Consider the following 56865-nt stretch of genomic DNA (forward strand, 5'->3'; position numbering starts at 1 on the left):
TGGAGGACGGCCCTGTGGTCGACGTCCCCATGGGGTACGTACACATCCTCGAACACCCCATAGGGGGAGCCCTTTCCGGGTGGGGCGAGCACATGGAAGCCCGGGTAGCTGGCGAGGGCCAGTTCCACGGCGGCCCCGCTGAGCGCCCGTCCCACGACCCGCTGGTCCGGGTCCCGGACGACGAGCCGCAGCAGCGCGCTGGCCGTCTCCTCGGTGTCCGCGTCGGCCCGGTCGGTGCGCACCAGTTCCCAGCGGACGTCCCGCGGGGGCGACTTGGCGAGCGCGCCGGCGAGCTGCTCCCGCACCAGGGCCGCCTTGGCCTCGATGTCGAGTCCGGTCAGGACGAAGACGACCTCGTTGCGGAAGCCGCCGAGCCGGTTGACCCCGGCCTTGAGCGTGGGCGGCGGCGGCTCCCCGCGCACCCCCTCGATCCGCACCCGGTCCGGTCCGTCCTGGCTCAGCCGTACGGTGTCCAGCCGGGCGGTGACGTCGGGTCCGGCGTAGCGGGCGCCGCCGGTCTCGTACAGCAGTTGCGCGGTGACCGTGCCCACGTCCACGAAGCCGCCGGTGCCCGGGTGCTTGGTGATCACGCTGGTGCCGTCGGCGTGGACCTCGGCGAGCGGGAAGCCGGGACGCCGTACGTCCCCCTCGCCGAAGAACGCGTAGTTGCCGCCCGTGGCCTGGGTCCCGCACTCCAGCACGTGACCGGCGACGACGGCGCCGGCGAGGCGGTCGTGGTCCGCCGGCCCCCAGCCGAAGTGGGCGGCGGCGGGGCCGGTGACGAGCGCGGCGTCGGTCACCCGGCCGGTGACCACCACGTCGGCGCCGGCCCGCAGGCACGCGGCGATGCCGAAGCCGCCGAGGTAGGCGTGGGCGGCGAGGGCGCCCGGGTGGGCGGCGGTCAGGTCGTCGCCCTCGACGTGCGCGACCCGCGCCGGGATGCCGAGCCGGTCCGCCAGCTCCCGTATCCGGCCGGCGAGTCCGGCGGGGTTGAGGCCGCCGGCGTTGGTGACGATCCGTACGCCGCGTTCGCGGGCGAGGCCCAGGCAGTCCTCCAGCTGGCGCAGGAAGGTGCGGGCGTAGCCGGCGGCCGGGTCCTTCAGCCGGTCGCGGCCGAGGATGAGCATGGTGAGTTCGGCGAGGTAGTCACCGGTGAGGACGTCGACCTCGCCGCCGGTGAGCATCTCGCGCAGGGCGTCCGCGCGGTCGCCGTAGAAGCCGGAGAAGTTGCCGACGCGCAGCGGGTTCACCGGCCGGCCCCCTTCGGCGGGCGGCCGGTGCCGGGCGGGCCCGCGAAGGCCTGGGCGATGCCGAGCCAGCGGTCGGCGTCCGGGCCCGCGGCCGTCAGCGCGAGGTCGTCCCGGTGGGCGCGCTGGGTGACCAGGAGGCAGAAGTCGAGGGCGGGACCGGTGACGCGCTGGGCGGCGCGCTCGTCGCCGTATGCCCACACCTGGCCGGAGGGCGCGGTCAGTTCGACCCGGAACTCCTCGGCCGGCGGGGTCAGCCCGTGCACTCCGAAGGCGAAGTCACGGGTGCGCACGCCGAGCCGGGCCACATGCCGGAGCCGGTCGGTGGGTGGGCGCACCACACCCAGCGCGTCGGCGATGTCCAGCCCGTGGGCCCAGGTCTCCATCAGTCGGGCGGTGGCCATGGAGGCGGCCGACATGGGCGGGCCGTACCAGGGGAAACGGGCACCGGCCGGTGCGTCGCGCAGGGCCCGGTCGAGGGCGGTGCGTCCGCCGCGCCAGGCCGCCAGCAGGTCGGCGGGCGGGAGTACGGCGCCCTCCTCCGCCCCCTCGCCCACGAACGCTTCGGGTGCGGCGAGCGCCCTCTCGACCAGCGCCCGGAAGGCGTCGGCGTCGGTGACGGCCAGCAGGGCCGAGCGGTCGGTCCAGGCGAGGTGCGCGATCTGGTGGGCGACGGTCCAGCCGGGCGCCGGGGTGGGAAGGGCCCACCGCTCGGGGCTCAACTCTGCTACGAGCCGGTCGAGTTCACCGCTCTCGGCACGCAGGTCGTCGATGACGGGCGTCGGGTCGGCCATGAGGGGGAGCATGGCAGCGGGGGGAGAAACAATCAAGCATGCTTGCATGAATTGATGGCCGGCAGGACCCCGGCACGGGGAGACCAACGGTCCGGGCGGCTCGGCCCGCTCCGCCCGGACCCGGGGTCACACCGCTTCCACCGGCGGATACACCGGCTCCCACCGGGCGGCCCGGACCGCCGCCTCGCAGTCGTCGAGGCCGGTCCGGGCGACACCCTCCTCCACCGCCACGCGGGCCACGGCCACGGCGACCGCCTCCGAGGTGGCCTGCAGGTCCCGGATCGGCGGCAGGACCGGCGCGCCGGAACGGGCGACCTCCGTGTCACCGGTCCGGCGGGCCACCGCGTCGGCCGCCGCGCGCAGCATGCGGTCGGTGACCCGGGAGGCGCGGGCGACGATCACACCGAGGCCGAGGCCGGGGAAGACCAGCGCGTTGTTGGCCTGGCCGATCTCGTACGTCGTGCCGTCCCGCTCCACCGGGGCGAAGGGGCTGCCGGTGGCCACCAGGGCCTTGCCGTCGGTCCAGTCGAGCAGGTCGGCGGGGGTGGCCTCGGCGAGGTCGGTCGGGTTGGACATGGGCAGGATGATCGGGCGCTCGGTGTGCCGGGCCATCTCGCGGACGATCTCCTGGGTGAAGGAGCCGCCCTGGCCGGAGGTGCCGATCAGGATGGTCGGGCGGGCCCGGCGGACCACCTCGTCCAGCGGGACGCCGGGCAGGTCCTCGTCCCGGCGCCAGTCGTCGACCTCGTCGGCGGGGCGGGCGTACGGCTTCTGGAAGTCCCGCAACCGGTCGCCCTGGTCGGTGGTGAGCAGGCCGTACCGGTCCACGCACCAGAAGCGGGCGGTGGCCTGCTCGGCGGACAGGCCCTCGGCGATCAGGGCGTCGCGCAACTGGTCGGCGACGCCGATGCCGGCGGTACCGGCGCCGAAGACGACGATCCGGTGCTCGGGCAGGGGCGTGCCGGTGGCGCGGACGCCGGACAGGACGGCGGCGAGGTTGACGGCGCCGGTGCCCTGGATGTCGTCGTTGAAGGTGCAGACCTGGTCGCGGTAGCGGTCGAGGATGCGGCGGGCGTTGGCGGTGCCGAAGTCCTCCCAGTGCAGCAGGGCGTGCGGGAAGAGCCGGGTCGCGGTGGTGACGTAGGCGTCGATGAAGGCGTCGTAGGCCTCGCGGTCGGCGCGCGGGTGGCGGTTGCCGAGGTAGAGGGGGTTGTCGAGGAGTTCCCGGCGGTTGGTGCCGACGTCGAGCATGACGGGCAGGGTGCGGCGCGGGTCGATGCCGGCGGCGGCCGTGTAGACGGCGAGCTTGCCGACGGCGATGTCGATGCCGCCGACGCCCCAGTCGCCGATGCCGAGGATGCCCTCGCCGTCGGTGGCCACGATCAGGTCGACGTCGTCGGCGCCCAGGCCGTGCGCGCGCAGGGAGCGTTCGATGTCGTCGGGGGCGTCCACGGAGAGGTAGACACCGCGCGGGCGCCGGTACTCCGTGCTGTACCGGCGGATCGCCGTGCCCACCGTGGGGGTGTAGACGACGGGCAGCATCTCTTCGAGGTGGTCGCCGACGAGCCGGTAGAACAGCACCTCGTTGCGGTCGTGCAGCGCGGTCAGGTTGACGCTCCTGGCCAGGTCGCCCGGCTGGTCCCGGAACTGGCCGTAGGCGCGTTCGGCCTGCTCGTCCTGCGTGAGCACACGGGGTGGGACCAGCCCGACGAGGTCGAGGGCGCGGCGCTCCTCCTCCGTGAAGGCGGTACCGCGGTTGATCCGGGGATCGGCGAGAACGGCCCGGCCCCGGGCGGTCACCTTCAGCGGGCTGGGGTGGGTGTCACGAGCGTCGGTCACGAGATCCGCCTTCCGTCCGGCCGGGCCCCTTCAGGCCACACACAGGAGTGTGCGGGAGAGGGGCGGGACGCGCAGGGTGAGCGGGGAGGAGTCCCGTGGGCACGGGCCTGGGAAGCGTCGTTCCGATGAGTGACCGGTACGACGCTCCCTACGCTTCCGGAGCCCGCAGGCCGGCCTTCGTCCGGGAGGTCTGGGTGCGTACCGCGCCGATCGTCGCCGCGATGACCAGGGCGATCGCCGCGGCCTCGGTGGGGGTGAGGGACTGGCCGAGGATCAGGAAGCCGGCCGTGGCCGCGATGGCCGGTTCCAGGCTCATGAGGATGGCGAAGGTCGGGGCCGGCAGCCGGCGCAGGGCCAGCAGTTCGAGGGTGTAGGGCAGGACCGAGGAGAGCAGGGCCACCGCCGAGCCGAGGGCGACGGTGGTGGGGTTCAGGAGCCGGCCGCCGGCGTCGGCGATGCCCAGGGGGAGGAAGAGGAGCGCCGCGACCGCCATGGCCAGCGCCAGGCCGTCCGCCTGCGGGAAGCGTCGGCCCGTACGGGCGCTGAAGACTATGTAGGCAGCCCACATGGTGCCCGCACCCAGGGCGAAGCCGACACCTGTGGGGTCCAGCTTGCCGAAGCCTCCGCCGCCGAGCAGGAAGACGCCGGCGAGGGCCAGGCCGGCCCACAGGGCGTTGATCGCGCGGCGGGAGGCCACGACGGACAGGGCCAGGGGGCCGAGGACTTCGAGGGTGACCGCCGGGCCCAGCGGGATACGGGCGACCGCTTCGTAGAACAGGCCGTTCATCGCGCCCATGGTGACGCCGAAGACGACGACCGTGCCCCAGTCGGCCCGGGAGTGCCCGCGCAGCCGGGGCCGGCAGACGAGCAGGAGGACGACGGCCGCCGCGAGCAGGCGCAGGGTGACGACGCCCAGGGCACCGGCCCTGGGCATCAGCGTGACGGCCAGCGCGCCGCCGAACTGGACCGAGATCCCGCCGGCCAGCACCAGCCCCACGGGTCCGAGTGAGCCGAGCGGGCCGCGCGGGGCGGCCGGATGCGCGCCGTCGCCCGAGGTGGTCGGGGTCGGCGTGGTGGTGCTGAGCGGGACGGTCACGAGCGGTCCTGGGCTTGGTCGGATTCGTGCATCTCGATGTACTACCAGGTCCAGGGTAATGGACTTCGACAGGGGCGTGAACCCTTGACGGGACTGTCCCGGATGCTGGGATCAGCCGCCCGGCCACTCCTCCTGGTCGCGCAACACCGGGGCCGTCGGGGCGGACGCCCTGGGAGCGTAGGCCGCCGGGGGCGCCTGGGCGTACGCCTCCTGCCCGTGGGCGTACCCGTTGCCGTACCCCTGTCCGCCGTACTCGGGCGTGTGCGGCGGCGCCGGTGTCCGCCGCTGTTCCCACAGCGGCATGCGCAGCTCCCCCGTGTCCAGCACCGCGTTGTTCTGCGAGCGGTGCAGCCGGGCGTAGGCGCCGCCCCGGGCGAGGAGTTCGCCGTGGCGGCCGCTCTCCACGACGCGGCCCCGGTCCACGACGAGGATGCGGTCCGCGTCCGGGGCGAGGTTCAGGTCATGCGTGATCATGATGGTCGTCCGGCCGGCCATCAGCCGGCGCAGGGGTTCGACGACGCGGCGGGCGGCCAGCGCGTCCAGCCCGGTGGTCGGTTCGTCCAGGACCAGGACGGGCGCGTCGCGCAGGATGGCGCGGGCGATGGCCAGGCGCTGGAGCTGGCCGCCGGAGAGCCGGGCCGAGTGGGTGTCGACCCGGGTGTCGTAGCCGTCGGGCAGCCGCAGGACGAAGTCGTGGGCGTCGGCCGCCTTCGCCGCCTGCTCGATCGCCTGGTCGCTGGCGCCGGGCCGGCCGCAGGCGATGTTGGCGCGCACCGTGTCGTGCAGCACCAGGGTTTCCTGCGGAAGCAGGGTGACGTACTCGCGCAGCCGGGCCAGCGGGAACTCCCGCACGGGCACGCCGTCCAGGAGGACGTCCCCGCGGTCCGGGTCGTAGAAGCGCAGCAGCAGCTTGGCCACCGTGGACTTGCCCGCTCCGCTCGGGCCGGTGACGATCACCAGCTCGCCGGGGCTGACCCGGAAGGAGAGGTCGTCGAGGGCGGCCGTCTCCGCGCCGGGGTAGCGGAAGGAGACGTCCCGCACCTCCACCGTGCCGTCCGGGCGGCCCACCCGCGCGTGGTGGCGGGGGTCCGCCACCGAGGGGTGCACGTCAAGGATCTCGATGAGGCGTTCGGCGCCGGCGGTGGCCGCGGTGACCGTGAGGCCGAGCTGGGCGAGGCCGCGGACGGGCGGATAGAGGTAACCGAGGAAGGCGGCGAAGGCCAGCAGCTGCCCGAGGGTCATGCGGCCGGTGGAGATCTCCCAGGCGCCGATGCCGATGACGGCGAGCACGCACACCGTCTCGATGACCTGGACCAGCTGCTCGTAGGCCTCGTTCAGACGGGTGGAGCGGACGGAGGCGCGGAACCAGGCGCTCGCCTCCTCGCGCAGCCGGCGGCGCTCGGCGTCCCGGCGGTCGTACGCCTGGGTGAGCACGATGTTGCCGAGGGACTCCTCCACCACGGAGGTGATCGCGCCGTCGGCGACCCGGCCCTCGCGGGAGACGTCCCTGATGGAGCCGGAGAAACGGCGGGCGGCCAGCCAGAACAGGGGGGCCAGGACGAAGGTGGCCGCGGCCAGGTCCCAGCGCAGCCAGAACGCGGCGGCGGCGTAGAAGAGGGCGGAGAAGGCCGCCGAGGCGGCGCCGACCAGGCCGGACACGACCATCGTCTCGATCGCCTCGACGTCGCCGGTCAGCCGGGAGAGCAGATCGCCCTGGCGGTGCCGCTGGAAGAAGTGCGGGGGCAGTTGCTGCACGTGGTCGAAGACGTGCTCGCGCAGCCGCATCACGAAGCGCTCGGTGGCCCATGCGGCCAGCGAGTTGCCCGCGTACGCGACGAGCGCGCCGGCCACCGCGATCCCCAGCCACTGCGCGGCCGGGCTCCAGAACGCGGCGAGCGAGCCCCGCTGGAGGGCGTGGTCGGTGAGATCACCGAACAGCAGGATGGCCTCGGTCTCCGCGAGCGCGGCGAGCACGGTGCACAGCCACACGGCCAGCAGCCATTTCCTGAGCCCCTTGGTCAGCGGCCAGAAACGGCGGAACGCGGTACGGGCGGGAACAGCGGGTGTTCCGTACTCGAATTCTTCACCCTCGTCAGCCATCAGAAATCCTTTCCGAATCACCTTCCCAGAGGAAGAGGAAAAGGGGTCGACGGTGCACCGTCGACCCCTTCCGGCTCAGCGTCCGATCACTGGTCCCGGCCGGCCGGCGGCTGGGGAAGCGGCTGGTGCGCGCGCTTCTTGGGCTTCGGCTGCGGCGGCGGGAGCTGCTTCGTCCTGGACTTGGGGGGCAGCGGGGAAAGCTTCTTGAAGCTCATTCCGACTCCTAATGTCGCGCTTTTCCTGTGGTGCTGAATTCCGCGTCCGGAACCCGACACCGAAGAAGTTACACGCCTCTCGGGCCGCCGGACGGCAAAAATGGCAAAGGGGCGCTGTGAATCCCCTGGGAAAAGCTGGGAGTTCGGCGGAGAACCTGAGAGCGGCCTCAGCGGCGGGCCAGATAGACGTCGAACGCCTTGTGCAGCAGCCGGTTCAGCGGGAAGTCCCACTCCCCCGCGTACTCGACGGCCTCACCGCCCGCGCCCACCTTGAAGCGGAGCAGGCCGAGCAGGTGGTCGGACTCCTCCAGGGTGTCCGTGATGCCCCGGAAGTCGTAGACGTGCGCGCCGAGTTCGTGGGCGTCGCACATCATCCGCCACTGCAGGGCGTTGTTGGGCTGCACCTCGCGCTTACGGCTGGTGGAGGCGCCGTAGGAGTACCAGACGTGCCCGCCGACGATCAGCATGGTGGCCGCGGCGAGGACGTCCCCGTCGTGGTGGGCGAGGTAGAGCCGCATCCGGTCGGGGTGCTCCGCGGTCAGCGCGGCCCACATGCGCTGGAAGTACGGCAGGGGGCGCGGGATGAAGCGGTCCCGTTCGGCGGTCTCGGCGTAGAGGCCGTAGAAGACCGGCAGGTCCTCCGCTCCGCCCCGGACGATCTTCACGCCCGCCTTCTCGGCCTTCTTGATGTTGCGCCGCCACTGCTGGTTGAGCCCGCGGTGGACGTCCTCCAGGGACCGGTCCGCGAGCGGGACCTGGCACACGTACCGGGGCTGCCCGGCGGCGAAGCCCTCCTCCCCGCCGGGCGCGGTCTGCCGCCAGCCCATGCGGCGCAGCCGCTCGGCCAGCGCGAGGCCCGGCCCGCAGGACGTCGCCGGTACGTCGCCCAGCCGGTGCGTGCCGGGGTCGGCGATCGCGGCCTTGACCGCCTCCGGGCTCCACCGCCGGGCCACCACGGGCGGCCCCATCTTCACCGTGAAGGCACCCCGGGCCTTGAGGTGCGCCAGCAGCGGCTCCAGCCAGCGCTCCAGATCGGGCGCGTCCCAGTCGATGACGGGCCCCTCGGGGAGGTAGGCCAGATACCGCTTCAGCCTGGGCAACGGCCGCAGCAGCACCAGTCCGGCCCCCACGAGCCGCCCGTCCGCCTCGAACCATCCCAGGCTCTCGGCCCGCCAGTCCGGTTTCACGTCCCCCCACGACGGCACCTGCAGATGGCTGACCGAGGGACGCTCCGCCACGAAGGCGAGGTGCTCGGCACGGGTGAGGGGGCGCAGGGTCAGGGGACGGGGGGTCAGCGACATGGGCGGGGCTCCTTCGGTCACGGGGCCGGTCCCCGGGGCGAGGCCGGTACGACGGTGAGGACGGTGCCGGCGGCCGCTTCGGTGCCGCCGCGTCGGTGACGGTGCCGCCGGCGTCCGTGGAGATCGCCGGTGTCCTCACCCTACGAAGCGTCCCGTCCGTCCTTCGGCCCCCACGCCTCCAGCACGTCCGTGTCCGTCGCCCGGGCGTACAGGAAGCAGTCGGCCCACGCGGCGATGTCCGGGTAGGCGCACTCCCGGATCAGCCGGGCCACCGCCGCAGGTATGTCGTACTGCGTCACGCGCAGGTCGGTGCCGGGGCCGAGGAGGCACCAGTGGGCGCCGGGACGGCCGTAGGGCATCCCGACGCTGCCGGGGTTGACCACCAGGCGGCCGTGGGCCAGGCGGACGTAGGGCATGTGGGTGTGGCCGCAGACGACCGTGCCGATGCCGGGCGGCAGGCCGGCGAAGACCTCCGCCCAGCGGGCCGGGCGCGAGTCGACCAGGACCACCTCCTCGTCGTCGCGCGGGGTGGCGTGGCAGAAGAGGACCGGGCCGAGTCCGCGCACGCGCAGGGTGCGGGTGCGCGGCAGGGCGGCCAGGAAGTCGACCTGGTCCGGGCGCAGCGCGCGGGCGGCGTACGGGCCGATGGGGTCCGGGATCTCCGCGCGCTCGCCCCGCCGGTACTCCACCAGTTCCCGGTCCGCGTTGCCGCCGATCCACAGCACCCGGTCGCCCTGCTCGCGCAGCAGGTCCAGTACCTCGGCCGGCTGCGGGCCCGCCGTGATGTCCCCGGTGAGGACGATCCGCTCGGCGGCGGCCACCTCGGGCTCCGCCAGGACCGCCTCCAGGGCGGGCAGCACGCCGTGGATGTCGGAGAGGACCGCCAGGCGGGTGTACTCCTCGTCCTCGTTCACCCGGCACCCCCCGCCCGGAAGTCCAGCGCGTCCGCCAGCACCTCCGCCAGGTGCCGGCCCCGGACCCCGGCGAGCTGTTCCAGCTGGGTGCGGCAGGAGAAGCCGTCCGCCATGACCAGTGTGCCGGGCGGGGACTGCCGGACCGAGGGCAGGAGCTGTTGCTCCGCGCAGGCCCGGGAGACCTCGAAGTGGCCTTTTTCGAAGCCGAAGTTGCCCGCCAGGCCGCAGCAGCCTCCGCTCAGCTCGCCGGTGAGGCCGGCGGCGGTGCGCAGCCGGCGGTCGGGGGCGTCGCCGAGCACCGCATGCTGGTGGCAGTGGGTCTGGCCGGCGACGGGGCGGCCGACGGCGGGCGGGGTCCAGTGCGGGGCGTGCCGTTCCAGGGTCTCGGCGAAGGTGCGGACGGCGGCGGCCAGCCGGGCGGCGCGCGGATCGCCGGGCAGCAGCTCCGGAAGGTCGGTGCGCAGGGCGGCGGCGCAGCTCGGTTCCAGGACGACGACCGGGGCCCCGGCCTCCAGCACCGGTTCCATCAGGTCCAGGGTGCGGCGCAGGACGTCGCGGGCGCGGTCCAGCTGGCCGGTGGAGAGGTAGGTCAGTCCGCAGCAGACCCGGGCCCGGCGGGCCGCGAGCAGCGCGGTCGCCGCCCTGGTCCTGCCGTCCGCGATCGCTCCCCGGCGCAGCAGCAGCGTCGGCGGCAGGGCCACGCGCAGCCCGGCGGCCTCCAGCACCCGCACGGCGGCCCGGCCGACGGACGGCGCGAGGTGCTCCGTGAAGGTGTCCGGCCAGAGGACGACCAGGTTTCCGCCGCCCTCGGCGCCCAGCTCGGGCACATCTCCAGCACCCGGCGCAGACAGCTCCCCCGCACCCGACGCCGGCAGGCCCCCCGCACCCGCCTCAGGCAAGCCGCCGGCATCCGGCACACGCAGGTCAGCGCCCGGCATCCCTGCGGCAGCCTCCGAGGGAGCCCGGTCGTGCCACCACGCCGTGAACGTCTGGGTCGCCAGGCGCGGGATCTGCCGTTCCGGGGTGATCCCGGCCAGCCGTTTGCCGAGGGCGGCCAGTGGGCGCACCCGGGCCAGGGCGTTGAGCAGGGGGGCCGTTCGTGTGCGGGCGGTCCAGCGGAGCCATTCCGGGAGCCGGCCCAGGGTGTGGTGGGCGGCGGGGCGGCGGCGGCCGGCGTAGTGGTGGTGCAGGAACTCCGCCTTGTAGGTGGCCATGTCGACGCCGACCGGGCAGTCCGAGCGGCAGCCCTTGCAGGACAGGCACAGGTCCAGGGCGTCCCGGACCTCAGGGGACCGCCAGCCGTCGGTGATCAGCTCGCCCGCGAGCATCTCGTGCAGCAGCCGGGCCCGGCCGCGTGTGGAGTGCTCCTCCTCGCCGGTGGCCCGGAAGGAGGGGCACATCACGGCGGGCCCGGCCGCCGTGGTCGTACGGCACTTGGCGACGCCGACGCAGCGGCGGACGGCCGCGGCGAAGTCACCGCCGTCCGCCGGGTAGCCGAAGGCGACGTCGACCGGGCGGCCCGGCAGGACGGAGAAGCGGAGGTTGGCGTCGAGCGGGGCCGGGCGGACCAGCATGCCGGGGTTGAGCAGGTCGTCGGGGTCCCAGAGGGCCTTGGCCCGCTCGAAGAGCCGGACCGTCTCCTCGCCGTACATGCGGGGCAGCAGTTCCGCGCGGGCCTGGCCGTCGCCGTGCTCCCCGGAGAGGGAGCCGCCGTGGGCCACCACCAGGTCGGCCAGTTCCTCGGAGAAGCGGCGGAAGCGGCCGACACCGGCCTCGGTGAGCAGGTCGAAGTCGACGCGGACGTGGATGCAGCCGTCGCCGAAGTGGCCGTACGGCGTGCCGCGCAGGCCGTGGGCGGCGAGGAGGGCGCGGAAGTCGCGCAGGTAGGCGCCGAGCCGGGCCGGTGGCACCGCGCAGTCCTCCCAGCCGGGCCACGCCTCCGTGCCGTCCGGCATCCGGGTGGCCGTGCCGGACGCGTCCTCGCGGATGCGCCACAGCGTCCGCTGCTCCGCCGGGTCGGTGACGACCAGCGCCGACACGACGTCGGCGGCGCGCACGATCTCCTGCGCCCGCGCGCGTGCCTCCGCCGCCGTCCGCCCGCCGGTCTCCACGAACAGCCAGGCGCCTCCCGCGGGCAGGCCCGCGCCGGCCGGTACCAGGTCGGCGGCCATGCCCTCCACCGTGAGCGGCCGCAGCGGCAGCAGGCCGGCGGCGGCCTCGGCGGCGGCGCTCTCGTCGGCGTACGCCAGCACGGCCAGGGCACGCGCGCGCGGAGCCTCGACCAGGCCGACCACGGCCTCGGTGAGGATGCCCAGGGTGCCCTCGGAGCCGCAGAAGGAGCGGGCGACGTCCGCGCCCTTCTCGGGCAGCAGCGCGTCCAGCGCGTACCCGGAGATGCGGCGGGGCAGGTCCGGGAAACCCGTGCGCAGCCGGGCCAGTTCGCCCTCGGCCAGCTCCCGCAGCCCGTCCGGGGCGCCCGCCCAGCCCGGCCCGAGCCGCAGCCGCTGCCCGCGCGCGGTGAGCACGGACAGCTCCCGCACGCTGTCCGCGGTCGTGCCCCAGGCGACCGAGTGGGAACCGCAGGAGTTGTTGCCGATCATCCCGCCGAGCGTGCACCTGCTGTGCGTGGACGGGTCGGGGCCGAAGCGCAGCCCGTGCGGTGCGGCGGCCTCCTGGAGCCGGTCGAGCACGAGCCCCGGCTGCACGACGGCCGTGCGGCTGCCCGGGTCCAGCTCCAGCAGGCCGGCCATGTGCCGGGTGAAGTCCAGGACCACGCCGGTGCCGGTCGCCTGCCCGGCGATCGACGTGCCCCCGCCCCGCGCCACCACCGGCACCCCGCGCGCCCGGCACACCTCCAGCACGGCGGCCACGTCGTCCGCGTCCCTGGGGGCCACGACCCCGAGGGGCACCCGGCGGTAGTTGGACGCGTCCATCGTGACCAGGGCCCGGGCGGTGGCGTCGAACCCGACCTCGCCGCGCACGGCCCCGCGCAGCGCACGGGCCAGCTCGGCGGCACCGTCGCCCTCGGCACCGGCACCGGCACCGACACCGACAAGCCCAGCGGCACCGGCACGCCACGCACCCCGGGACCCGCTCCCCGCCGCCCCGGCTGCCCCGGCGGCCTCCGCACCACCCGTTCGATCCGTCATGCGTCCAGGATGCATCCGCTCACGCACCGTCACCGCGTGTTTTCCACAAGCCCGCACGTATCGTCGTACAACCTCACAAGTCCGCGTCCCGGTGATCTCGTCTCATCGGACGGACACCTCTCCACCTCGCTCTCCGCCACGGGCTAACCTCGTGCCGTGGCCGACATCCAGATTCCCGCAGACATCAAGCCCGCCGACGGACGTTTCGGCGCCGGCCCCTCCAAGGTGCGCACCGAGGCGCTGGACGCCCTCGCCGCCACCGGAACCTCCCTGCTCGGCACCTCCCACCGTCAGGCTCCCGTCAAGAACCTGGTCGGCAAGGTCCGCGAGGGCATCTCCGAGCTGTTCTCCCTGCCCGAGGGCTACGAGGTGATCCTCGGCAACGGCGGCTCCACCGCCTTCTGGGACATCGCCACCCACGGCCTGATCGAGAACAAGTCGCAGCATCTGAACTTCGGCGAGTTCTCCTCCAAGTTCGCCAAGGCCGCCAAGCTCGCGCCCTGGCTGGCCGAGCCCACCGTCATCGCCTCCGAGCCCGGCACCCACCCGGAGCCGCGGGCCGAGGCCGGCGTCGACGTCTACGCCTTCACCCACAACGAGACCTCCACCGGTGTCGCCATGCCGATCCAGCGCGTGGCCGGCGCCGACGAGGGCGCGCTCGTCCTGGTGGACGCCACCTCCGGCGCGGGCGGCCTCCCGGTCGACATCGCCGAGACCGACGTCTACTACTTCGCCCCGCAGAAGTCCTTCGCCTCCGACGGCGGCCTGTGGATCGGCGTCTTCTCCCCGGCCGCGATCGAGCGCGCCGAGCGGATCCACGCGTCCGGACGGCACGTCCCGGAGTTCTTCAGCCTGCCGACCGCGATCGACAACTCGCGCAAGAACCAGACGTACAACACCCCGGCCCTCGCCACCCTCTTCCTGCTGAACGAGCAGCTGGAGTGGCTCAACGGCCAGGGCGGCCTGTCCTGGTCCACGGCCCGGACGAAGGACTCCTCGACCCGGCTGTACGGCTGGGCGGAGGAGGCCAAGTACGCCACCCCGTTCGTCTCGGACCCGGCCAAGCGCTCGCAGGTCATCGGCACGATCGACTTCTCCGACGAGATCGACGCCGCCGCCGTCGCCAAGGTGCTGCGCGCGAACGGCGTCGTGGACACCGAGCCGTACCGCAAGCTCGGCCGCAACCAGCTGCGCGTCGCGATGTTCCCGGCGATCGACCCGGCGGATGTCGAGGCGCTGACGAAGTGCGTCGACTACGTGATCGAGAAGCTCTGACCGTCCCCGGACGCGGCTCACCGAAGGGGCGCCCGGCACCACCGGGCGCCCCTTCGTCGTTTCGGGGCGCCCCTTCGCCGCCGCCGGGCGGATGCCGCCCCGGTCAGCCGCGCCGCAGTCGCCGCAGGCCGAACAGGGCCGCCGCACCGACCAGGACGATCACGGCCCCGACCTTCAGGCCGCCCCCGCCGCCCTCGTCCGAGGACGTGCCGGAGCCCCCCTTCGCCGAGGACGACCCGGCGCCGGGCCGGCCGGGCGCGTCGACGGCCTGGACGGCGCTGTTCGCGCCCTCGCTGCCGTACATCAGCTTGGTGCCGTCGACGGAGTACGACACGGACTCCCCCTGCCCCTGCAACGGGACGTCCAGGCGTCCCTCGCGCTTGATGCGGCCGCCGTTCCAGCGGTAGTGGATGCCGCCGAAGTAGCCGCGCACGGCGAGGTCCCGGCCGTCCGGGGAGAAGGCGGCGTCGGTGGCCCACAGGTCGACGGCGGCGATGGGCTTGAAGACGTTCGTGCCCGAGGTGGACAGGGTGGCGGGTCCCTCGTAGAGGTGCCCGCCGTCCTCCTTCTTGTCGATGATGTAGACGCGCCCGGTCTTCGGGTGGACCAGGAGCGACTCGGCGTCGCGCGGCCCGTCGGAGTACTTCACGACGTACTGCGTGGCCGTGACCGTCTGGTCCGTCAGCTTCTTCGGCTCGGGCAGCCGGTAGATCCACACGTAGGGCCACCTGCCGCCGAAGTTGTCGCCGATGTCACCGACGTAGATCTCGTTGTGCGGCCCGATGGAGATGGCCTCGACGTCACGCGGTGAGCCGATCCCGCGCAGGGTGATCCGGGCGACGGTCTTCCCGGTCGCGCTGTCCACCGCGTAGAGGTACGGCCCGTCGTCGCTGTCGTTGTGCGTCCAGTAGACGCCGGGGTGCAGCCGGGAGGCGGCGAGCCCGCTGGACTCGGTGATCCGCGGGTCCTTGAGGGTGAACCCCTGGTCGCCCGCCCCGTCGGCGGTTCCGTCGGCGGAGGCGGGCAGCGCGCAGGCACCGGCGAGCAGCAACCCGGCGAGGACGGCGAACGATCGACGCATGCCCCAAGCCTGCCATTCCCAACGGGGGTTCGAGACACACGGGCGCCGTGGACGGGGACGTGGTCCGCCTCACAGGCACCACCGGTCCCCCTGCGTCAGGGAGATCGTCCATCATGACCGGATGCTTAGGTTCATGCCCGTGGGCGACTCCATGACGATCGGGAGCGCGGGCGAACACACATGGCGTTACCGGCTGTGGCGGCACCTGCGCGGGGCGTACGGCGGCCCGTTCACCTTCGTCGGACCGCGCGAGACGCTGTACGACAAGGAGGCCGACGCCCCGACGTCCCTCGCCTACGCCGACCCCGCCTTCCCGCGCGCCCACCTCGCGGGCTGGGGCGAGGGCTGGCTGCACATGGCCCCGCTGATCGGCGACGCGGTGCGCGCCCACCGCCCCGGCGTCCTCCTGGTCTCCCTGGGCCTGATCGACCTCGGCTTCTACACGAACGCCGAGCAGACGGCGGAGAACGTACGGGCCTTCGTGGCGGGCGCCCGGGCGGCGGACCCGCGCATCCGGATGGTGCTGCTGCCGGTCATCCCGAACATCCGGGCGGCGGCCGACGCGCCCTTCGCCGAGCAGGTCGAGCGGTTCAACGTGCTGCTCGCCAAGGCGGTGGCCGACCTGGACGAGCCCCGCTCGCCGCTGCTGCTCGCCTCGCCGCCCGAGGGGTACGACGTGCGCACCGACACCTACGACGGCACGCATCCCAACGCGCGCGGGGAGCGCCTGATAGCGGAGGCGTTCGCGGGGGCGATGCGGGAGGCGTGGGGGGTCGGACAGACGTACGTGGCGGGAACAAGGTGACCCAAATCCAGCGTCTCCAGGCTGCGGTACCTATCGTTGTACTGCGTGGCTGCACCTTTGCGTGGGCAGCCGGGGAGGAGCGCCACGATGACCGTCCTCGAAGGCAGGATCGAGATGGCCGAGGAGAGCGACGAGCTGACTTTGGACGCCCTGTTCGAGTCGCTTGAGCAGACCACCCCCGAGGGATACAAGGTCGACATCGTCGAGGGGGCCATCTTCATGACGCCGCAGCGGGACACCCACTGGGAGATCATCCTGGACATCGTCGAGCAACTGCGCACCAAGTACCCGCGCAAGCGCGTCAAGTCGGACGTCCGCATCGACTATCCGGGCCACCTCAACGGCTTCTGCTCCGACGTCACTCTCGTCGCCGAGGGCGCCGAGAAGACGCCCGGAGGGCTCTGGCGTTGTGACGACGTCGAGTTCGTCGCAGAGGTCGTCTCCAGGGGCACGGCGCACAACGACTACGGCCCCAAGCTGACGGCCTACGCCACCGCCGAGGTCCCCGTCTACCTCATCGCCGACCCCTACCAGCGGCGGTGCCACATCCACACCGACCCCAAGGACGGCGACTACGCCGTGAGCACCCGGGTGGACTTCGGTACCGACGTCGACCTGACCGGCACCGTCGTCGACCTCGTCCTGAAAACCGCCGACTTCCCCCGCGACTGACCCCGCTCCCGCAGGCCCTTGCATAGAGCGCACTCGAAGTCGTTGGCTGGTGGACCATGGAGTACACGCAGCTAGGACGCACGGGACTCAAGGTCAGCCGGCTCGTCCTCGGGACGATGAACTTCGGTCCGCAGACCGACGAAGCCGACAGTCACGCGATCATGGACGCGGCGCTGGACGCGGGCATCAACTTCTTCGACACGGCCAACGTGTACGGCTGGGGCGAGAACAAGGGCCGGACCGAGTCCATCATCGGCAACTGGTTCGCCAAGGGCGGCGGCCGCCGCGAGAAGACGGTCATCGCCACCAAGGTGTACGGCAACATGGACGCGGACGGCGCGACCGTCTGGCCCAACCACGACAAGCTCTCCGCGCTGAACATCCGGCGCGCGGTGGACGCCAGCCTGAAGCGGCTGCGGACCGACTACATCGACCTCTACCAGTTCCACCACATCGACCGCAGCACCCCGTTCGAGGAGATCTGGCAGGCGATCGACGTCCTCGTCCAGCAGGGCAAGATCCTCTACGTCGGTTCCAGCAACTTCCCCGGCTACAAGATCGCCCAGGCCAACGAGGCCGCCGCCCGGCGCGGCGGCACCATCGGCCTGGTCAGCGAGCAGTGCCTGTACAACCTGGCCGAGCGGCGCGCCGAGATGGAGGTCATCCCGGCCGCGCAGGACTACGGCCTCGGGGTGATCCCCTGGTCGCCGCTGCACGGCGGTCTGCTGGGCGGGGTCATCAAGAAGGAGGTGCGGGGCGGTCGCCGCGCCTCGGGCCGGACCGCGGACACCCTCAAGGACCCGGCGGCCCGCGCGCAGGTCCAGGCCTACGAGGACCTGCTCGACAAGCACGGCCTGGAACCCGGCGAGGTGGCCCTGGCCTGGTTGCTGACCCGTCCCGGCGTGACGGGACCGATCGTCGGCCCGCGCACCGCCGAACAGCTCCAGTCGGCCCTCCGGGCGGTGGAGCTGGAGCTCGGCGAGGACCTGCTGGCCGGCCTGGACGAGATCTTCCCGGGCCCGGGGCCGTCCCCGGAGGCGTTCGCCTGGTAGACGCCCTCGAGGAGTGGCGGGGCCGCATGCGACCTGCGGTCCCGCCGCCTGGGCGCGGCCGGCCGAGGAAGGCCCGCGGGCGCCGGAGCAGCCGCCGTGCCCGCGTCCGGGGCGCCCGGACGCACCGCTACCTGACGGCCGACGCCAAGGCCACCACCACGAACATCAACACAAGCGCACCGGCCATGATCCGGTTCCGGGTTTTCGGGTCCACGCATCCGAGACTAACCGGCTCCGCCCAGCGCCCACCGCGCGACCACCTCGTACCGCGGCTGCTCCCCCGGCACCCCGGACGTCGGCAGCCTGCTGCGCACCAGCGCCAGGTCGGCCACGGTCCAGGTCGCGCCGGCGAACTCCGCGAGGTCCGTCACATACGGCCGCACGTCCACCGCGTCCCGGCTGCGGGCCAGCGTCAGATGGGCCTTGTACCGCCGGTGCTCCCCCATCGGCACACCGGCCTTGCGGGCCGCCGCCTCCGCCCGGTCGGCCAGCAGCCGCAGCGCCTCCACGTCCCCCCGGGCGCCCGTCCACAGCGCCCGGCCCCGGCCGAACTGGCCGCCGCCGGCGAGCGAGAGCGGGAAGGGGTCCGTACGGTGGGCCGCGCGGGCCAGGCGGTCCGCCAGGGCGGGTACGACGTCGTCGGCGACCTCGCCGTAGAACGCGAGGGTGAAGTGCCAGCCGGGGCGGGCGGTCCAGCGCAGCCGGCCGGCGTCCGGCAGCCGCCTCAGCCGGTCCACCTCGGCGGCGAGTTCCTCCACGACGTCCCCGGGCGGCAGTACGGCGGCGAAGAGTCTCATGGCTCTCACGATCGCAGACCCCGGCGGGCATGATGGGCCGATGACGATCACCATCCGAGAGGGCGGCCCGGACGACCTGCCCGCGATACTGGGCATGCTCGACAGCAGTGTGGAGTGGCTCGTCTCACAGGGCCGGACCGGCCAGTGGGGCACCGAGCCGCTGTCGGAGCACACCAGGACCGTCGAGGCGGTCGCGGGCGCCCTGGAGGCGGGCACCACGTACATCGCCGAGGTGGACGGCGTTCCCGCCGCCACGCTCACCCTGACCGACGGCCCCGGCGCCTACCTGTCCCACCTCCCGCCGCCCGGCGAGCCCGAGCGGTACATCCACTGGCTCGCCTCCGACCGCCGCTTCAAGGGGCGGGGCGTGGGCGGCGCGCTGCTCGCACACGCCGCCGAGGTGACCCGGCGGGCCGGCGCGGGCCTGCTCCGGGTGGACTGCTACGCGGGCGGCGACCGCCGGCTCGTCGCCTACTACGAGGCCAACGGCTTCACCCCGACGCACACCTACACCCACGGCCCGGACGACTGGCCGGGACAGGTACTGGCCCGGAGGGTCGACCAGGACCCTCCGAGCGAGCGCTGACGGGACGGCCGGGCGGACTCATCGCCGCGCTCCCGCACCCGCGGAGGGCCGCTGTGCCGGCCCGCCCACGCGCGCCGGCACCAGGCCGGTCGCCCCGGCCGGCACCACACCGCCGGCACAACGGCCGCGCCCCGAAGGACCCTGCGGGAGAACCCCTCCGGCAAGCGGCCGGCAAAGCTCACGCCGCCGTGGCCAACCGCTCCCGCTCACGCGGCACGAACCGCACCCGCGGAGGGCCCGCTGTGCCGGCCCGCCCACGCGCGCCGGCACCAGGCCGATCGCCCCGGCCGCCCCGGCCGGCACCACACCGCCGGCACAACGGCCGCGCCCCGAAGGACCCTCCGGGAGAACCCCTCCGGCAAGCGGCCGGCAAAGCTCACGCCGCCGTGGCCAACCGCTCCCGCTCACGCGGCACGAACCGCACCCGCGGGTGGCCGTGGTGCCAGCCCACCGACAGCCGCAGGCCGCCGACGCGGGCGAGGACCAGGCCGATCGCCGCGGCCGCCGCCGCCGACACGACTCCGCCGGCCGCGAAGCCGACGCGGGCGCCGTAGGTGTCGGTGATCCAGCCGACCACCGGGGCGCCCAGCGGCGTACCGCCCATGAAGACCATCATGAACAGGGCCATCACCCGGCCGCGCATGGCCGGGTCGGTGCCCATCTGCACGGCGGTGTTCGCGGTGACGTTCACCGTCAGGCCGAAGACCCCGATCGGGACCATGAGCAGCGCGAACAGCCAGTACGACGGGGCCACCGCGGCCACGGTCTCCAGCAGGCCGAAGGCCAGCGCGGCGGCGATCAGCACGCGCAGCCGGGCCGTGCCGCGCCGGGCGGCCAGCAGGGCGCCGACCAGGGAGCCGACGGCCATCAGGGTGTTGAAGAGGCTGTAGGCACCGGCTCCGGCGTGGAAGACGTGGTCCGCGTAGGCGGACAGCCACACCGGGAAGTTGAAGCCGAAGGTGCCGATGAAGCCGACCAGCACGATCGGCCAGATCAGCTCCGGCCGCTTTGCCACGTACCGCAGCCCCTCGCGCAGCTGGCCCTTGCCGCGCGGGGCGCGCTCCACCACGTGCAGCTCGCCGGCGCGCATCAGCAGCAGCCCGGCGATCGGCGCGGCGAAGGACAGGCCGTTGGCGAGGAACGCCCAGCCGGTGCCCACGCCGGTGATCATCAGGCCGGCGACGGCGGGGCCGACGAGCCGGGCGGACTGGAAGTTCGCCGAGTTCAGGCTGACCGCGTTCTGGAGCTGCTCGGGGCCGACCATCTCGGAGACGAAGGACTGCCGGGCGGGGTTGTCGACCACCGTGGCGAGGCCGACGGCGAAGGCGGCGACGTAGACGTGCCAGACCTGGACGTGACCGGAGAGGGTCAGCGCGGCGAGGGCGAGACCGGTGAGGGCCATCGCGCTCTGGGTGACCAGCAGAGCGGGGCGCTTGGGCAGGCGGTCCACGAGGACGCCGCCGTACAGGCCGAACAGCAGCATCGGCAGGAACTGGAGGGCCGTCGTGATGCCGACGGCCGCGGAGGAGCCGGTGAGGCTGAGCACCAGCCAGTCCTGGGCGATGCGCTGCATCCAGGTGCCGGTGTTGGAGACGACCTGCCCGATGAAGAAGAGGCGGTAGTTGCGGATCCTCAGCGAGCTGAACATCGACGACTTGCGGGAAACACGGGTGGTAGGGGTGGCCGGTGCGGGGGCGGAAGGTGTTCCGGATCCCGTACTCAAAGGGTTCGCCTCCTCGGATGGCGCGCTTACAGGTGTGCGAGTTTCTCCAGCACGGGGGCGGCGGCGCGCAGGGTCGCCCACTCGTCGTCGTCGAGGCCGTCGGCCAGGCCGGCCAGGAAGGCGTTGCGCTTGCGGCGGCTCTCTTCGAGCATGGCCTCGGCCTGTTCGGTCTGGGTGACGACCTTCTGGCGCCGGTCCTCGGGGTGCGGCTCCAGCCTCACCAGGCCCTTGGCTTCGAGCAGCGCGACGATGCGGGTCATCGACGGCGGCTGGACGTGCTCCTTGCGGGCCAGTTCGCCCGGGGTGGCGGAGCCGCAGCGGGCGAGGGTGCCGAGCACCGACATCTCGGTGGGGCTCAGCGACTCGTCGACCCGCTGGTGCTTGAGCCGACGGGACAGCCGCATCACTGCGGAGCGGAGTGCGTTCACGGCGGCCGCGTCGTCGCCATGGGTAAGGTCCGGCATGTTCTTTAGCGTAACTCATTACTCTCGCTAAAGACCAGTCGGGCGTGCCCAGGATGCCCGTGACGCCCACCACTGAACCTTGCGATCACCCGAACGGGTGAGCCGGGTCCGGAAAACGACGCACCGGACGGCCCGCTGTGGCGACCCTCGTAGGCATGGGGACCAGTGTGCTCAGCCTGCGGATGGACGGGGAGCTGCTCGAACGGCTCCGGCACCACGCGGCGAGAAGAGGAATGAGCGTCCAGGACTATGTCGTCCGGACGCTCATTCGGGATGACTTCGACGAGCGGTTCCAGACCGCCGTCGAGGAGACGGAGAGGTTCTACGGCGTCACCTGACGCCCGCCGGTCAGGTCAGGCCCAGGGCCGGCATCAGGTAGTAGAAGGCGAAGACCGCCGAGACGACGTACATCGCCGCCGGGATCTCCCGGGCCCGCCCGGCGACCAGGCGCAGCACCGTGAAGGTGATGAAGCCCATGCCGATGCCGTTCGTGATCGAGTAGGTGAACGGCATCATCAGCATCGTCACGAACGCCGGGATCGCGATGGTGTAGTCCGCCCAGTCGATCTCCTTGATGGAGTTCGACAGGATCAGGAAGCCGACCGCGACCAGTGCCGGGGTGGCCGCCTGGGACGGGACCATCGTGGCGACCGGGGTGAGGAACAGCGCGACGGCGAACAGGCCGCCCGTGACGACGTTGGCGAAGCCGGTGCGGGCGCCCTCGCCGACGCCGGCCGTGGACTCCACGAAGGCAGTGGTGGCCGAGGAGGAGCTGGCGCCGCCCGCCGCGACCGCGAGGCCGTCCACGAAGAGGACCTTGTTGATGCCCGGCATGTAGCCCTCGGCGTCCGTCAGCCTGGCCTCGTCGCTGATGCCCATGATCGTGCCCATCGCGTCGAAGAAGCACGACAGCAGGACCGTGAAGACGAACAGGATGCCGGTCAGCACGCCGACCTTGGAGAAGCCGCCGAACAGGCTGATGTGGCCGACCAGGCCGAAGTCGGGGGTGTCGACCGGGTTGCCCGGCCACTTCGGGACCGTCAGGCCCCAGGACGGGATCGTGGCGACCGCGTTGATGATCACCGCGAGGACGGTCATGCCGACGATGGAGATGAGGATCGCGCCCGGAACCTTGCGGACGATCAGCGCGAAGGTGAGCAGCGCGCCCAGGATGAAGATCAGCACCGGCCAGCCGGTGAGGTGGCCGCCCGTGCCGAGCTGCACCGGGACGGTGGTCTGGGCGGCGTCCGGCACCCGGGTGACGAAGCCGGAGTCGACCAGGCCGATCAGCATGATGAACAGGCCGATACCGATGGAGATCGCCTTGCGCAGGCCGAACGGCACGGCGTTCATCACGCGCTCGCGCAGCCCGGTGGCGACCAGCAGCATGACCACGAAACCGGCGAGGACGACCATGCCCATGGCGTCCGGCCAGGACATGCGCGGCGCGAGCTGGAGGGCGACCACCGAGTTCACGCCGAGGCCGGCGGCGAGCGCGATCGGCACGTTGCCGATGACGCCCATCAGCAGCGTGGAGAACGCGGCCGTCAGCGCGGTCGCCGTCACCAGCTGGCCGTTGTCCAGGTGGTGGCCGTACATGTCCTTCGCGCTGCTGAGGATGATCGGGTTCAGCACGATGATGTACGCCATCGCGAAGAAGGTGGCGAAACCGCCACGGACCTCACGGGCGAGGGTGCTGCCGCGCTCGGAGATCTTGAAGTAGCGGTCGAGGGCGCCATAGGCGGACGCGCCACCCGGCTTCTCGGGGGTGGGGACCTTGGCGGGTGCCGAGGTGGACATGCGGGACCTCATCACCAGCGGGGTTCCCCCGAGCCCCGTTGGAGTTTCCTACGATAAGAAGCGGTCAAAGGCAAACCGTTTCAGTATGAACGTATGAGGGACAGATCGCTATCTCCGCGCGTAGACAGCGGCGGCGCTTAAGCTGTGCGCATGGCTAAGTGGACCCCCAAGCACGAGGCGCCGGAGCCCCTGGAGGGGCCCGTGGTCGCCACGATCACCGGCGGCACCCTCGTGTGGTTCGTCCTCTTCCTGGTCCAGCTCCCCTTCTACGGCTGGTTCGAGGACCACGGGCACCTGTGGTGGCTGTGGACGTGCCTGGCCGGGGGCGGGCTGGGACTGATCGGGGTCTGGTACGTCCGCCGGCGGGACGCCGCGATCAAGCGGGCGGCGGCTCCGGAGGCGGCGTCGGCCGAGTAGCCGGCGGCGGCTCCGCTCCTCCCGGGCCCGTCTGGTGGGCGAGCGGGCGGCATCGCACGTACCGTCGTCTGCATGAGCCATATAGACGCGGGCGCCGAGATCGACCCCGTGCGTCCCGTGGCCCTGCCGGGGCGCGCCGCGACCGGGCTGACCGCTGCCGAGGTCGCCGACCGGGTCGGCCGGGGCCTGGTCAACGACATACCGGTGCGCAGCAGCCGGTCGCTCGGGGAGATCGTCCGGGCCAACGTCTTCACCCGGTTCAACGCGATCATCGGTGTCCTGTGGCTGATCACGCTGTTCGTCGCGCCGATCCAGGACAGCCTCTTCGGCTTCGTGATCCTCGCCAACACCGGCATCGGCATCGTCCAGGAGTGGCGGGCCAAACAGACCCTGGACTCGCTCGCGGTGATCGGGGAGGCCCGGCCCACGGTACGGCGGGACGGGGTCGCGACCGAGGTGGCCACCCATGAGATCGTCCTGGACGACCTCGTCGAGATCGGTCCGGGCGACAAGGTCGTGGTCGACGGGGTGTGCGCGGAGGCGGACGGACTGGAGATCGACGAGTCGCTGCTCACCGGCGAGGCCGATCCCGTCGTCAAACGCCCCGGCGACCCGGTGCTGTCCGGCAGTTTCGTAGTCGCGGGCGGCGGCGCCTTCACGGCCACCAAGGTCGGCCGCGAGGCCTACGCCGCCCAGCTCGCCGAGGAGGCGTCCCGGTTCACGCTCGTCCACTCCGAGCTGCGCACCGGCATCTCCACGATCCTCAAGTACGTCACCTGGATGATGGTGCCGGCGGCGGTCGGACTCGTCATCACCCAGCTCGTCGTCAAGAACGACGACCTGAAGGACTCCGTCGCCCGCACGATCGGCGGGATCGTCCCGATGGTGCCCGAGGGGCTGGTGCTGCTCACCTCCGTGGCCTTCGCGATCGGCGTCATCCGGCTCGGCCGCAAGCAGTGCCTCGTGCAGGAGCTGCCGGCCATCGAGGGCCTGGCCCGTGTCGACACCGTCTGCCTGGACAAGACCGGCACGCTCACCGAGGGCGGCATGGACGTCACCGAGCTGCGGACGCTGGACGGGGCGGACGAGACGTACGTCCGCAAGGTGCTCGGCGCGCTCGGCGAGTCCGACCCGCGCCCCAACGCCTCCCTCCAGGCCATCATCGACGCCTACCCGGACAGCGACGACTGGCGCTGCGTCGAGTCGCTGCCCTTCTCCTCCGCCCGCAAGTACAGCGGGGCCGCGTTCAGCGAGGGCGACGGCGAGACCAGCACCTGGCTGCTGGGCGCCCCGGACGTGCTCCTCGGCGCCGACGACCCGGCGCTCGCCGAGACCGCGCGCCTGAACGAACAGGGCCTGCGCGTGCTGCTGCTGGCCCGCGCGCACCGGGACCTGGACGACTCCGAGCCGGCCCGGGGCGCCCGCCCCACCGCCCTGGTCGTCCTGGAACAGCGGCTGCGGCCCGACGCCTCCGACACCCTGCGCTACTTCGCCGAGCAGGACGTCCGCGCCAAGGTCATCTCCGGTGACAACGCGGTGTCGGTCGGCGCGGTCGCGGCGAAGCTGGGCCTGGAGGGCGCGGCGGTGGACGCGCGGCGGCTGCCCGCCGAGCGGCCGGCGATGGCGCAGGCCCTGGACGCGGGCACGGTCTTCGGGCGGGTGACCCCGCGGCAGAAGCGGGACATGGTGGGCGCGCTCCAGTCGCGCGGGCACACGGTCGCGATGACCGGGGACGGCGTGAACGACGTGCTGGCCCTGAAGGACGCGGACATCGGGGTCGCCATGGGCTCCGGTTCGGAGGCCACGCGGGCGGTGGCCCAGATCGTGCTGCTGGACGACAGCTTCGCGACCCTGCCGTCGGTGGTCGCCGAGGGCCGCCGGGTGATCGGCAACATCACGCGCGTGGCGACGCTGTTCCTGGTGAAGACGGTCTACTCGGTGCTGCTGGCGGTGCTGGTGGTGTGCTGGCAGGTGGAGTACCCGTTCCTGCCCCGGCACCTGACCCTGCTGTCCACGCTCACCATCGGCGTCCCGGCCTTCTTCCTGGCCCTCGCGCCGAACACGGAGCGGGCGAGACCGCACTTCGTGCGCCGGGTGATGCGGTACGCGATCCCCGGCGGGGTGCTGGCCGGCGTCGCGACCTTCTTCACGTACCTGCTGGCGCGGCACCACTACACCGGCCCCGGCGCGCTGGCCGCGGAGACGAGCGCGGCCACCCTGACCCTGTTCCTGATCTCCATGTGGGTCCTGGCGATCATCGCCCGCCCCTACACCTGGTGGCGGGTGGCCCTGGTGGCCGCGATGGCCGTGGCCTTCCTGTTCGTCCTCGCCGTCCCGGCGCTCCAGGACTTCTTCGCGCTGAAGCTGGTCGGCATGGAGCTGCCGTGGACGGCGGTCGGCGTGGCCGCGGTGGCGGCGGCCGCCCTGGAGTACCTGTGGAGGTGGGTCGGCCGCCGCTTCCCGGACTGAGTCCGGCCGGGTGCCGTTACTGCACGTCGACGTAGTCGGCCGCGGAGCTGACCGCCGACGTGGTGGACGTACCGGCGAAGCTGTAGCGGTAGTAGCCGTCGGAGCCGGCCGTCACCGTGGTCTTCAGGGCGCCCGTGGAGGACGAGGTGATGGTCTTGACGGTGGAGTAGGTGGTGCTGCCCGCCTTGCAGAACTGGAGCTTGACGGACTGGCCGCCGAAGCCGATGTAGGTGCCGTGCTGCCAGTCAGCGCGGGTCAGCTTGCCGGTGACGGTCAGGGTCTTGCCCTTCTTGACCGGCTCCGGGGTGGCGTCGGCGGTGAGCTTGGCCGCGCGGCGGACCGGGATGGTGCCGAGGTCGTTCTGCCACTTCTCGGCCGCGGTCTTCTTGTCGACCGCGAGCCCGCCCTCCTTCCAGGTGCCGGCGTCCGAGTTGTACAGCTCGTCGGCGGGGAGGGTGATGTAGGCCGTGCAGTTCACGGTGGTGCTGTTCACGGTGGTGCAGGTGCCCGGGTCGTCGCTGACGACCTGGGTGTCGGCGTCCTTGGCCGACGCGCCCCGGTAGAGCACCGGGCCGGTCAGGACGTTGGACATCGAGACAGTGGTGGGGTGGGTCACGGTGTAGGTCGCCTTGACCTTGACCGTGGAGGTCGCCCCGAGGGTGATCGCCTTGCCGCTGTTGACCTTCACGTTGGAGAAGGTGACGTTCGGCGCCGCGGTGGCCGCGTGGGCGGCCGGGACGGCGAAGGCGGAGAGGGCCAGGGCGCCGGAGACGGCGGCCACGGTGGCACGTATGCGCATGTGCGTTTCCCCTGGAGGGAGAAGTGATCGTGGAGTCGGTCGACTCACGCGGTCAGATCCGCGAGGCAGAGGACTGGTTGTACGGCAAGGCCGCGTTCCGGCCAGATTTGGGCCTCGGATTACCAGCACATGACACAACTGAGAAGGAACGTTCCGCCCCTGGGGCGCCGGCAGGCGCTCCCGGGGGCGGAACCGTGCCGCTTACTGCACGTCGATGAAGTCGGCCGCGGAGCTGACCGCCGAGGTGGTCGAGCCGCCCGCGAAGGAGAAGCGGTAGTAGCCGTCGACCGTGGCGGTGGTCGTCGTCTTCAGGTTGCCCTTGGTGTCCGCCTTGATGGTCTTCAGCGTGGTGTAGGTGCTGGAGCTCTTCTTGCGGAACTGGAGCTTCACGGACTGCGAGCCGTAGCCGCCGTACTTCAGCGACTCCCAGTTGGCGCGGGTGAGGGCGCCCGTCACGGTGACGGTCTTGCCCTTCTTCACCGGCTCGGGGGTGGCGTTGGCGGTGAGCCTGGCGGCGCGCTGGAAGGAGAACGAGCCGGCCTTCTGCTTCCAGACGAAGTCGCCGTCCTTGGCGTCGATCCACGCGTCCACGTACCAGGTGCCGGCGCTCTTGTTGGTGAGGTAGTCCGTCTTCGGGTCGATCTTCACCGAGGCGGTGCAGGTGGAGGTGGTGGCGTTGACCTTGGTGCAGGTGGGCTTGCCCGTGTCCGCGTACCCGTTGTCGGGGCCGTAGAGGGTGAACGCCTCGGCGCCCTTGATGCCCGAGTTGTCCGTGGCGGTCACGCTGACCTTGACGGTCACCGCGCTGGAGGTGCCGATCTGCACCTTGTTGTCGCCGTCGACGACCACCTTGGTGATCTTCGTGTCGCCGTAACCGCCGTCGGCCTGGGCGGCCGGGACGGCGAGGGCGGACAGGGCCAGGGCGCCGCCGACGACGGCGGCAGAGGCACGGATGCGCATGTGTGGTCCCCACGTTGAGATCTGGGGAGTCGGGTGACTCCGCAGATGTGACGCGGGAACAAAGTGAAAGGTTGTACGAGTAGTGAAAATTCTGTGCGGGCGTGTTTCAGCGGGGGCCGGCCCCGGCCGAGCCGGCCCGGCTCAGTCGAACCACCGGTCCCGCGCCAGCTCCTGCGTCCGCGACGGGTCCTCCAGCAGCGCGGCCACCTCGAACCGCCGGGGCCACTGCCCCGCCGCCCACGCCAGCCCCGCCGCGACCCCCTCCAGGGTGGCCGCGTGCAGCACCCCGTCGCCGGTGAGCCGCCAGTCGATCTCCACGCCGTCCACGACCAGTTCCTCGTGCTCGACGTAGGTGCCCGGCGTACGCGGCCCGAGCAGCACCCGCACCGCGTCCGGTACGTCGTGCTCGGTCCCCTCGGAGTGCACCTCGCCGGTGACGGACTCGCTCAGCCGGCGCACCTGGAACAGCTCGGCCAGCTCGGCGGCCCGCGCCGGGCGGACCGGCAGCAGCGGCACGCCCGAGGTGAACGGCAGCAGGTCCGGCGAGTCGACCACGACGGCCGACCCGGCGTCCACGACCTCCACGCGCCCGTCGACCACGGCCCGCAGTTCGTCCGGCAGGGTCACCCGCTCGGGCTCCAGCTCCGCCAGCGCGCTGTACAGGCCGTGCAGCTGGGCGGGGGTGACGGGCCGCTCCGGGTCGGCGAGGCGGTCCAGCAGTTCGGCGGTGCCGCCGGGCTCGTCCAGCAGCGCGCCGACGGAGGTGCGCACGCCGAGCGCCCGCAGCACCTGCTCGTCCTCGAACCCGGTGGCGTCGGCCTCGTCGTACAGCCCGCGCAGCAGCGGGTCGCCGCCGGCCGCGAGCAGCCCGGCCGGGCGCCGGCCGTCGAGCACCGGGTGCCCGCGCAGCCACCACGCGGTGTACGGCCGTACGGCCTCGTGGGTGCCGTCGGGCAGCAGGACGCGCACGGGCTGGGTCAGGGCGTCCCGCAGCGGCGGCCTGGCCAGCAGGGCGAGCACCTCGGGCCAGTGGTCGTCGTCCACCAGGTCCAGGTCGCGGACGGCGACGAGTTCGGTGGCGACCGGCGGCACCGGGCTGTCCGGGAACCGGTCGAGAATGTCCTCGCACCACACGTCCACGGCGTCCAGCAGACCGGCGTCGTCGGGTTCGGCGTAGTCGCCGTCCCGGGGCTCCAGTTCGTCGGGGTCGAGGACGACGTCCGTGGCCCGGACGAGCGCGAAGCCGGCGAGCACCCCGCACGCCGCGAGCGGCTGCTCACCCCACTTCTCCGCCAGGTCGGCGTCCACGGCTGCCAGTTCACCCTCCCGGATGACCCGGGCGAAGGGGCTGCCGGGGAACACCAGCTCACCGGCGGGCGCGAGTTCCCCGTCCTCGTCGGGCAGCGCGAGGGCGCCCAGCCAGGGCTCGTCGCCCGGTTCGAGCGCCGCGTCCCGCACCAGTGCGAGCACCGTGTCGGCCAGCTCCTCGGCGTCCGGCGCGTCCTCCTCCCAGCCGAGGGCGCCGTCGTCCTCCAGCGAGCCCGCGACGGCGGCCCGCACCTGAGGGGTGGTCAGCACCGCGCGCGGGGTCGCGGGCAGCGCCCCGAGCTTCTCCAGCAGCGGGTGCGCGGCGTCCGCGTGCGCCACCTTCAGTCCGAGCCGCCCCAGCACGTCCGGGTCGATCCGGGCGGCGTCCGGCGTGGGCAGCAGCACCTGCCGGGGTCCGATGGTCGTCCGGCCTCCCCCAGAGCCGAAAGCCTGGGAGGTGCCCCCAGCCAGCGGCACCGGCAGTCCCGACAGCCGCTCGGGGTCGACCCCGGCGAGGCTGTCGTACAGCCGCCACCACCACCGCGGCTCCCTCTCCAGCCCGGCGAGCCGGTCGACGGCGTCGGCGAGCGGCAGCCGGGCGACCCCGAGGGTACGCAGCTCGGCGCGCCGCTCCAGCCCCGCCGGGAGCAGGGTGGGCAGCACCTCGGCGAGCACCCGCACCGTGTCCGTGCCGGCGCCCTCCACGATCTCGGCGTCGCGGGGCCGCAGCGCCTCCGGCAGCTCGTCGTCGCCCTTCGCCTCGACGGCCGGGGGCAGGAAGGCGGTGCGCGGCAGCCGCTCCAGCACGGCCTGCCGCAGGGCCCCGTCCAGCGCGCCCTTGCCGAGCGGCCCCGGCACGAGGTCGATGATCCCGGCCAGCACCGGCCGCCAGGAGGCGAGCAGTTCGGCGTAGGCGTCGGCGGCGCGCTCCACCAGGAAGTCGGTGAGCGGGCCGGGCGCCGCGTGCCGGCGGGTGGTGTCCAGCGGGAAGGAGGCGATGAGCAGGGCGGGCACGCCGAGGGGCTCGTCGCTCGGCGTCGGCGCGTGCACGACGGGGCTCGTACGGGGCCGGGCCGGGGCGCCGTAGGCGTCGACGGGCACGGCCCAGGTCACCGACCAGTGCGGCCGCAGCCGTTCCTCGACCGGCCGGCCGGCGAGGAGGTCGGGCGTGAGCGGCCCGTCGGCCGAGACCGTGCGCCAGTTGGTGATGCCGTCCCGGGAGTCCTCCACGATGGTGAAGGGGCCGTCGGTACGCCGGCTGATCGTGCGGGGGGCCTCGTCGCCGACCTCCACGACGACCTCCGCCAGCCCCGGCAGCGCGAGGAGCAGGGCGTCGTCGACGCCCGCGAGCAGCCGCTCGGCGAGGTCGGCGGCGGCGGCGTCCCGCAGCGGCAGGATGACGGCGGTGTCGTAGGGCTCCGGAGCGGTGCCCTCGGCGGCGAAGGGCAGCCGCAGCAGGGGCACGTGCCCGTCGCGCCGCCGCACCTCGTCCCCGAGCCCGGGGCTGTGCCGGGCGGTGTCGGCGGCCAGCTCCCTGGCCTCGGCGAGGGACCAGCGCACCCCGCCGTGCCGCCCCACGATCGCCGGTTCGTCGGTGACGGCGAGCACGGCGGCGAACCCGACGCCGAACCGGCCGACGGCACCGTGCGTCGCCTCGGCGTCCCGCTTCGCGGAGGCGCGCAGCGTGGACAGCGACTCGACACCGGCCGCGTCCAGCGGGGCCCCGGTGTTGGCGGCCACGAGCACGCCGTCGCGGAGGGTGAGCCGCAACCGGCCCGGCACGTGCGCCCGCGCGGCGGCGTCGGCGGCGTTCTGGGCCAGCTCGACGACGAGCCGGTCCCGGTACCCCCCGAGGACCAGGTCCTCCTCGGCGTTGGCGTCCTCCCGGAACCGGGCGGGGCTGGTCGCCCAGGCGTCGAGGACACCGCGACGCAGACGGGCGGTGCCGAAGGGGTCGGCGCCCTCGGCCGCCGGCCGCACGAACTTGCTCACGTTGACTCTCCTCTACGACGTGAGGACGAAGGTACAGCGCGGAGCCGGGAGGCCATCAACGCGGACGGCGAGGGTAGGCGGTAGGAACCATCCGTTGGCACGGTAGTGCCGGTACGTACGAAAGTGGTGCCCGTTCCATGGCCGAGACCCGGGATGTCGTCGAGCTGATCCTGAAGGACCACCGCCGCATGGAGGACCTGTTCCGCCTCATGCGCAGTGTGGAGGCCGACCGCGCGGCCGCGCTGGAGGAGTTCGCGGACCTGCTGATCGCGCACGCGCTGGCCGAGGAGGCCAAGGTCTACCCCGCCCTGAAGCGGTACAAGAACATCGACGACGAAGAGGTCGAGCACGGCGAGCACGAGCACGACGAGGGCAACGAAGCCCTGCTGGAACTCCTGGAGGTCGAGGAGGTCGGCTCCGAGGAGTGGGACGAGAAGCTGGAGGCGCTGGTGGAGGCCGTCACCCACCACGCCGACGAGGAGGAGCGCACGATCCTCAACGGCGCGCGCGAGAACGTGGCGGCGGAGCGGCGCGCGGAGCTGGGCGCGGCGTTCTGGGAGGAGCGTGAGCGTCAGCTGAAGTCCGGGTGCGGCTCGGTCGACAACGTGCGCCGGCTCGTGAAGTCGTCCTGACCCGCGCCCCCGGGGCCGGGGGCTCAGGGGCCCGGCCCCGGGTCCGGCTCGACGGCACGGCCCAGGCCGGCGCGGGCCGCTTCCAGCTGGGCGGCGAACGCGATGCCGAGGAACAGGGCGATGCCGGTCAGGTTGGCCCACAGCAGCAGGGCCACGAAGGCGGTGAGCGGCCCGTACACGGCGCCGAAGGAGCCGCTGCGGGAGACGTAGAGCGTCAGCAGCCAGGTCGCGGTGACCCACAGCACCAGGTGGACGGCGGAACCGAACGCCAGCCAGGTGTACCCGGGCTGGTCCCGGCGCGGCGACCAGCGGAAGATGACGGCGGAGGCGATCCAGGCGAGGGCGATTCCCACGGGCACCTCCAGGGCGCCCCACCACGCCGGGGGCCGGGAGGCGCCCAGCGCCTCGGCCGTCGCCGCGGTCACGGCCTGCCCGGCGACCAGGACCAGGAAGCCGAGGACCATGGGCACGCCGGCGGCGAAGGCGAGCAGCACGGCCCTGCCGTACTTCCGCGGGAAGGGCCGGTCCCGTTCGATGCCGTAGATCCGGTTGGCGCCCCGTTCCACCTGGCCCATGGCGGAGGCGAGGTTGAGGACGGAGAAGGCGAGCCCCAGGCACAGCGCGACGGTGCTCCAGGCGTCGGAGCCGGCGGTGCGGCGGGTGCCGCGCAGCGCCTCGCGGACCACGTCGGCGCTGGCGCCCGGCACGATCCTGCCCAGGGTCAGCTCGACGATCCGCCCCAGGCTCTCCGTGTGCGCGGCCGTGGCGAGGCCGACGAGCGCGATGGTGAACGGCACCAGGCCCAGCACGATCTGGAAGCCGAGGGCGCGGGCGTTGGTGAAGCCGTCGGCGTAGCGGAAGCGGGAGAAGGCGTCGAGCAGCAGGCGTGTGCCCCCGTAGCGGCGCAGCGCGGTGAAGGCCTCGTCGCCGGAGAGCTCGTCCCCGATCATGTCCCGTGTCTGCGGGACGTGCACCACCGTTCCCATGGTCCGGGTCCCTCCTCAGCTGTGGCCGCGGCCGGCCGGCACCGCGGGGTCCGGGTGGTTCCCGGGTCCGCCGCCCGGTCCGGCCAGCGGGGTCGGCGACAGGGCCGTGGGTTCCTCGCCCGGTTCGAGCAGGGTGTCCGCGGCGCCGACGACCAGCGGGTCGGGGGTGCCGACCGCCTCGTGGTCCTTGGCGGGGTAGTCGAAGCGGTCCAGGAGGCTGCGCATCGCCTCCAGCCGGCCGCGCCGCTTGTCGTTGTTCTTCACGACCGTCCAGGGCGCGTGCGCGGTGTCGGTCGCCCGGAACATGTCGACCTTGGCCGCGGTGTACTCGTCCCAGAGGTCGAGCGAGGCCAGGTCGGTGGGGGAGAGCTTCCAGCGGCGCACCGGGTCGACCTGCCGTATGGCGAACCGGGTCCGCTGCTCGGCGCGGGACACCGAGAACCAGAGCTTGACCAGCAGGACGCCGTCGTCGGTGAGCAGCCGCTCGAACAGCGGCGCCTGCCGCAGGAACTGCCGGTACTCGGCCTCCGTGCAGAATCCCATGACCCGCTCGACGCCGGCCCGGTTGTACCAGGACCGGTCGAAGAAGACCATCTCCCCGCGGGCCGGCAGGTGCGTCACGTACCGCTGGAAGTACCACTGGCCCGCCTCCCGCTCGGTCGGCTTGTCCAGCGCCACCACGCGCGCCCCCCGCGGGTTCAGCCGCTCGGTGAACCGTTTGATGGTGCCGCCCTTGCCGGCCGCGTCCCGCCCCTCGCACACCACGACGATCCGCTGCCCCGTGTCCTTCACCCAGCGCTGGAGCTTGAGGAGTTCGATCTGCAGGATCCGCTTGGTCCGCTCGTACTCGCGCCGGCCGATCAGGTGGTCGTAGGGGTGGTTCTCCCGCCAGGTGTCGACCGGCCGGCCGCCGGCGTCCAGCAGGACCGGCCGCTCCGGCTGCCGGTCGTCCACCTCGAACCCGCGCAGCAGGTCGTCCTCGCCCCCCGTGCCCCGGGTCTCCCGTGCCTCCGTCGCCCGCCCGTGCTCGGCCACGGCACCACCTTTCCGCCTCGCCCCGCACCGGGGCCGCCCCGCCCCGGTCTCCTCACACGTGCCCGCCCGGACGGGTCCCAGACGCCTGTACCGTCGCTGTGGCCGTTCCTTTCCGTACCGTCCGAGACAGGAAGGCGATCACATGCCCGAACTGCGCCTTGGTCCGCTGCTGAGGTACACCGACGGCTCCCGCGCCACCGTGTGGGTCGAGACGAGCGCGCCCTGCACGGCCGAGGTGCGCTGTTCCGACGGCGCGGCGGGCACGGCCCCCACCTTCCAGGTGGCCGGTCACCACTACGCGCTCGTCACGGTGACCGGACTGCGGCCGGGCACCGCCCCCTCCTACGAGGTGGTGCTGGACGGCACCCCGGTGTGGCCCCTGCCCGACTCCCGCTTCCCGCCGTCCGTCATCCGCACGCCCGGCAGCGGCGACACCGTCCGCGTCACCTTCGGGTCGTGCCGCTGGGCCGCGCCCCCGGCGGACGGCAAGGACCCGGTGGGCCCCGACGCCCTCGACACCCTGGCCCGCCGGCTGTCCGCCGACCCCGGCGCCGAACGCCCCGACGTCCTGCTGCTCCTGGGCGACCAGATCTACGCGGACGAGACCTCCGAGGAGACCCGGCGCTGGCTGGCCGGCCGCCGCGGCCTGGACGAGCCGCCCGGTGGCCAGGTCGCCGACTACGAGGAGTACTGCCACCTCTACTACGAGTCCTGGCTCGACCCGGAGGTCCGCTGGCTGCTGTCCACCGTGCCCAGCTTCATGATCTTCGACGACCACGACATCGTGGACGACTGGAACACCTCCGCCTCCTGGCTCGCCGACATGCGCGCCACCGACTGGTGGCAGGAACGGCTGCTGAGCGGCCTGATGTCGTACTGGGTCCACCAGCACATCGGCAACCTCTCCCCCGCCGAACTGGCCGACGACCCGACCTGGGCCGCGGTACGGGCCACCCCGGACGGCACGAAGGCGCTGCGCGCGCTGGCCGAACAGGCCGACGCCGACTCCGCCACGGTCCGCTTCAGCTACCGGCGCGACTTCGGCCGGGTCCGGGTGGTGATGGTCGACTCCCGGGCCGCGCGGGTCCTGGAGGAGGGCCGCCGCTCCATGCTGGACCCGGGCGAGGCCGACTGGCTGCGCGCACAGGTCCTGGGCGACGAGGGGGCCTACGACCACCTCCTGATCGGCACCTCCCTGCCCTGGCTGCTGCCGCACCTGGTGCACGACACCGAGGGCTGGGACGCGGCCCTGTGCGCCGGGGAACGCGGCGACCGCTGGGCCCGCTTCGGCGAGTGGCTGCGCCGCGGGGCCGACCTGGAGCACTGGGCGGCCTTCCCCCGCTCCTTCGCCGACCTCGCCGGCCTCATAGCCGAGGTGGCGACGGCACCGGGCGCCCCGGCGAGCGTGTGCGTGCTCTCCGGGGACGTGCACCACGGTTACCTCGCCGAGGCCACCTGGCGCTCCGGCGACCTCGGCGTGCCCGTCGTCCAGCTCACCTGCTCACCCGTGCACAACTCCGTGCCGGCGGCCATGCGGGTCGGCTTCCGCGTCGGCTGGAGCGCGCCGGCCCGCGTCCTGGGCCGCCTGCTCGCCCGGCACGGCCGCACGCCCCGGCCGCCGGTGCGGTGGCGCAAGCGGGGTGGGCCGTGGTTCGGCAACCAGCTCATGACGCTGACGCTGCACGGCCGTTCGGCCCGCCTGCGCCTGGAACGCACCGGCAAGGAGGCGAGCCTCGACACGGTCCACGAGGCGAGCCTCACCGGCTAGTTCAGCGCCGGGCGGCGTACGAGACGAACTCCGTCCAGGTGGCGGGGGCGACGGTGAGGAGGGGGCCGTCGTCCTGCTTGGAGTCGCGGACGTGGATGGTGGCGGGGGTGGGGGCGGCGTCCCAGTCCAGGGCGACTTCGACGCAGGAGTCGCCTTCGTTGCCATCGCTGTAGCTGCTCTTGAACCAACGGATCATGTCTCTCCCAGCAGTTGCTCGATGAAGGCCAACGACTCCCTCGGGGGGAGAGCCTGAGCCCGGATCGTGCCATACCGCAGTTCCAGGACGCGGACCTGCCTCAGGTCAGAGACCAGGCGACCGCTGAAGGCCCCGTCCGAGCGGCCCGTTGCCGTGCCATCCGCGAACTTCAGCACCTCGATCCTGCCATCCAGTCCGGGATGAACTTCACTGTGCATCGGCATGACCTGGAGTGAGACGCTGCGCAAGCGCCCGACTTCCAGGAGCCGTTCAAGCTGGCGTCGCCATACCATTCTCCCGCCGAGGGGGCGTCGTACCAAAGCCTCTTCCAGCACGAAACTGAGGGCAGGCGCCGGGTCCCGCTCGAAGATGGACTGTCGGGCCATGCGCGCGGCCACCAGGCGCTCCACCTCGCCCTGCGAGTAAGGAGGCTGCCGTGACTCGAAGGCGACGCGTGCATGCTCGGGCGTCTGCAGCAAGCCGTTGATGCTGTTGCAGACATACACCCCGATTTCCACCGCCTTCGCCTCCACCTCCGCCAAAGCCCGAACCTTCTTCGGATAGCGGACCTTCTCCACGTCCTCCTTCATCGCCGCGAGCAACCCACCCGCGTCGAGAACCCTGTCCGCCTTGTCGAGGTACTCCGGCCGAGGAATCCGCTTGCCCGACTCGATCTTGTAGACCATGTCCTCGCTGTAGCCCACGGCCTTGGCGAAGTCGGCGGCGCGCAGGGCCACCGCTTCCCGGCGGAGCCTGAGTTGGCGGCCGACGGTGGCGATGACGGCGACGCCCCACTCGTCGTCCGGCTCGACCTCCCAGCCCGGCTCCTCTTCCTCACCCACACCGCACCACCCCCTTCTCGACATGCCCGGACACCACCGGACACGCGCTGGACAGTGACCCTACGCAACCGCGTCGTCACTGTTCAGGAGTAACAGGCACAGCCACTCTGAGTGATGTGAACCAGGAAATCTCCACCCACATCTCCACCCCCGTCCCGCACCTCACGGTGCGGCTCTCCTCCACGCCCCGCGGGGCCCGTCTCGCCCGGCTGCTCGCCAGGGAGCAACTGCGCTCCTGGGGCCTGCCGTTGGACCCGGCGGAGCTGATCGTGGCGGAGCTGGCCGCCAACGCGGCCGGTCACGGCCGGGTGGCCGGACGGGACTTCCGGCTGACGTTGTACGCCGTCGGGGACACGCTCCGTGTCGAGGTGACCGACACGCGCGGTGACCGGCTGCCCGAACTCGGCCGTCCGGAACCGGACGCGGAGGGCGGGCGGGGGCTGCTCCTCGTGGAGGCGCTGGCGGAGCGCTGGGGTACGGCGCACGGGCCCGCGCCGCGCAAGACGGTGTGGGCCGAGGTGCGCGTGAGGGGTCAGGAGTGGCCGAGTTCCGCCGTCTCGTCGTCGCCGGTCTCCGGTACCGAACCGGAGTCGCGGGCCGGGCGGAGCGGGAAGGCGTCGACCCGGGTCTCGTCGACGACCGGCGGGGCCGGCTGCGGGGGCTTGGGCATGACCGCCGCCTCCGAGTGGCCGCCGCAGCCGTAGGCGAGGGAGACCACGCGGCCGTCGGCCGGGGAGAACTCGTTGGCGCAGACGCCGAAGGCCTGGCCGAGGGAGCCGCCGATGGGAGCGAGGAAGCCGCAGCTCACGCAGGTGGCGGGGGCCGCCTGGGCCATCGGCGTCTTCGGGCCGAAGGCCTCCTCCCAGCGGTCCGCGGCGGTGTGCAGGCCGTAGCGGGACAGGACGCGCGCGCGGCGCAGGCCCAGTTCCTCGGCCAAGGACGCGATGGTGCCGCGCGAAGGGGTCGTCGGCTGGACCGCGGGCGTGCCCGGCGTGACGTCGGCGTCCTCCGCCTCCGCCAGTTCCCGCATCTCCTCGGACACCGCCGAGTTCGGCGGCGGCTCCTCCTCGCCCGTGTAACCGGGCTCCAGGCGCAGGTCGTCCTGGTCGGTGGGGAGCAGGTCGCCGGGGCCGAGGTCGCCGGGGCGCAGGCGCTCGCTCCACGGGACCCACTCGGGGGCGAGGAGGGCGTCGGGGCCGGGCAGCAGGACGACCTCGTCGAGCGTGACGATCTTGGCGCGGGAGGCGCGGGCCACCGTCACCGCCCAGCGCCAGCCGCGGTAGCCCAGCTCCTCGCACGCGAAGAAGTGCGTGACGACGCGGTCGCCCTCCGACACCAGGCCGGCGTGCTCGCCGACCACGCCGGGCGCGGCGGCCTCCTCGGCGGCGGCGCGGGCGAGGTCGACGGCCTCGGCGCACAGGCGGTCGGGGGTGCGGCTTCGCGTGGTCGCTGCGCTCACAGGTATCGCTTCTCTCCTACGCCGTCTCGTCGAGTGCGGCTGCCTCCGGCGGTTTCGCCGACGGAGCGGACCTGGGGACCGCATCGACGTCTGCATCCGCGCGCCTGGGCGCACCTCTGCCATCCATTCTGCGTTATGGCTGAGATAGGCACGCTACACCGGACGGGATTCGTGCATATTCCCACCCGCCCCTCTGCCTGCGCCGACCGGGGTCGTGAGCCGCCACACCCGTCCGATCCGCACTATCCGGCGGTATCTCGGGGCACTATGAACGTCGTGGCAGCCGCGGACAGGGCGAATGGTCGGGGCGGCGGTTCGGGCCGGGTGGGTGGCGCCGTCCGCTCGGTCGGCCGTGCCCTGCAGTTTCCCGTGACCGGTACGGCCCGCGGCATCCGCAGGGCCACGCACGCGCACGGCGCGGGCGAGTCGGGTCTGGGCAAGCTGATCGAGTTGCACGCGGTGAACGGCGCGGGGGACGTCATGGTCACCGTGGCCCTCGCGTCCACGGTCTTCTTCTCGGTGCCGACCGACGAGGCGCGCGGCCGGGTCGCCCTCTACCTCGCGATCACCATGGCGCCCTTCACGGTCCTCGCGCCGGTGATCGGCCCCCTCCTGGACCGGCTGCCGCACGGGCGGCGGGCCGCGATGGCCGGGGCGATGCTGGCGCGGGCGCTGCTCTCGCTGATCATCTCGGGGGCGGTGGCGAGCGGCAGCCTGGAGCTGTACCCGGCCGCGCTGGGCGTGCTGGTGGCGTCCAAGGCGTACGGGGTGGTCCGCAGTGCCGTCGTGCCGCGGCTGCTGCCGCCGCGGTTCTCGCTCGTGAAGGCCAACTCCCGGGTGACCCTCGCCGGGCTGCTGGCCACCGGCGCCGCCGCGCCGGTCGCGGCGGGGCTGCACGCCCTCGGCGATCCGTGGCCGCTCTACGGCGCCTTCGTGATCTTCGTCGCCGGTACGTTGCTGTCGTTCTCCCTGCCGCCCAAGGTGGACTCGGCCAAGGGCGAGGACGTGGCGCTGCTCGCGGCCGACGAGCAGCACCTGCACGGGCCGCACCGGGGGCAGGCCAGGCGGCCGGGGCTGCGGACGGTCGGGCCGGCCGTCACGCACGCGCTCGGCGCCAACGCCGCCCTGCGCTGCCTGTCCGGCTTCCTGATCTTCTTCCTCGCCTTGCTGCTGCGCGAGCACCCGCTGACCGGGGAGAGCGCGGCGGTGTCGCTGGGGATAGTGGGCGTCGCGGCCGGGGCGGGCAACGCCCTCGGCACGGCCGTGGGCGCCTGGTTCCGTTCCCGGGCGCCGGAGATCATCATCGTGACGGTGGTGGCGGTGGTGCTCGGCACGGCGGTCGTCGCGGCGATCCTCTTCGGGGCGCTCCTGGTGGCCTGCCTGGCCGCGGTCGCCGGGTTCGCGCAGGCGCTGGCCAAGCTGGCGCTGGACGCGCTGATCCAGCGGGACGTGCCCGAGCTGGTGCGCACCTCGGCGTTCGCCCGCTCCGAGACGCTGCTTCAGATGGCGTGGGTGTTCGGCGGCGCGGTCGGCATCGTGATGCCGCTCAACGGCGCGGTCGGGCTGCTGGTCGGCGCCGCGTTCGTGGCCGTCGGCTGGCTGAGCACGCTCAGGGGGCTGCTCGCCTCGGCCCGGCAGGGCGGCCGGGCCCGGACCCGGGTGGCGTGACGCCGTGGCGGGCGCGGGCACGCGTGGCGTAACGAACCGGGCACGCCGTACCCCACGTGGGGGGACGGCTCGGGGCGCCCGATAGCCTTCGGCCATGACCACGCTGCCCCGCGGCGAAGCCGCTGATGTACCCCGCGTTGCGCGACGCCGCCGCGTCGTCGCCGTCGCCGGCGCCGTTTCCGCCGGACTGCTCGTCCTGTCGGCCTGTGACAAGCCGAGCCCCGTCGCGACGATCACCGTCGGCGGGGACTCGGTCAACTCCGAGGCCGTCTGCTACAACGACGGCAAGGCGCTGGACGAGAAGTCGCTGAAGGAGTGCGTCAAGAACGCCGACGACGTCAAGTCGATCAAGGTCGGCCAGGACCAGACCGTCCGCATCGGCGTCGACCCGAAGATCGCGGACGCGGGCTGGATCGTGCTGGTCAACGGCCGCCAGTTCAGCGACTCCAGCAAGGAGACGTACCGCACGATCCCGAGCAGCGCGTTCTTCAACGTCCAGTACGGCACCCAGGGCAACACCAACACCCTGTCGATCCGGATGGGCGAGAACACGAACAAGGGCATGTGGTCCTTCAAGCTGAAGAAGGCCTGATCACGACGTCTCTTCCGGTCCCGGTGCTCGTCGCCGCCGCGGTCCCCGTCGAGCGGGACGCGGTGGCCGGGGCGCTGCCCGGACCGGCCGGGGAGGTACGGCTGCCGGGCGCGTCCCTGGTCCGTACGGCCGCGGGCTGGGACCTGCTCGCCGCCGGCGTCGGCCCGGCGCTCGCCGCCGCCACGACCGCCGGCGCCCTCACCGCCGCCGCGCTGGCCGGCCGCCCCTACGGCCTGGTCGTCTCGGCCGGCATCGGCGGCGGCTTCGCCCCCCGGGCGCCCCTCGGCTCGCTCGTCGTCGCGGACGCGATCACCGTCGCCGACCTCGGCGCCGAGACCGCCGACGGATTCCTGCCGGTCACCGAACTCGGATTCGGGACCGTCACCCACCGGCCGCCGGAATCACTCGTACGAGTCGTGTCCGAGGCCACCGGTGCCCGGACCGGCACGATCCTGACCGTCTCCACGGTGACCGGCACCGCCGCCCGCGCCGCCGCCCTGCGCGACCGGCACCCCGGCGCGCTCGCCGAGGGCATGGAGGGGTTCGGGGTGGCGGAGGCCGCCGCCGCGCACGGGGTGCCCGTGCTGGAGATCCGCGCGGTCTCGAACCCGGTGGGGCCCCGCGACCGCGCCGCCTGGCGCATCGGTGACGCCCTCGCCGCCCTCACCGGGGGCTTCGGGAAGCTCGCGCCCGCATTGGAGAGTTGGAACGCACATGACCGCTGAACCGCTGCAGATCGCGTACTCCCCCTGCCCGAACGACACCTTCGTCTTCGACGCCCTCGCCCACGGCCGCGTCCCCGGCGCCCCCGCGCTGGACGTGACCTTCGCCGACATCGACATCACCAACGGCATGGCCGAGCGCGGCGAGTTCGACGTGCTGAAGGTGTCGTACGCCGTCCTGCCGTACGTCCTCGGCGAGTACGCGCTGCTGCCGTGCGGCGGTGCGCTGGGCCGGGGCTGCGGACCGCTGGTGCTCACCCGGGAGGCGGATGCCGACCTCACGGGCCGTACGGTCGCGGTGCCGAGCGAGAAGTCGACCGCGTACCTGCTGTTCCGGCTGTGGGCCGCCGACACTCTGCCGGGCGGGGTCGGCGAGATCGTGGTCATGCCGTTCCACGAGATCATGCCGGCCGTCCGGGACGGCAAGGTGGACGCGGGCCTGGTCATCCACGAGGCCCGCTTCACCTACCAGAACTACGGGCTGCACAAGCTCGCCGACATGGGCGAGCACTGGGAGCGCACCACCGGGCTGCCGATCCCGCTGGGCGCGATCATCGCCAAGCGGTCCCTGGGCGCCGAGCGGCTCGGCCGGCTCGCCGACGCCGTCCGGGCCTCCGTACGCGCCGCCTGGGACGACCCGGAGGCCTCCCGGCCGTACGTCATGGAGCACGCCCAGGAGATGGACCCGGCCGTCGCCGACCAGCACATCGGGCTGTACGTCAACGAGTTCACGGCCGGCCTCGGCGAGGACGGTTACGCGGCCGTCCGGGGCCTTCTCACGCGCGCGGCGGCCGAGGGACTGGTGCCGCCCCTCGGCCCCGACGCGCTCGCTTTCCCGTAATGCGGGCCGGACCTCCGGATACCGCTCAGACGTCGAGCTGATCGGCGACCGCGCGGAGCAGACCGGCGATCTTCTTGCCGGAGGTCTTCTCGGGGTAACGGCCCTTCTCCAGCATCGGCGTGATGTTCTCGAGAAGGGTCGTCAAATCCTGCACGATCGACGCCAGCTCGTCCGGCTTCTTGCGCTGGGCGGCGGCGACGGACGGCGTCGGGTCGAGCACGATCACCGACAGCGCCTGGTCACCGCGCTGACCGGCGACGACACCGAACTCCACGCGCTGTCCCGGCTTGAGCGCATCGACTCCGGCGGGGAGAACCGAGGAATGGACGAAGACGTCACCGCCGTCGTCGCGGGAGAGGAAGCCGAAGCCCTTCTCGCTGTTGAACCACTTGACCTTGCCGGTAGGCACGTCTGTCCTCGTCCTCGTATCTCGTCGGGAAAACTGCTTGGAAACGGCTCTTGATAGCACTAGAGCGGGTCGACCACGACCCGCCGGTACCAAGGCTAATGGTCTTGGGGCGGGTGACAAGACGTCCCCCGGTTGTTCTCTCGCGCAGGGAACTACCCTGGTCCCGTGCGTGACAAAACCCAACCGAATTCCCCCGCGCCCGGCGACCGGCTGATCCGCGCCGGTGCCGTCGTCTTCTTCCTCGGGGCCGTGGCCACCCTCGTCACGGTGGCCCCGCTGTTCCTCGGAGCGAAGCCTTTTCCGGCCTACATGTTCGGATTGAGCATGCTCATGGCCGTCGGATTCCTCGTGGCCGGCGCGGGTGTCCTGCGCTCCGTCGCCGCCGGGCGGCGTCAGGCGAGGGGCGCGGCCCCGGGCGCCTCGCGGTAGCCGCCGAGCCACGCGGGGAACGCGGACAGGTCCGGCAGGACGACGTCCGCGCCGGCCGCGCGCAGTTCACCGGCCGGGCACGGGCCGGTCGCCACGGCGACCGAGAACGCGCCCGCCGCACGGGCGCCGCGGACGTCCCCGACGTGGTCGCCGACGTACACGCCCGCGTCGTACTCGCGCAGCGCCGCCGCCTTCTGCTCGGCCCACAGGTCGCCGACGACCACGTCTGGCTCGATGCCGAGGTGGGCCAGGTGCAGCTTGGCGTTCGGCTCGTACTTCGCCGTCACCACCATCGTCCGCCCGCCGGCCGCCCGCACCGCCTCGATCGCCTCCCGGGCGCCGTCCATCGCGGGCGTCGCGGCGATGGCGATGGAGGGGTACATCTCCCGGTACAGGTCGGCCACCGCCGGCACCTCGTCGGCCGGGAACCAGTGGATCAGCTCCTCCGCGAGCGGCGGGCCCAGCCGGGTCACCGCCAGGTCGGCGTCGATGAACGTCCCCGTCCGCTCCGCCAGGGCCAGGTAGCAGGCACGGATGCCCGGGCGGGAGTCGATGAGGGTCATGTCGAGGTCGAAACCGACGGTCAGCGAGGAGGCCATGGGGGCCATTGTGCCGGGTGCCTCCGGCGGTTCGGCCGGGTGGGGTTCGGGGGGTGAGGGTTGTCAGTTGGGTGCGGGTGCGTGGGGCCGGTGGGGTCGCGTCGTGGGAGCCCGGGGATGTCCGCCGGGTGCGGGTGCGTCGTGGTCGCCCGCGCAGTTCCCCGCGCCCCTTGGGTGGGTCAGCCGCCGCTTGCCGAAGAGTGCCGGGACTACCCCTTCCGCTGGGAGCGCCAGACCAGGTAGGCCGCCGACGCGAGCGCCGCTCCCCTGACCACCCACGGCCAGGTGGCGCTCACCGCGTCGTTCATGTGGCCCTGGGCGATCGGGTCGCCCCAGCGGCCCTCGTTGCGGCCCCACAGCCACACCAGCCCCGCCGCGACCGACGTGCCCGGCAGGACCATCACCGCCCACTTGGTCTCGGCGGGGGTCAGCCGCCGGGAGCCGTAGGCGATGGCCCAGCCGAGGAGCAGCGCGAACCAGTTGCCGAGCACGGCGCCGGCGACGAGCGCGGCGGCGGCCAGCAGCAGCAGGGGGTTGGACCAGCCGGCGGACGGGAGGGGCAGGAGGAGGCGGCGGCGCTTGGCGGGCGCCGCCTCCGGCTCGGCCACGGCGGGCTCCGGCGCCGGCTCGGCCTTCTCGGCGGCAGCCGCCCGCGGGGGCTTCCTGAGCATTTCCGGGATCTCCACGCCGCCGACGAACCCCGGCACCGGGTCGGTGTCCCCCGCGGGCCCGGCGGTGCCGACGCGCCACCAGTCGGGCGGCGCCGCGGCGTCCCCCAGTTCGTGCGCGGGGGCGAGGTGCGGCGGGGCCGGTGCGTCCCGCGCGGCCGGCGGCTCCGGCTCGGCGGGGCGCGGGCGCGGCACCACCCGGCGCAGCCCCTTCGGCCGCTCCCGCCCGGCCGGCTCCGGCGCCCGCCCCCGCGAGGAGGGCTGCTCCGGTACGGCGGTGGGCGGGGGCTGCGGTAGGCCGCCGGTGCCGCCCGCCGCCGCGACCACCTCGTCCGGGCTGCCCATGCGGTCCAGGATGCGGCGGACCGCGGCGGGCGAGTCCACCGTCGACTGCGCCCGGTGCCGGTCGATCTCGTTGCGCAGCTCCGACACGAGCCGCATCCGCGTCGCCGACGGCAGCTGGCGCTGCTGGGCGATGTCTCCGACGCGGCTCAGATACTCGTAGACGACCTGGTCGCTCTCGATCCCCACGCGACCCCTCCGGGGTGACGCCGACTGATACTCCGTGAGGACCGTACCGCTTCTCGCGGATGCCGCAGGCATATGGAAGTCCGCTACCGTTGGCCGGATGAGCCCCGAGGCCCACTCAGCCCCTCGGTCCCTCGCGGAGGCGCTCCGCGCGCGGGACGACGCCTCCCTGGCCGCGCTGCTGCGCAGCCGCCCCGACCTCGTCACCCCCGTCCCCACCGACCTCACCCAGCTCGCCACCCGCGCCGGCACCCGTGCCTCGGTGCTGCGCGCCCTGGAGCGGCTGGACCGGTTCGCGCTGCAGACGGCGGAGGCGCTGGCCGTGGCCCCGGACCCGGCGTCGTACGACACGCTGCTCGGTCTGATGGCCGGGGACGCCGGCGACGAGACGGTCGCCCGCGCGCTGCCCCGGGCCGTCGCCACCCTGCGCGAGCAGGCGCTGGTGTGGGGCGGCGACGACCGGCTGCGGCTGGTGCGGACCGCCCGTGAGCTGCTCGCGCCGTCCGCGCAGCACCCGTCCCCGACCGGGCTGGGCCCGACCGTGCAGGAGGCGACCTCGGGCATGTCGCCGGGGCGGATCCAGGAGATCGTGACCACGGCCGGGCTGCCGTCGACCCATGACTCGGTGTCCGCCGTGGCCGCGCTGACCGGGCTGTTCACCCACCGCAAGAAGATGGCGAAGCTGCTCGCCGGGGCCCCGGAGGCGGCCCGCGAGGTGCTGTCCCGGCTGGTGTGGGGGCCGCCGTACGGGCAGGTCACCGCCGACCCGGCGGCGCACCTGCGCTGGCTGCTGGACCGCGGTCTGCTGCTGCCGACGGCGCCCGGCACGGTCGTGCTGCCCCGCGAGGTCGCCCTGCACCTGCGCGAGGGCCGCGCCCACCGCGCGCCCGAACCGCTGCCGCCCGCCGTGGCGCCGGCCGCGACCCACAGCCCGCAGGTGGTTGACGCGACGGCGGCCGGGCAGGCGTACACCGCGCTGGCCACGGTGGAGGAGCTGCTGAAGGACTGGGACGAGGGCGGCCCCGCGGTGCTGCGGGCGGGCGGGCTGAGCGTCCGTGACCTGAAGCGGACCGCCGTGGCGCTGGACGTGTCCGAGCCGGTCGCCGCGTTCTGGGCCGAGCTGGCCTACGCGGCCGGCCTGATCGCCTCCGACGGCGAGGCCGACGAACGGTACGCGGCCACCCCGGCCTACGACGAGTGGCGGGAGCTGCCCCCGGCCGAGCGCTGGGCCCGGCTCGCCCGGACCTGGCTGACGGCCACCCGTACGCCGGGGCTGGTCGGCGGCCGGGACGCCAAGGACCGGACGCTGTCGGCGCTCGGTCCGGGCCTCGACCGCTCCGCCGCGCCCGAGGTACGGCACCGGGTGCTGTCCCTGCTGGCCGCGCTGCCGCGGGGCGCGGCGCCGGACGCGGAGTCGGTGCTGGCCCGGCTGCGCTGGGAGCGGCCCCTGCGGGGGGCCCGGCGCGACGGTGCCCGCGACGACGACCTGCGCTCCCGGCTGGCCCGCTGGACCCTGTCGGAGGCGGAACTGCTGGGGGTGACGGGCCGGGGCGCGCTGTCGTCCCAGGGACGCGCGCTGCTGGGGGCACCGGCCGGCCCCGCCGCCCCGGACGCCGGCCCCGCCGAGCCCGCCGGCCCCGGTGACAAGCTCCCGGTGCACCACCACCGGGCCCCCGAGCGGCCCGCGCCCCTCTCCCCCGCCGAGCAGGGCGCCGCGGCCGACGCCGCTGCCCGGCTGCTCGCCCCGCTGCTGCCCGAGCCGCTGGACCACGTGCTGCTCCAGGCCGACCTGACGGCGGTGGCGCCCGGTCCGCTGCGGCGCCCGCTCGCGGACATGCTGGGGGTGCTCGCGAACGTGGAGTCCAAGGGCGGCGCGACCGTGTACCGGTTCACGCCGGCGTCCGTCCGCCGTGCCCTGGACGCCGGCCGGACCGCCGCCGACCTGCACGCCTTCCTCGCCCAGCACTCCCGCACCCCGGTCCCGCAGCCGCTCGCCTACCTGATCGACGACGTGGCCCGCCGGCACGGCCACCTGCGGGTCGGCGCGGCCTCGGCGTACGTCCGCTGCGACGACGACGCCCTGCTGAACGAGATCCTCGCCGACAAACGCGCCGCGGCCCTGAGCCTGCGCCGCCTGGCGCCGACCGTGCTGGCCGCCCCGGCCGACCCGGCAACGCTGCTGGAGGGGCTGCGCGCGATGGGGTACGCGCCCGCCGCAGAGTCCGCGGAGGGCGATGTCCTGATCACCCGGGCGCACGCCCACCGCAGCCCGCCGCGCACCGCGCCCGAGCCGGTGCCGGACGGGCCGCCGCCGCCCGACGCCACGCTGCTCTCGGCGGCGATCCGCGCGATCCGGGCCGGTGACCTGGCCGCCACCACACCGCGCAAGCCCGTCGGCGAGCCCCTGGCGGGTGGCGAGCTGCCCCGCACCTCCGCCGCCGAGACCCTGGCCACCGTGCAGGCCGCCGTCCTGACCGGCGACTCGGTGTGGATCGGCTACGTCAACGCCGAGGGCGCCGCCAGCCAGCGGGTCATCGCCCCGATCCGGGTCGAGGGCGGCTTCGTGACGGCGTACGACCACACGGCGGACGAGGTGCGGACGTTCCCCCTGCACCGGATCACCGGGGTCGCGGAGCTGGCGGACGACTGAGAGGGTGCTCGCAGTCCCCGACCGGTGTGTCCGCCGGGAGGCCGAAGTGGGCGCGGGCGGCGCTCTCCAGGACGTCGGACGGGATGGTGTCGTCCACGGCGGAACGGGCCAGGAGGCCGAAGTGGGTCCCGGTCCAGTCCTCGTTCCCGGCGCCGTCCGGCGGCGCCTCGCGCGAGAGGACCCGGTACCCGCCGTCCGCGTCCCGCTCCAGCCGCACCACCTGCGGGCCCTTCCCGCCGCCGCACTCCACCAGGCCGCCGCCGCGCACCCCGTACTCCAGGCACAGCGTGTCGACGCTCGCGCGCACCTCACCGCCGCGCTCCGCCACGTCGAGCGCCTCGGCCCGGCAGAACCAGCGCGCGTGCAGCGCGGGCACGTCCTCGCCGTAGCCGGTGCCGTGGCTGTCCGCCGCGAGCCGGGCCTCGACGACCGGCCGTATCTCCTCCCACAGCCGGGTGTCGGCGGTTCCCGGCCGCATCGCCCAGGTGCCGGTGGCCACGAGGACCACCACGGCTCCGCTGCCGACGGCCCATCTGCGTGCCGACATCCCCGAACTCCTCACCCGGCCGCGCGCCCGCGCCACCTCGTCGTGTGTCAGGACTCCCGCCGGGGCGCGGGGGTTGCGCCCGGTGTCCGGCGGCGCCGCCGATCTTGCGGCCGTGGAGCCCTGAGGCCGCATGAGGCACACTGGACGTTTGGCCGTCATGGAAAGGGTGCCGCGCGTGAATGGTCCGCTGATCGTCCAGTCCGACAAGACCCTGCTCCTGGAAGTCGACCACGAGCGGGCCGACGACTGCCGGCGTGCCATCGCGCCCTTCGCCGAGCTGGAGCGGGCACCCGAACACATCCACACCTACCGGGTCACCCCGCTCGGGCTGTGGAACGCGCGCGCCGCCGGACACGACGCGGAGCAGGTCGTGGACGCCCTGGTGCAGTACAGCCGCTACCCCGTGCCGCACGCCCTGCTCGTGGACATCGCCGAGACGATGGACCGCTACGGGCGCCTCACCCTGACCAAGCACCCCGCGCACGGGCTGGTCCTCACCACCACCGACCGGCCGGTGCTGGAGGAGGTGCTGAAGTCCAAGCGGATCGCCCCGCTGGTCGGCGCCCGGCTCGACCCGGACACCGTGGCCGTGCACCCCTCCGAGCGCGGGCAGATCAAGCAGACGCTGCTGAAGCTGGGCTGGCCGGCCGAGGACCTCGCCGGATACGTCGACGGCGAGGCGCACCCGATCGAGCTGCTGGAGGACGGCTGGACGCTGCGCCCGTACCAGAAGCAGGCCGTGGAGAACTTCTGGCACGGCGGCAGCGGAGTCGTCGTGCTGCCCTGCGGCGCCGGGAAGACGCTGGTCGGAGCCGGGTCCATGGCCCAGGCGAAGTCGACCACGCTGATCCTCGTCACCAACACCGTCTCCGCCCGGCAGTGGAAGCACGAGCTGGTGAAGCGGACCTCCCTGACCGAGGACGAGATCGGCGAGTACAGCGGGACGCGGAAGGAGATCCGGCCCGTCACCATCGCGACCTACCAGGTGCTGACGACCAAGCGGAAGGGCGTCTACCCCCACCTGGAGCTGTTCGACTCCCGGGACTGGGGCCTGGTCGTCTACGACGAGGTGCACCTGCTGCCCGCACCCGTCTTCAAGTTCACCGCCGATCTCCAGGCGCGGCGGCGGCTCGGGCTCACGGCCACCCTCGTGCGCGAGGACGGCCGCGAGTCGGACGTGTTCTCCCTCATCGGGCCCAAGCGGTTCGACGCGCCCTGGAAGGAGATCGAGGCGCAGGGCTACATCGCGCCCGCCGACTGCGTCGAGGTCCGGGTCAACCTGACCGAATCCGAGCGGCTGGCGTACGCGACGGCCGAGACGGAGGAGAAGTACCGCTTCTGCGCCACGACGGCGACCAAGCGGAAGGTCACCGAGGCGATCGTCCGCCGGTTCGCCGGGCAGCAGATCCTCGTCATCGGGCAGTACATCGACCAGCTGGACGAGCTGGGCGAGCACCTGAACGCCCCGGTGATCAAGGGCGAGACCTCCAACGCGCAGCGCGAGAAGCTCTTCGACGCGTTCCGCGAGGGCGAGATCAGCGTGCTGGTGGTGTCGAAGGTCGCCAACTTCTCCATCGACCTGCCCGAGGCCACGGTCGCCATCCAGGTGTCCGGCACCTTCGGCTCCCGGCAGGAGGAGGCCCAGCGGCTCGGCCGGGTGCTGCGCCCCAAGGCCGACGGCCACCAGGCCCACTTCTACTCGGTCGTCGCCCGCGACACCATCGACCAGGACTTCGCCGCCCACCGGCAGCGCTTCCTGGCCGAGCAGGGGTACGCCTACCGGATCGTCGACGCGGACGAGATCCTGGCCGAGAGCTGATCCGTCAGGCCGAGTGCACCTCCAGGGCGGCGCGCACGGCGGACTCCAGGGCCCCCTCGATCCACGCCGGTTTGACGGAGGTGTGGTCGCCCGCGAAGTGCAGGGGGCCCTCGGGCTCCGGGATGGACGGCAGCAGTTCGGTGTGCTGGCCGGGCAGCAGCACGGACGCCTCACCGTAGGCGTAGGGGTCGCGCAGCCAGCTCTGGGTGCGGCCCGCGCCGGTGTAGAAGACCTCGATCCGCTGGCCGTAGACCTCCTGGAGGCCGCACAGGGCGTGCGGATAGCGGGCGTCGTCGTCGAGGGAGTCCCAGCGCAGGGCGTCGTCGGCCCAGCTGTAGGAGGCCAGGACGACCCCGCCCTCGCTGCCGGGGACCGGGTGGGACGGGTGGTACATGAAGCGGTTGGCGTTGTCCGACACCGAGCCGCCGCCGATGACGTGGGCCGCCTCCGGCTGGTCCCGGCCGGCGGCGCGGTTGGCGGCGTAGTGCACGCGCTGGCCGGGGGTGATGTGTCCGCGCGGGACGGACGGGTGCGCGCCGAGCAGGCGGCCGTCGCCGGGAGTCCGCCCGGTGCGGTAGGCGTCGTAGAGGCCGGGGTCGACGCGGTTCAGCTCCCGCTTCCAGTCGGCCTCGTCGAACTCCCACCAGCGGCGGCTGAACTCCAGCAGCACCTTGGTCGCGCAGTCGTAGTGCAGTTCGGTGACCGCGCGGCGCTTGGTGTACGACATCAGCGGGCTGATCCGCACGTGCCGCAGGCCGGAGAAGGGCACGGTCACCACGGCCGCGTCCGCGGTGAACTGCTCCCGCACGACCCGGCCCCCGCGCCCCTCGGAGACGGTGTCCACCCACACGTGGGGTCCCCCCGCGTGGACGTGCCGCGTGTCGCCGGCGGCGCGGGCGGGGTCGTAGTACTCGATCCGGGTGACCCGCCGGTCGAACCGCACGGTGTCGCGGACCTTGGCCAGCAGGGCGTCCGGCAGGACGGCCGTGCCGCCCTCCAGCTCCCAGAACGCGGTGTCCGGGCTGATCAGGGAGGAGCCGATGAAGCTGTGGACGAAGGACAGGGGCAGCCGTGAGGTGAGGTTCTCGACGGTGCCGACGAGGTCGACCGTCCGCTCGTCCAGGCCCGCGTGCTCGGTCAGGAAGCGGAACATCGACCAGTCGCCGAAGCGCTGGATCACCCTGGCCCAGCCCCGCACCCGTTCGGGCAGCGGCTTGTCGACGCGCTTGCCGTCCGGGCCGACGGTGCTGAACTCGTCGCGCACCGGGTCGAGGACCGAGCGCAGGATGGCCGCGGCCGGTGTGTCCCAGTGGGCGCGCGGGACGCCGAAGGAGCGGTTGACGCGCCGGGGTGCGCGGACGTAGTCGGCGCGCCGCACCCGGATGCCGTTGACGTGGATCCAGGTGTGGGAGGCGGGGCGTCCGTCCGCGTCGACGTCGACGTAGTAGAACGGCCGCTTCTTCAGGCCCAGTTGGCCGATGAGGTCCATCACCAGCGGGTGGCTGCCGGGCAGCCGCATCGCGCCGGCCTCGGCGTACTGGTGAGGGTCGGCGAAGGGCTGCGCCGCCTTCTCGTGGCCGCCGCGGCGGAAGGTCTTGATGCGTCCGCCCGCCCGGTTGCCGTTGGCCTCCAGGACGGTCACGCGGTGCCCGGCCCGCTTCAGCAGCCAGGCCGTGACGAGGCCGGCCGGGCCCGCTCCGATGACCAGGACGCTCCTCGGCCCGCCCGCCCGCCGTCGCGGGAGGCCGTCCTTGAGCACGCGCTGGTAGCCGGGGACGAGGGGCCGGTCGCCGGAGTCCACGACAAGCAGGGCCCGTGCGGCGGCGAGGCAGCGGTCGAAGTCCGGGCCGCGCCCGCCGGAGGGGGCCGCCGGGGCGGGGGCGGGGGCGCGAGGGGGCGCCGCGGCGGGCAGGGCCGCCGCGCTGCCCGCGCCGAGGAGGGTGGCCGCGGTGGTCGTGCCGGCGGCGGCCGTGAGCGTACGCCTGGTCAGGCCGCCGTTGCCGGCGCCCGCCTGGTGGTCTTCGGTCATGGCGAACTTCTACTGGCCCGCCGGGCCGCCGCGCCCCGGGTCGCGGCGAATGGGCACGGACGGGCGAAGACCGCCGTTCAAACCGGTGCGGCAGGGGTGCGCGGGGGCACGCCGGGGTGGTCCGGCCGCACCCGATTACGGCGAAGGGATGAATCGCGCTCCGCGCCGCGCGCCGCGGGGCACCGGGTCAGGACACTGCCCCCTACAGGCCCGTGTGCGGAGGGGGAACAAGGTGGAACAGCGGCGTCCCGGGGCGGGTGCGCGAGCGCGGTACTGGTTCGACACGACCCTGGCGCGCGGCACCTCGGCCCTGGTCGGCTGGCTGGTGGCGGTCTGCCTGGCCCTCGTCGTCCCCGCGAGCGCGGTGCTGGTGTGGACGGCTCCGCACCCCCCGGCCGGCCTCTCCGGGAAACTGGCGCAGGTCTGGCGCCTGACCGGGGAGACGCTGCGGCTGGGCGGCGCCACCGGCACCCCGGTGCGGGTGCTGCTGTCGGTGCTGCTGGCCCTCGTCGCCCTGGTGTACGTCTCGACCCTCGTCGGCCTCATCACCACCGGGCTGACCGAGCGGCTCATCGCCCTGCGGCGCGGCCGCTCCACGCTGGTCGAGCACGGCCACGTGGTGGTGCTGGGCTGGTCGGAGCAGGTGTTCACGGTGGTGGGCGAACTGGTCGCGGCGGGCGCCAACCAGCGGCGCTCGGCCGTGGCCGTCCTGGCCGACCGGGACAAGACGGCCATGGAGGAGGCCCTGTACAGCAAGGTGGGGCCCACCGGCCGGACCCGGCTGGTCTGCCGCAGCGGTCCGCCGACCGATCCGGCCGTGCTGGCGCTGACCAGTCCGGCCACGGCCGACTCGGTGCTCGTGCTGCCGCCCGACGACCCGCGCGGCGACGCGGACGTGGTCAAGACCCTGCTGGCCCTGCGGGCGGCGGTGTCCGGGGACGACGCCACCGCGCCCGTCGTGGCCGCGGTCCGGGACAGCGCCTACCTGCTCGCGGCGCGCCTGGCCGCGGGAGAGCACGGCATCGTCGTGGAGAGCGACACGGTCACCGCGCGGCTCATCGCCCAGGCCGCGCGCCGCCCGGGGCTGTCCCTCGTCCACCGCGAACTCCTCGACTTCGCCGGGGACGAGTTCTACCCGGCCTCACACCCGTCGCTGGCCGGCCGCGACTTCGGTGACGTGCTGCTCTCCTACGGCAACGCGTGCCCGGTCGGGCTGGTCCGGGCCGACGGGCCCTGGCTGAACCCCCCGGCGGGGACGGTGATCGGGCCGGACGACCGGATCATCGTCATCGCCGCCGACGACGACACCGCCGAACTCGCCGACTGCACACGGTGGGTCGAGGAGTGGCTGATGGCCGCCCCCCGGCCGCGGGAGACCCGGCCGGAGCGGCTGCTGGTGCTGGGCTGGAACCGCCGGGCGCCGCTCATCCTGCGGGAGTGGGGCCGCAACGCACCGCCCGGTTCCGTCGCCGACGTGGTGACGGAGGAGGACGGGGCGAGCGTGCGGACGGCGTGCGGCACCGGCGAGGCCCACTGGAGGTGTGTGCACCGCGCGGGCGACACCACCCGGCCGGAGACGCTGTACGGCCTGGACATCGCCTCCTACGACAGCGTCATCGTGCTCGGCCGGGACCCGCGGCCCGGGGAGCCCCCGGAGGAGCCGGACAACCGCACGCTCGTCACCCTGCTCGTGCTGCGCCACCTCGAACAGCGGATCGGCCGGGAGCTGCCGGTGGTCACCGAACTCGCCGACGACGGCAACCGGCCCCTCGCACCGCTCGGCCCCGGAGCCGACGTGATCATCAGCGGCAAGCTGGTCGGGCTGCTGATGGCGCAGATCTCCCAGAACCGCCATCTGGCGGCGGTGTTCGACGAGCTGTTCTCGGCCGGCGGCACCCAGGTCCATCTGCGGCCGGCCGCCGACTACGTCCTGTCCGGCCAGGAGGCGTCGTTCGCCACGGTCGTCGCCGCGGCGCGCGGCCGGGGCGAGTGCGCCATCGGGTACCGCAGCCACGCCGACGCCGGCCGCGCCCCCGGCTACGGGCTGCGCGTCAACCCGCCCAAGGCCGAACGCCGGTGCTGGACCGCCGGTGACGAGGTCGTCGTCATCGCCGGCCAGGGCCGCGCGGGCGGCGGCGGGCGCGTTCCGCGGTGCCGCGAGGCGCGGGACGAACGCCGCGACGGTGACGGCCACGGCGACGGCCGTGCGGGAGGGGACGCCCGCGCCCGGGACACCCGCGCCGGGGACGGCACGGACCCGTCGGCGGCGTGACGCCGGACCGGTTGGCCGGCCCCTTCACCGGGGACTGGCGGCCGGGGCCGGCGCACAGCGGCCGGCCACGCTGTCGTACGACACCAGCAGCCCCAGCGCCAGCAGGGGGTACGCGGCCGCCAACGGCTGCTGCCACCAGGGCAGTTGCAGATCGCGGGCGCCCTCGTGGGGCACCAGCCACATCGTGCGGGCGGTGAAGACCAGGGCCACCAGTACGGCCGTGCGGGCGCGGCCCTCCGCCAGCAGCACGGCGAGCAGCGGCACGCACCACACCCAGTGGTGGGTCCAGCTGATCGGGCAGACCAGCAGGGCCGTGCCGGCGGTCAGCAGGATGCCGTGGCTCTCCCGGCGGGCCCGTGCGGCCAGCCCCAGGCCCACCACGGCGACCACCGCCGCCGGCAGCGCCCAGGCCAGGCCCGGCGCGGGGTCGCCCAGCGCCCGGGCGACCAGCCCGCGCAGGGACTGGTTGTCCACGATCCACGCCTTGCCCACCCGGCCGGTCTCGAACAGCCGCCGGGTCCAGAAGTCCACGCTCGCCGAGGGCAGCAGGGCGGCACCGAGCGCGACCGTCCCCGCGAAGGCCGCCCCCGCCGTCGCCGCCTCCCGCACCCGGCCGCGCACGAGCAGGTACGCCATGAACACGGCCGGGGTGAGCTTGAGCCCGGCCGCCATGCCGAGGGCCACGCCCTTGGCGCGGGCGCCGGGCGGGCGGGTCAGGTCCCACAGGACGAGGCAGGCGAGGGCCAGGTTGATCTGCCCGAACAGGAGCGTCTGGAAGACCGGTTCCAGCCACAGGGCGAGGGCCGTGGCCGCGCAGAGCGGGGCCGGGGGCAGGGGCCGGGAGGCCAGGCGGGCGGAGAGGGCGACCAGGGCGGCGAGCAGCAGCGCGTTGCCCGCGAGGAAGAGGGCCTTCAGGACCGGGAGCGGAAGCCAGACCGCGGGGACGAACAGGAGCGCCGCGAAGGGCGGATAGGTCGCCGGGAGGCGCCACTCGGTGACCGTGAAGCCGTACAGGTCGGTGCCGTGGACCACCGCCGCGCCCTCGGCCCGGTAGACGAGGAGGTCGGCCATGGGCGCGCCGCGCAGGACGCACAGGGTGACGAAGGCGGCGAGGGAGAGGGCGAGGAGGAGCAGGGCAGGGCAGGAGGGCGTCAACGTCCGTTTCCGCACGGACGCGACCCTATGCCGTCACTTGTGGTGTATGCCCGCTTCCTCGCCGTACTCGCCGAGGATGACGACGCTGAAGGCAGCCTCCAGGAACACCTTCACGGCGCGCAGGGCGTTGCCCAGCGGGTGGTGGTGGGGGCCGTCGACGGCCGTGGCGCCGGACGGGGGGCGGACGGGTGCCGGTGTGATGCTTGCTGCGCTCATGTCTCCATGGTGGAACTCCGGACCCCTCGGCCGCATCGGTCTGCGGGTGCAGACCTGGACGGCCCCGCGTAGATCTCCGGGTGGACGCCGTCCCTGGCCCTGGGACCACCCGTCCCCTAGGGGGCCCGGCCGGCGGGGGGCGGAAATGCAGTGGCCGCCACCCGGCCCTCTCACCTAAAATCTCCGCTCTTGCCCGCCTCCCCCACGGAGTGCCGTCGCCCGGCCGGAAACCGGGCGGCATCGTCGTAGCCCGCAGCAGGCCAACCGGAGGCACCCCCTTGTCCACGCCCGCCCACGACCCGCTCGACGACCCCCTCGCCCGGGAGCGCGCCCACCTCGCCGCGTCCCGTACCGCGCTGCGCGCCATGCGCGAGGACGTGGAGGCGCTCGACATCAGCGACGTCACCGCCAACTGGGTCAACGCCGCGGTGCTCTCCCGCCAGATCGACGACCGCATCAAGGCGCTGGCCGACCTCAGCGACACCCCGCTGTTCTTCGGCCGGCTCGACTACCTGCACGCCCCGGGCGCCGAGCGGGCCGAGGGCGCCGGCGGCGAGCGCTTCTACATCGGGCGGCGGCACGTCCACGACGCCGACGGCGATCCCATGGTCATCGACTGGCGCGCACCGGTCTCCCAGCCGTTCTACCGGGCGTCCAGGAAGGACCCCCTGGACGTCGGGCTGCGCCGCCGCTTCGGGTACACCGGCGGCGACCTGACCGCCTACGAGGACGAGCACCTCTCCGACCCCGCGGAGTCGTCGGGCGCCGCCACCAGCAAGCTGCTCCAGCAGGAGATCGAGCGGCCCCGCGTCGGCCCGATGCGGGACATCGTCGCCACCATCCAGCCCGAGCAGGACGAGATCGTCCGCAGCGGGCTCGGCGGCACGGTGTGCGTGCAGGGGGGCCCGGGCACCGGGAAGACCGCCGTCGGCCTGCACCGGGTCGCGTACCTGCTCTACGCCCACCGGGAGCGGCTGGCCCGCACCGGCACGCTGGTCATCGGGCCGAACCGGTCCTTCCTGCACTACATCGAGCAGGTCCTGCCGGCGCTCGGCGAGTTGAGCGTGCGGCAGGCGACCGTGGACAACCTGGTCGCGCAGGCGGAGGTGCGCGGCACGGACGACGCCGCCGCCGCGATCGTCAAGGGCGACGCCCGGATGGCCGAGGTCCTCCGGCGCGCGCTGTACTCCCACGTGACCATGCCCGGCGAGCCGGTGGTGGTCGTGCGCGGCTCGCGGCGCTGGCGGGTACCGGCGTACGAACTGGAGGAGATCGTCCGGGAGTTGCTGGACCGGGACATCCGCTACGGCGCGGCCCGCGAGGCCCTGCCGCAGCGTATCGCGCACGCGGTGCTGGTGCAGATGGAGCGGGCCGGGGAGGCCCCGGACGACCGGGTGCAGGACGCGGTCGCCCGCAACAGCGCGGTGAAGGCGGCCGTGAAGGCGGTCTGGCCGGCCGTCGACCCGGCCAAGCTGGTGCTGCGGCTGCTGACCGACGCGGAGTTCCTCGCCGAGCACGCGGACGGGATCCTGGACGAGGACGAGCAGAAGACGATCCTGTGGGCCAAGGCGGTGCGCAGCGTGAAGGCGGCCACGTGGTCGCCGGCGGACGCCGTGCTGATCGACGAGGCGGCCGATCTGATCCAGCGCACGCACTCGCTCGGCCATGTCGTCCTGGACGAGGCGCAGGACCTCTCGCCCATGCAGTACCGGGCGGTCGGTCGCCGCTGCACCACCGGCAGCGCAACCGTGCTGGGCGACCTCGCGCAGGGGACGACCCCGTGGGCGACCCGGAGCTGGGCGGAGGCACTGGCCCACCTCGGCAAGCCGGAGGGTGCCGTCGAGGAGCTGACGGCCGGTTTCCGCGTGCCGACGGACGTCATCGCGTACGCCTCCCGGCTGCTGCCGCACATCGCGCCCGGCCTCACCCCGGTCGCCTCCGTCCGGGA

General features: G+C 73.6%; 48 protein-coding genes and 1 pseudogene (2 of these 49 cut by a window edge). 20 read left to right on the forward strand and 29 right to left on the reverse strand.

Going from position 1 to position 56865, the window contains the following annotated elements; genetic code table 11:
- The 9 genes from ACZ5DC_RS16400 to ACZ5DC_RS16440 form a co-directional block, all read right to left on the reverse strand.
- Positions 1 to 1250, reverse strand: partial view of an acyclic terpene utilization AtuA family protein gene (locus ACZ5DC_RS16400; RefSeq protein WP_468653234.1) — the 5' portion only. The gene continues 427 nt to the left of window position 1, outside the view; the window shows 1250 of its 1677 coding nt (coding positions 1-1250); it begins with the start codon at positions 1248 to 1250; its stop codon lies beyond the left edge, outside the window.
- Positions 1247 to 2041: a TIGR03084 family metal-binding protein gene (locus ACZ5DC_RS16405; protein ID WP_468653236.1), complete on the reverse strand. Its 795-nt coding sequence runs from the start codon at positions 2039 to 2041 to the stop codon at positions 1247 to 1249. Before ACZ5DC_RS16405 ends, ACZ5DC_RS16400 begins: the two co-directional genes overlap by 4 nt.
- Before the next feature lie 126 nt (positions 2042 to 2167).
- Complete coding sequence (locus ACZ5DC_RS16410; RefSeq protein ID WP_468653238.1) at positions 2168 to 3880, reverse strand: NAD-dependent malic enzyme; 1713 nt, start codon at positions 3878 to 3880, stop codon at positions 2168 to 2170.
- 148 nt (positions 3881 to 4028) lie between these two features.
- Positions 4029 to 4976, reverse strand: coding sequence for an EamA family transporter (locus ACZ5DC_RS16415; protein WP_468653240.1), 948 nt, complete (start codon positions 4974 to 4976; stop codon positions 4029 to 4031).
- Positions 4977 to 5087: 111 nt separating this feature from the next.
- Entirely contained in the window at positions 5088 to 7076 is a 1989-nt protein-coding gene (locus ACZ5DC_RS16420) for an ABC transporter ATP-binding protein (protein ID WP_468653242.1), read from the reverse strand.
- A gap of 86 nt (positions 7077 to 7162) precedes the next feature.
- Positions 7163 to 7291 carry a hypothetical protein gene (locus ACZ5DC_RS16425; RefSeq protein ID WP_468653244.1) on the reverse strand — a complete coding sequence of 43 codons (129 nt, stop codon included), beginning with the start codon at positions 7289 to 7291 and terminating at the stop codon, positions 7163 to 7165.
- A gap of 167 nt (positions 7292 to 7458) precedes the next feature.
- The gene (locus ACZ5DC_RS16430; RefSeq protein ID WP_468653246.1) at positions 7459 to 8592 is read right to left on the reverse strand and encodes a lipid II:glycine glycyltransferase FemX; all 1134 of its coding nucleotides are present in this window, start codon (positions 8590 to 8592) and stop codon (positions 7459 to 7461) included.
- Between the two features lie 140 nt (positions 8593 to 8732).
- Positions 8733 to 9506, reverse strand: coding sequence for a metallophosphoesterase family protein (locus ACZ5DC_RS16435; RefSeq protein WP_468653248.1), 774 nt, complete (start codon positions 9504 to 9506; stop codon positions 8733 to 8735).
- Positions 9503 to 12439 carry an FAD-binding and (Fe-S)-binding domain-containing protein gene (locus ACZ5DC_RS16440; protein WP_468653550.1) on the reverse strand — a complete coding sequence of 979 codons (2937 nt, stop codon included), beginning with the start codon at positions 12437 to 12439 and terminating at the stop codon, positions 9503 to 9505. Before ACZ5DC_RS16440 ends, ACZ5DC_RS16435 begins: the two co-directional genes overlap by 4 nt.
- Positions 12440 to 12811: 372 nt before the next feature.
- On the opposite strand from ACZ5DC_RS16440, the gene serC reads away from it, so the two are divergent.
- A complete protein-coding gene (gene serC, locus ACZ5DC_RS16445; protein WP_468653250.1) occupies positions 12812 to 13930 on the forward strand; it encodes a phosphoserine transaminase in 1119 nt (372 codons plus the stop codon).
- Between the two features lie 103 nt (positions 13931 to 14033).
- On the opposite strand, the gene ACZ5DC_RS16450 is transcribed toward serC, so the two are convergent.
- Complete coding sequence (locus tag ACZ5DC_RS16450) at positions 14034 to 15011, reverse strand: TolB-like translocation protein (RefSeq protein WP_468653252.1); 978 nt, start codon at positions 15009 to 15011, stop codon at positions 14034 to 14036.
- A gap of 121 nt (positions 15012 to 15132) precedes the next feature.
- Between ACZ5DC_RS16450 and ACZ5DC_RS16455 the strand changes: the two genes are divergently transcribed.
- The 3 genes from ACZ5DC_RS16455 to ACZ5DC_RS16465 all read left to right on the forward strand — a co-directional run bounded on the left by ACZ5DC_RS16455 (position 15133) and on the right by ACZ5DC_RS16465 (position 17540).
- On the forward strand, positions 15133 to 15816 hold the full coding sequence (locus ACZ5DC_RS16455) for a GDSL-type esterase/lipase family protein (RefSeq protein ID WP_468653254.1): 684 nt from the start codon (positions 15133 to 15135) through the stop codon (positions 15814 to 15816).
- 87 nt (positions 15817 to 15903) lie between these two features.
- On the forward strand, positions 15904 to 16488 hold the full coding sequence (locus ACZ5DC_RS16460) for a Uma2 family endonuclease (RefSeq protein ID WP_468653256.1): 585 nt from the start codon (positions 15904 to 15906) through the stop codon (positions 16486 to 16488).
- A 56-nt stretch (positions 16489 to 16544) separates the two neighbouring features.
- On the forward strand, positions 16545 to 17540 hold the full coding sequence (locus ACZ5DC_RS16465) for an aldo/keto reductase (protein WP_366749851.1): 996 nt from the start codon (positions 16545 to 16547) through the stop codon (positions 17538 to 17540).
- 224 nt (positions 17541 to 17764) lie between these two features.
- Here ACZ5DC_RS16465 and thpR read toward each other — a convergent pair whose 3' ends face one another.
- Positions 17765 to 18337 (reverse strand): RNA 2',3'-cyclic phosphodiesterase, encoded by a 573-nt coding sequence (thpR, locus tag ACZ5DC_RS16470; protein ID WP_468653259.1) that lies wholly within the window; start codon positions 18335 to 18337, stop codon positions 17765 to 17767.
- A 40-nt stretch (positions 18338 to 18377) separates the two neighbouring features.
- Between thpR and ACZ5DC_RS16475 the strand changes: the two genes are divergently transcribed.
- Positions 18378 to 18923: a GNAT family N-acetyltransferase gene (locus ACZ5DC_RS16475; protein WP_468653261.1), complete on the forward strand. Its 546-nt coding sequence runs from the start codon at positions 18378 to 18380 to the stop codon at positions 18921 to 18923.
- Positions 18924 to 19299: 376 nt separating this feature from the next.
- Here ACZ5DC_RS16475 and ACZ5DC_RS16480 read toward each other — a convergent pair whose 3' ends face one another.
- The gene (locus ACZ5DC_RS16480; RefSeq protein ID WP_468653263.1) at positions 19300 to 20646 is read right to left on the reverse strand and encodes an MFS transporter; all 1347 of its coding nucleotides are present in this window, start codon (positions 20644 to 20646) and stop codon (positions 19300 to 19302) included.
- Positions 20647 to 20672: 26 nt separating this feature from the next.
- Entirely contained in the window at positions 20673 to 21110 is a 438-nt protein-coding gene (locus ACZ5DC_RS16485; protein WP_171155238.1) for a MarR family winged helix-turn-helix transcriptional regulator, read from the reverse strand.
- A gap of 155 nt (positions 21111 to 21265) precedes the next feature.
- Between ACZ5DC_RS16485 and ACZ5DC_RS16490 the strand changes: the two genes are divergently transcribed.
- Positions 21266 to 21448: a ribbon-helix-helix protein, CopG family gene (locus ACZ5DC_RS16490; RefSeq protein WP_451376460.1), complete on the forward strand. Its 183-nt coding sequence runs from the start codon at positions 21266 to 21268 to the stop codon at positions 21446 to 21448.
- A 10-nt stretch (positions 21449 to 21458) separates the two neighbouring features.
- Here the strand turns inward: ACZ5DC_RS16490 and ACZ5DC_RS16495 are convergent, their stop codons facing one another.
- Positions 21459 to 22910 carry an NCS2 family permease gene (locus tag ACZ5DC_RS16495; protein ID WP_468653265.1) on the reverse strand — a complete coding sequence of 484 codons (1452 nt, stop codon included), beginning with the start codon at positions 22908 to 22910 and terminating at the stop codon, positions 21459 to 21461.
- A 150-nt stretch (positions 22911 to 23060) separates the two neighbouring features.
- Between ACZ5DC_RS16495 and ACZ5DC_RS16500 the strand changes: the two genes are divergently transcribed.
- Complete coding sequence (locus ACZ5DC_RS16500; RefSeq protein WP_366749859.1) at positions 23061 to 23327, forward strand: DUF2530 domain-containing protein; 267 nt, start codon at positions 23061 to 23063, stop codon at positions 23325 to 23327.
- A gap of 72 nt (positions 23328 to 23399) precedes the next feature.
- Positions 23400 to 25796: an HAD-IC family P-type ATPase gene (locus ACZ5DC_RS16505; RefSeq protein ID WP_468653267.1), complete on the forward strand. Its 2397-nt coding sequence runs from the start codon at positions 23400 to 23402 to the stop codon at positions 25794 to 25796.
- 16 nt (positions 25797 to 25812) lie between these two features.
- Here the strand turns inward: ACZ5DC_RS16505 and ACZ5DC_RS16510 are convergent, their stop codons facing one another.
- The 3 genes from ACZ5DC_RS16510 to ACZ5DC_RS16520 all read right to left on the reverse strand — a co-directional run bounded on the left by ACZ5DC_RS16510 (position 25813) and on the right by ACZ5DC_RS16520 (position 30855).
- On the reverse strand, positions 25813 to 26595 hold the full coding sequence (locus tag ACZ5DC_RS16510) for a hypothetical protein (RefSeq protein WP_468653269.1): 783 nt from the start codon (positions 26593 to 26595) through the stop codon (positions 25813 to 25815).
- A 201-nt stretch (positions 26596 to 26796) separates the two neighbouring features.
- Positions 26797 to 27555, reverse strand: coding sequence for a calcium-binding protein (locus ACZ5DC_RS16515; RefSeq protein ID WP_468653271.1), 759 nt, complete (start codon positions 27553 to 27555; stop codon positions 26797 to 26799).
- Between the two features lie 141 nt (positions 27556 to 27696).
- Positions 27697 to 30855: a sacsin N-terminal ATP-binding-like domain-containing protein gene (locus tag ACZ5DC_RS16520; RefSeq protein WP_468653273.1), complete on the reverse strand. Its 3159-nt coding sequence runs from the start codon at positions 30853 to 30855 to the stop codon at positions 27697 to 27699.
- 137 nt (positions 30856 to 30992) lie between these two features.
- Between ACZ5DC_RS16520 and ACZ5DC_RS16525 the strand changes: the two genes are divergently transcribed.
- Positions 30993 to 31487: a hemerythrin domain-containing protein gene (locus ACZ5DC_RS16525; protein ID WP_468653275.1), complete on the forward strand. Its 495-nt coding sequence runs from the start codon at positions 30993 to 30995 to the stop codon at positions 31485 to 31487.
- A 23-nt stretch (positions 31488 to 31510) separates the two neighbouring features.
- Here the strand turns inward: ACZ5DC_RS16525 and ACZ5DC_RS16530 are convergent, their stop codons facing one another.
- Together ACZ5DC_RS16530 and ppk2 are read right to left on the reverse strand one after the other, a co-directional pair.
- Positions 31511 to 32473 carry a YihY/virulence factor BrkB family protein gene (locus ACZ5DC_RS16530; protein ID WP_468653277.1) on the reverse strand — a complete coding sequence of 321 codons (963 nt, stop codon included), beginning with the start codon at positions 32471 to 32473 and terminating at the stop codon, positions 31511 to 31513.
- 15 nt (positions 32474 to 32488) lie between these two features.
- Complete coding sequence (gene ppk2 / locus ACZ5DC_RS16535; protein ID WP_468653279.1) at positions 32489 to 33508, reverse strand: polyphosphate kinase 2; 1020 nt, start codon at positions 33506 to 33508, stop codon at positions 32489 to 32491.
- A gap of 142 nt (positions 33509 to 33650) precedes the next feature.
- On the opposite strand from ppk2, the gene ACZ5DC_RS16540 reads away from it, so the two are divergent.
- Positions 33651 to 35276: an alkaline phosphatase D family protein gene (locus ACZ5DC_RS16540; protein WP_468653281.1), complete on the forward strand. Its 1626-nt coding sequence runs from the start codon at positions 33651 to 33653 to the stop codon at positions 35274 to 35276.
- 1 nt (position 35277) lies between these two features.
- Here the strand turns inward: ACZ5DC_RS16540 and ACZ5DC_RS16545 are convergent, their stop codons facing one another.
- Both ACZ5DC_RS16545 and ACZ5DC_RS16550 read right to left on the reverse strand, forming a co-directional pair.
- A complete protein-coding gene (locus ACZ5DC_RS16545; RefSeq protein ID WP_468653283.1) occupies positions 35278 to 35472 on the reverse strand; it encodes a DUF397 domain-containing protein in 195 nt (64 codons plus the stop codon).
- The gene (locus ACZ5DC_RS16550; RefSeq protein ID WP_468653285.1) at positions 35469 to 36314 is read right to left on the reverse strand and encodes a helix-turn-helix domain-containing protein; all 846 of its coding nucleotides are present in this window, start codon (positions 36312 to 36314) and stop codon (positions 35469 to 35471) included. Before ACZ5DC_RS16550 ends, ACZ5DC_RS16545 begins: the two co-directional genes overlap by 4 nt.
- 116 nt (positions 36315 to 36430) lie before the next feature.
- On the opposite strand from ACZ5DC_RS16550, the pseudogene ACZ5DC_RS16555 reads away from it, so the two are divergent.
- Positions 36431 to 36838: pseudogene (locus ACZ5DC_RS16555) on the forward strand (ATP-binding protein); the annotation flags it as partial.
- An 8-nt stretch (positions 36839 to 36846) separates the two neighbouring features.
- On the opposite strand, the gene ACZ5DC_RS16560 reads toward ACZ5DC_RS16555, so the two are convergent.
- On the reverse strand, positions 36847 to 37773 hold the full coding sequence (locus tag ACZ5DC_RS16560; protein ID WP_366749870.1) for a DUF3027 domain-containing protein: 927 nt from the start codon (positions 37771 to 37773) through the stop codon (positions 36847 to 36849).
- A 267-nt stretch (positions 37774 to 38040) separates the two neighbouring features.
- On the opposite strand from ACZ5DC_RS16560, the gene ACZ5DC_RS16565 reads away from it, so the two are divergent.
- From ACZ5DC_RS16565 to ACZ5DC_RS16580, 4 genes are all read left to right on the forward strand, one after another.
- On the forward strand, positions 38041 to 39441 hold the full coding sequence (locus ACZ5DC_RS16565) for an MFS transporter (protein ID WP_468653288.1): 1401 nt from the start codon (positions 38041 to 38043) through the stop codon (positions 39439 to 39441).
- A gap of 94 nt (positions 39442 to 39535) precedes the next feature.
- Positions 39536 to 40033, forward strand: a complete 498-nt coding sequence (locus tag ACZ5DC_RS16570) for a DUF2771 domain-containing protein (protein ID WP_468653290.1) — start codon at positions 39536 to 39538, stop codon at positions 40031 to 40033.
- On the forward strand, positions 40006 to 40758 hold the full coding sequence (locus ACZ5DC_RS16575) for a futalosine hydrolase (RefSeq protein ID WP_468653292.1): 753 nt from the start codon (positions 40006 to 40008) through the stop codon (positions 40756 to 40758). Before ACZ5DC_RS16570 ends, ACZ5DC_RS16575 begins: the two co-directional genes overlap by 28 nt.
- Positions 40748 to 41596 carry a 1,4-dihydroxy-6-naphthoate synthase gene (locus tag ACZ5DC_RS16580; protein ID WP_468653294.1) on the forward strand — a complete coding sequence of 283 codons (849 nt, stop codon included), beginning with the start codon at positions 40748 to 40750 and terminating at the stop codon, positions 41594 to 41596. The genes ACZ5DC_RS16575 and ACZ5DC_RS16580 overlap by 11 nt, the downstream gene beginning before the upstream one ends.
- Before the next feature lie 25 nt (positions 41597 to 41621).
- Here the strand turns inward: ACZ5DC_RS16580 and ACZ5DC_RS16585 are convergent, their stop codons facing one another.
- A complete protein-coding gene (locus tag ACZ5DC_RS16585) occupies positions 41622 to 42005 on the reverse strand; it encodes a cold-shock protein (protein WP_180330537.1) in 384 nt (127 codons plus the stop codon).
- A gap of 165 nt (positions 42006 to 42170) precedes the next feature.
- On the opposite strand from ACZ5DC_RS16585, the gene ACZ5DC_RS16590 reads away from it, so the two are divergent.
- Positions 42171 to 42434, forward strand: coding sequence for a hypothetical protein (locus tag ACZ5DC_RS16590; protein WP_366749876.1), 264 nt, complete (start codon positions 42171 to 42173; stop codon positions 42432 to 42434).
- Here ACZ5DC_RS16590 and ACZ5DC_RS16595 read toward each other — a convergent pair.
- Positions 42398 to 43042 (reverse strand): HAD family hydrolase, encoded by a 645-nt coding sequence (locus ACZ5DC_RS16595; RefSeq protein ID WP_468653297.1) that lies wholly within the window; start codon positions 43040 to 43042, stop codon positions 42398 to 42400. The two genes, ACZ5DC_RS16590 and ACZ5DC_RS16595, sit on opposite strands and share 37 nt — an antisense overlap.
- A 200-nt stretch (positions 43043 to 43242) precedes the next feature.
- A complete protein-coding gene (locus ACZ5DC_RS16600; protein WP_468653299.1) occupies positions 43243 to 44232 on the reverse strand; it encodes a hypothetical protein in 990 nt (329 codons plus the stop codon).
- A gap of 97 nt (positions 44233 to 44329) precedes the next feature.
- On the opposite strand from ACZ5DC_RS16600, the gene ACZ5DC_RS16605 reads away from it, so the two are divergent.
- Positions 44330 to 46879 (forward strand): helicase-associated domain-containing protein, encoded by a 2550-nt coding sequence (locus tag ACZ5DC_RS16605; RefSeq protein ID WP_468653301.1) that lies wholly within the window; start codon positions 44330 to 44332, stop codon positions 46877 to 46879.
- Here the strand turns inward: ACZ5DC_RS16605 and ACZ5DC_RS16610 are convergent.
- On the reverse strand, positions 46848 to 47426 hold the full coding sequence (locus ACZ5DC_RS16610; RefSeq protein WP_468653303.1) for a hypothetical protein: 579 nt from the start codon (positions 47424 to 47426) through the stop codon (positions 46848 to 46850). The two genes, ACZ5DC_RS16605 and ACZ5DC_RS16610, sit on opposite strands and share 32 nt — an antisense overlap.
- 175 nt (positions 47427 to 47601) lie before the next feature.
- Between ACZ5DC_RS16610 and ACZ5DC_RS16615 the strand changes: the two genes are divergently transcribed.
- Entirely contained in the window at positions 47602 to 49245 is a 1644-nt protein-coding gene (locus tag ACZ5DC_RS16615; protein WP_468653305.1) for a DNA repair helicase XPB, read from the forward strand.
- A 4-nt stretch (positions 49246 to 49249) separates the two neighbouring features.
- On the opposite strand, the gene ACZ5DC_RS16620 is transcribed toward ACZ5DC_RS16615, so the two are convergent.
- Positions 49250 to 51274 (reverse strand): flavin monoamine oxidase family protein, encoded by a 2025-nt coding sequence (locus tag ACZ5DC_RS16620; RefSeq protein ID WP_468653307.1) that lies wholly within the window; start codon positions 51272 to 51274, stop codon positions 49250 to 49252.
- 232 nt (positions 51275 to 51506) lie between these two features.
- Between ACZ5DC_RS16620 and ACZ5DC_RS16625 the strand changes: the two genes are divergently transcribed.
- Positions 51507 to 53546, forward strand: coding sequence for a CASTOR/POLLUX-related putative ion channel (locus ACZ5DC_RS16625; protein WP_468653309.1), 2040 nt, complete (start codon positions 51507 to 51509; stop codon positions 53544 to 53546).
- Positions 53547 to 53570: 24 nt separating this feature from the next.
- On the opposite strand, the gene ACZ5DC_RS16630 is transcribed toward ACZ5DC_RS16625, so the two are convergent.
- Positions 53571 to 54716 carry a glycosyltransferase 87 family protein gene (locus tag ACZ5DC_RS16630; protein WP_468653311.1) on the reverse strand — a complete coding sequence of 382 codons (1146 nt, stop codon included), beginning with the start codon at positions 54714 to 54716 and terminating at the stop codon, positions 53571 to 53573.
- 18 nt (positions 54717 to 54734) lie between these two features.
- Complete coding sequence (locus ACZ5DC_RS16635) at positions 54735 to 54917, reverse strand: hypothetical protein (RefSeq protein ID WP_171155187.1); 183 nt, start codon at positions 54915 to 54917, stop codon at positions 54735 to 54737.
- A gap of 278 nt (positions 54918 to 55195) precedes the next feature.
- Here ACZ5DC_RS16635 and ACZ5DC_RS16640 point away from each other — a divergent pair, with 278 nt between their 5' ends.
- Positions 55196 to 56865: the 5' portion of a HelD family protein gene (locus ACZ5DC_RS16640; protein WP_468653314.1), read on the forward strand. It continues 391 nt past the right edge of the window; 1670 of the gene's 2061 nt are visible here — the first part of the coding sequence; its start codon is at positions 55196 to 55198; its stop codon lies beyond the right edge, outside the window.

Source organism: Streptomyces sp. NPDC031445, from assembly GCF_055581365.1.

Coding starts and splice junctions, on each gene's coding strand:
- ACZ5DC_RS16405 (WP_468653236.1), bottom strand. CDS start 2,041: ATGGCCGACCCGACGCCCGTCATCGACGACCTGCGTGCCGAGAGCGGT.
- ACZ5DC_RS16420 (WP_468653242.1), bottom strand. CDS start 7,076: ATGGCTGACGAGGGTGAAGAATTCGAGTACGGAACACCCGCTGTTCCC.
- ACZ5DC_RS16425 (WP_468653244.1), bottom strand. CDS start 7,291: ATGAGCTTCAAGAAGCTTTCCCCGCTGCCCCCCAAGTCCAGGACGAAG.
- ACZ5DC_RS16430 (WP_468653246.1), bottom strand. CDS start 8,592: ATGTCGCTGACCCCCCGTCCCCTGACCCTGCGCCCCCTCACCCGTGCC.
- ACZ5DC_RS16440 (WP_468653550.1), bottom strand. CDS start 12,439: ATGGACGCGTCCAACTACCGCCGGGTGCCCCTCGGGGTCGTGGCCCCC.
- ACZ5DC_RS16450 (WP_468653252.1), bottom strand. CDS start 15,011: ATGCGTCGATCGTTCGCCGTCCTCGCCGGGTTGCTGCTCGCCGGTGCC.
- ACZ5DC_RS16455 (WP_468653254.1), top strand. CDS start 15,133: ATGCTTAGGTTCATGCCCGTGGGCGACTCCATGACGATCGGGAGCGCG.
- ACZ5DC_RS16460 (WP_468653256.1), top strand. CDS start 15,904: ATGACCGTCCTCGAAGGCAGGATCGAGATGGCCGAGGAGAGCGACGAG.
- ACZ5DC_RS16465 (WP_366749851.1), top strand. CDS start 16,545: ATGGAGTACACGCAGCTAGGACGCACGGGACTCAAGGTCAGCCGGCTC.
- thpR (WP_468653259.1), bottom strand. CDS start 18,337: ATGAGACTCTTCGCCGCCGTACTGCCGCCCGGGGACGTCGTGGAGGAA.
- ACZ5DC_RS16475 (WP_468653261.1), top strand. CDS start 18,378: ATGACGATCACCATCCGAGAGGGCGGCCCGGACGACCTGCCCGCGATA.
- ACZ5DC_RS16485 (WP_171155238.1), bottom strand. CDS start 21,110: ATGCCGGACCTTACCCATGGCGACGACGCGGCCGCCGTGAACGCACTC.
- ACZ5DC_RS16490 (WP_451376460.1), top strand. CDS start 21,266: ATGGGGACCAGTGTGCTCAGCCTGCGGATGGACGGGGAGCTGCTCGAA.
- ACZ5DC_RS16495 (WP_468653265.1), bottom strand. CDS start 22,910: ATGTCCACCTCGGCACCCGCCAAGGTCCCCACCCCCGAGAAGCCGGGT.
- ACZ5DC_RS16500 (WP_366749859.1), top strand. CDS start 23,061: ATGGCTAAGTGGACCCCCAAGCACGAGGCGCCGGAGCCCCTGGAGGGG.
- ACZ5DC_RS16505 (WP_468653267.1), top strand. CDS start 23,400: ATGAGCCATATAGACGCGGGCGCCGAGATCGACCCCGTGCGTCCCGTG.
- ACZ5DC_RS16510 (WP_468653269.1), bottom strand. CDS start 26,595: ATGCGCATACGTGCCACCGTGGCCGCCGTCTCCGGCGCCCTGGCCCTC.
- ACZ5DC_RS16515 (WP_468653271.1), bottom strand. CDS start 27,555: ATGCGCATCCGTGCCTCTGCCGCCGTCGTCGGCGGCGCCCTGGCCCTG.
- ACZ5DC_RS16525 (WP_468653275.1), top strand. CDS start 30,993: ATGGCCGAGACCCGGGATGTCGTCGAGCTGATCCTGAAGGACCACCGC.
- ACZ5DC_RS16530 (WP_468653277.1), bottom strand. CDS start 32,473: ATGGGAACGGTGGTGCACGTCCCGCAGACACGGGACATGATCGGGGAC.
- ACZ5DC_RS16540 (WP_468653281.1), top strand. CDS start 33,651: ATGCCCGAACTGCGCCTTGGTCCGCTGCTGAGGTACACCGACGGCTCC.
- ACZ5DC_RS16545 (WP_468653283.1), bottom strand. CDS start 35,472: ATGATCCGTTGGTTCAAGAGCAGCTACAGCGATGGCAACGAAGGCGAC.
- ACZ5DC_RS16565 (WP_468653288.1), top strand. CDS start 38,041: ATGAACGTCGTGGCAGCCGCGGACAGGGCGAATGGTCGGGGCGGCGGT.
- ACZ5DC_RS16570 (WP_468653290.1), top strand. CDS start 39,536: ATGACCACGCTGCCCCGCGGCGAAGCCGCTGATGTACCCCGCGTTGCG.
- ACZ5DC_RS16580 (WP_468653294.1), top strand. CDS start 40,748: ATGACCGCTGAACCGCTGCAGATCGCGTACTCCCCCTGCCCGAACGAC.
- ACZ5DC_RS16595 (WP_468653297.1), bottom strand. CDS start 43,042: ATGGCCCCCATGGCCTCCTCGCTGACCGTCGGTTTCGACCTCGACATG.
- ACZ5DC_RS16605 (WP_468653301.1), top strand. CDS start 44,330: ATGAGCCCCGAGGCCCACTCAGCCCCTCGGTCCCTCGCGGAGGCGCTC.
- ACZ5DC_RS16610 (WP_468653303.1), bottom strand. CDS start 47,426: ATGTCGGCACGCAGATGGGCCGTCGGCAGCGGAGCCGTGGTGGTCCTC.
- ACZ5DC_RS16620 (WP_468653307.1), bottom strand. CDS start 51,274: ATGACCGAAGACCACCAGGCGGGCGCCGGCAACGGCGGCCTGACCAGG.
- ACZ5DC_RS16635 (WP_171155187.1), bottom strand. CDS start 54,917: ATGAGCGCAGCAAGCATCACACCGGCACCCGTCCGCCCCCCGTCCGGC.